This window comes from Pseudomonas sp. AGC41 (assembly GCF_057334555.1).
In genome coordinates this window covers 28,457-71,053 of the sequence record NZ_JBHFJB010000124.1, presented here as the reverse complement: position 1 = coordinate 71,053, position 42,597 = coordinate 28,457, and the positions used below count along the sequence as shown (strand labels likewise).

At 60.7% G+C, this 42,597-nt stretch carries 34 protein-coding genes; 6 read left to right on the top strand and 28 right to left on the bottom strand.

What is annotated here, in order from left to right; genetic code table 11:
* Nucleotides 1–24: 24 nt before the first annotated feature.
* The 26 genes from fleR to ACE04F_RS21415 form a co-directional block, all read right to left on the bottom strand.
* Entirely contained in the window at nucleotides 25–1,413 is a 1,389-nt protein-coding gene (gene fleR, locus ACE04F_RS21540) for a sigma-54-dependent response regulator transcription factor FleR (RefSeq protein WP_486109838.1), read from the bottom strand.
* Between the two features lie 4 nt (nucleotides 1,414–1,417).
* Nucleotides 1,418–2,626, bottom strand: a complete 1,209-nt coding sequence (locus ACE04F_RS21535; protein WP_486109837.1) for a sensor histidine kinase — start codon at nucleotides 2,624–2,626, stop codon at nucleotides 1,418–1,420.
* Between the two features lie 110 nt (nucleotides 2,627–2,736).
* Entirely contained in the window at nucleotides 2,737–4,212 is a 1,476-nt protein-coding gene (locus ACE04F_RS21530; protein WP_486109836.1) for a sigma-54 dependent transcriptional regulator, read from the bottom strand.
* A 176-nt stretch (nucleotides 4,213–4,388) separates the two neighbouring features.
* Complete coding sequence (gene fliT / locus ACE04F_RS21525) at nucleotides 4,389–4,685, bottom strand: flagellar protein FliT (protein ID WP_486109835.1); 297 nt, start codon at nucleotides 4,683–4,685, stop codon at nucleotides 4,389–4,391.
* A gap of 11 nt (nucleotides 4,686–4,696) precedes the next feature.
* Entirely contained in the window at nucleotides 4,697–5,092 is a 396-nt protein-coding gene (gene fliS / locus ACE04F_RS21520) for a flagellar export chaperone FliS (protein WP_486109834.1), read from the bottom strand.
* Nucleotides 5,093–5,224: 132 nt separating this feature from the next.
* Entirely contained in the window at nucleotides 5,225–6,664 is a 1,440-nt protein-coding gene (gene fliD / locus ACE04F_RS21515; RefSeq protein WP_486109841.1) for a flagellar filament capping protein FliD, read from the bottom strand.
* An 83-nt stretch (nucleotides 6,665–6,747) separates the two neighbouring features.
* A complete protein-coding gene (locus ACE04F_RS21510) occupies nucleotides 6,748–7,113 on the bottom strand; it encodes a flagellar protein FlaG (protein ID WP_486109833.1) in 366 nt (121 codons plus the stop codon).
* Nucleotides 7,114–7,185: 72 nt separating this feature from the next.
* Nucleotides 7,186–8,034 (bottom strand): flagellin domain-containing protein, encoded by an 849-nt coding sequence (locus tag ACE04F_RS21505; protein ID WP_486109832.1) that lies wholly within the window; start codon nucleotides 8,032–8,034, stop codon nucleotides 7,186–7,188.
* 277 nt (nucleotides 8,035–8,311) lie between these two features.
* The gene (locus ACE04F_RS21500; RefSeq protein WP_486109831.1) at nucleotides 8,312–9,238 is read right to left on the bottom strand and encodes a ketoacyl-ACP synthase III; all 927 of its coding nucleotides are present in this window, start codon (nucleotides 9,236–9,238) and stop codon (nucleotides 8,312–8,314) included.
* Nucleotides 9,239–9,568: 330 nt separating this feature from the next.
* Nucleotides 9,569–12,475 (bottom strand): TIGR00180 family glycosyltransferase, encoded by a 2,907-nt coding sequence (locus ACE04F_RS21495; RefSeq protein ID WP_486109830.1) that lies wholly within the window; start codon nucleotides 12,473–12,475, stop codon nucleotides 9,569–9,571.
* Nucleotides 12,476–12,539: 64 nt separating this feature from the next.
* A complete protein-coding gene (locus ACE04F_RS21490) occupies nucleotides 12,540–16,121 on the bottom strand; it encodes a glycosyltransferase (RefSeq protein ID WP_486109829.1) in 3,582 nt (1,193 codons plus the stop codon).
* A 110-nt stretch (nucleotides 16,122–16,231) separates the two neighbouring features.
* Nucleotides 16,232–17,797 (bottom strand): flagellar hook-associated protein 3, encoded by a 1,566-nt coding sequence (locus tag ACE04F_RS21485; RefSeq protein WP_486109828.1) that lies wholly within the window; start codon nucleotides 17,795–17,797, stop codon nucleotides 16,232–16,234.
* 13 nt (nucleotides 17,798–17,810) lie between these two features.
* Nucleotides 17,811–19,877, bottom strand: coding sequence for a flagellar hook-associated protein FlgK (gene flgK, locus ACE04F_RS21480; RefSeq protein WP_486109827.1), 2,067 nt, complete (start codon nucleotides 19,875–19,877; stop codon nucleotides 17,811–17,813).
* Between the two features lie 10 nt (nucleotides 19,878–19,887).
* The gene (flgJ, locus tag ACE04F_RS21475) at nucleotides 19,888–21,192 is read right to left on the bottom strand and encodes a flagellar assembly peptidoglycan hydrolase FlgJ (RefSeq protein ID WP_486109840.1); all 1,305 of its coding nucleotides are present in this window, start codon (nucleotides 21,190–21,192) and stop codon (nucleotides 19,888–19,890) included.
* A 14-nt stretch (nucleotides 21,193–21,206) separates the two neighbouring features.
* Nucleotides 21,207–22,277, bottom strand: coding sequence for a flagellar basal body P-ring protein FlgI (locus ACE04F_RS21470; protein ID WP_161798353.1), 1,071 nt, complete (start codon nucleotides 22,275–22,277; stop codon nucleotides 21,207–21,209).
* Between the two features lie 45 nt (nucleotides 22,278–22,322).
* Nucleotides 22,323–23,018, bottom strand: coding sequence for a flagellar basal body L-ring protein FlgH (flgH, locus tag ACE04F_RS21465; protein ID WP_486109826.1), 696 nt, complete (start codon nucleotides 23,016–23,018; stop codon nucleotides 22,323–22,325).
* 71 nt (nucleotides 23,019–23,089) lie between these two features.
* Nucleotides 23,090–23,875: a flagellar basal-body rod protein FlgG gene (flgG, locus tag ACE04F_RS21460; RefSeq protein WP_053120245.1), complete on the bottom strand. Its 786-nt coding sequence runs from the start codon at nucleotides 23,873–23,875 to the stop codon at nucleotides 23,090–23,092.
* Nucleotides 23,876–23,924: 49 nt separating this feature from the next.
* On the bottom strand, nucleotides 23,925–24,662 hold the full coding sequence (locus tag ACE04F_RS21455; protein WP_486109825.1) for a flagellar basal body rod protein FlgF: 738 nt from the start codon (nucleotides 24,660–24,662) through the stop codon (nucleotides 23,925–23,927).
* 173 nt (nucleotides 24,663–24,835) lie between these two features.
* A complete protein-coding gene (rffA, locus tag ACE04F_RS21450) occupies nucleotides 24,836–25,987 on the bottom strand; it encodes a dTDP-4-amino-4,6-dideoxygalactose transaminase (RefSeq protein WP_486109824.1) in 1,152 nt (383 codons plus the stop codon).
* 51 nt (nucleotides 25,988–26,038) lie between these two features.
* Nucleotides 26,039–26,716: a metallophosphoesterase family protein gene (locus tag ACE04F_RS21445; protein WP_486109823.1), complete on the bottom strand. Its 678-nt coding sequence runs from the start codon at nucleotides 26,714–26,716 to the stop codon at nucleotides 26,039–26,041.
* The gene (locus ACE04F_RS21440) at nucleotides 26,697–27,674 is read right to left on the bottom strand and encodes an ATP-grasp domain-containing protein (RefSeq protein ID WP_486109821.1); all 978 of its coding nucleotides are present in this window, start codon (nucleotides 27,672–27,674) and stop codon (nucleotides 26,697–26,699) included. Before ACE04F_RS21440 ends, ACE04F_RS21445 begins: the two co-directional genes overlap by 20 nt.
* Nucleotides 27,671–28,519 carry an NAD-dependent epimerase/dehydratase family protein gene (locus ACE04F_RS21435; protein WP_486109819.1) on the bottom strand — a complete coding sequence of 283 codons (849 nt, stop codon included), beginning with the start codon at nucleotides 28,517–28,519 and terminating at the stop codon, nucleotides 27,671–27,673. The genes ACE04F_RS21440 and ACE04F_RS21435 overlap by 4 nt, the downstream gene beginning before the upstream one ends.
* Nucleotides 28,516–29,244, bottom strand: coding sequence for a class I SAM-dependent methyltransferase (locus tag ACE04F_RS21430; RefSeq protein WP_486109817.1), 729 nt, complete (start codon nucleotides 29,242–29,244; stop codon nucleotides 28,516–28,518). Before ACE04F_RS21430 ends, ACE04F_RS21435 begins: the two co-directional genes overlap by 4 nt.
* 45 nt (nucleotides 29,245–29,289) lie before the next feature.
* Complete coding sequence (locus ACE04F_RS21425; protein ID WP_486109815.1) at nucleotides 29,290–32,835, bottom strand: glycosyltransferase family 2 protein; 3,546 nt, start codon at nucleotides 32,833–32,835, stop codon at nucleotides 29,290–29,292.
* Between the two features lie 52 nt (nucleotides 32,836–32,887).
* Nucleotides 32,888–33,589 (bottom strand): WbqC family protein, encoded by a 702-nt coding sequence (locus ACE04F_RS21420; protein WP_486109813.1) that lies wholly within the window; start codon nucleotides 33,587–33,589, stop codon nucleotides 32,888–32,890.
* Between the two features lie 147 nt (nucleotides 33,590–33,736).
* On the bottom strand, nucleotides 33,737–35,296 hold the full coding sequence (locus ACE04F_RS21415; RefSeq protein ID WP_486109811.1) for a sigma-54-dependent transcriptional regulator: 1,560 nt from the start codon (nucleotides 35,294–35,296) through the stop codon (nucleotides 33,737–33,739).
* A 395-nt stretch (nucleotides 35,297–35,691) separates the two neighbouring features.
* Here ACE04F_RS21415 and phhA point away from each other — a divergent pair, with 395 nt between their 5' ends.
* From phhA to ACE04F_RS21400, 3 genes are all read left to right on the top strand, one after another.
* Nucleotides 35,692–36,477, top strand: coding sequence for a phenylalanine 4-monooxygenase (gene phhA, locus ACE04F_RS21410; RefSeq protein WP_305499558.1), 786 nt, complete (start codon nucleotides 35,692–35,694; stop codon nucleotides 36,475–36,477).
* Between the two features lie 99 nt (nucleotides 36,478–36,576).
* Entirely contained in the window at nucleotides 36,577–36,933 is a 357-nt protein-coding gene (locus tag ACE04F_RS21405; RefSeq protein WP_055101412.1) for a 4a-hydroxytetrahydrobiopterin dehydratase, read from the top strand.
* The gene (locus tag ACE04F_RS21400) at nucleotides 36,933–38,126 is read left to right on the top strand and encodes an amino acid aminotransferase (protein WP_486109809.1); all 1,194 of its coding nucleotides are present in this window, start codon (nucleotides 36,933–36,935) and stop codon (nucleotides 38,124–38,126) included. Before ACE04F_RS21405 ends, ACE04F_RS21400 begins: the two co-directional genes overlap by 1 nt.
* Before the next feature lie 175 nt (nucleotides 38,127–38,301).
* Here ACE04F_RS21400 and ACE04F_RS21395 read toward each other — a convergent pair whose 3' ends face one another.
* Nucleotides 38,302–38,865, bottom strand: a complete 564-nt coding sequence (locus tag ACE04F_RS21395; RefSeq protein WP_486109807.1) for an NAD(P)H nitroreductase — start codon at nucleotides 38,863–38,865, stop codon at nucleotides 38,302–38,304.
* Nucleotides 38,866–39,020: 155 nt separating this feature from the next.
* Here ACE04F_RS21395 and ACE04F_RS21390 point away from each other — a divergent pair, with 155 nt between their 5' ends.
* On the top strand, nucleotides 39,021–40,475 hold the full coding sequence (locus ACE04F_RS21390; protein ID WP_434601487.1) for a TrkH family potassium uptake protein: 1,455 nt from the start codon (nucleotides 39,021–39,023) through the stop codon (nucleotides 40,473–40,475).
* Here ACE04F_RS21390 and ACE04F_RS21385 read toward each other — a convergent pair.
* Nucleotides 40,432–41,487 carry an AraC family transcriptional regulator gene (locus tag ACE04F_RS21385; RefSeq protein ID WP_486109804.1) on the bottom strand — a complete coding sequence of 352 codons (1,056 nt, stop codon included), beginning with the start codon at nucleotides 41,485–41,487 and terminating at the stop codon, nucleotides 40,432–40,434. The two genes, ACE04F_RS21390 and ACE04F_RS21385, sit on opposite strands and share 44 nt — an antisense overlap.
* 159 nt (nucleotides 41,488–41,646) lie before the next feature.
* Here ACE04F_RS21385 and ACE04F_RS21380 point away from each other — a divergent pair, with 159 nt between their 5' ends.
* Together ACE04F_RS21380 and ACE04F_RS21375 are read left to right on the top strand one after the other, a co-directional pair.
* Entirely contained in the window at nucleotides 41,647–41,958 is a 312-nt protein-coding gene (locus ACE04F_RS21380) for an Mpo1-like protein (RefSeq protein ID WP_486109803.1), read from the top strand.
* Between the two features lie 11 nt (nucleotides 41,959–41,969).
* Nucleotides 41,970–42,551, top strand: coding sequence for an HD domain-containing protein (locus ACE04F_RS21375; RefSeq protein ID WP_486109801.1), 582 nt, complete (start codon nucleotides 41,970–41,972; stop codon nucleotides 42,549–42,551).
* The last annotated feature ends 46 nt before the right edge of the window (nucleotides 42,552–42,597 follow it).

Genomic DNA, 42,597 nt, shown 5'->3' with positions numbered 1-42,597 from the left:
CCCACACAGGGTTTGTTTAATGGTTTAACTGGCGAAGAGGTAGGCCTCTACATCCATTCCGGCATCCCGCATCTGCGCCAGTTTGTAGCGCAGGGTCCGCGGGCTGATACCGAGGCGTTCAGCCGCCTCCTTGCGTCGGCCGCGTTCGGCGCGCAGGGTGTCGATGATCATCTGGAATTCGCGGCGTCGCAGGTCATCCTCCAGGGCGCCAGCGGCCTCCCCCATCACTTCTCCCGCGGGAATCTGCGCCGGAGCGGACTGCAACGCCGGCAAAGGCGCGCAGGCCACCGGGCCGGCCAGGCAGAAATCCTCCGGCTGGATCAAGCCGCCCTGCTGCAGGATCAGCGCCCGCTGGATAGCGTTGTCCAGTTCTCGGACATTGCCCGGCCAGGGATAGGCGATCAGGCAGGCCCGCGCCTCGGCGGACAACCGTGCCGCCGCGTGCTTCATTTTATTGACGTGCTTGGCCAGCAGACGCTCGGCCAGCGGCAGGATATCGGCGGTGCGCTCGCGAAGTGGACGCCAGGCCAGCGGAAAAACCGACAGTCGGTAGAAAAGGTCTTCACGAAAGCGCCCCGCCGCCACTTCTCCGGCCAGGTCGCGGTTGGTCGTCGCCACCACACGAATGTCCAGGCTGATGGGCTTGCGACCGCCGACCCGCTCCACTTCGCGCTCCTGCAAGACGCGCAGGAGCTTGGCTTGCAGGCCCAGCGGCATCTCGGAAATTTCATCCAGCAGAATGGTGCCGCCATCGGCCTGCTCGAATTTGCCAGGCTGGGCCGCGATGGCGCCGGTGAACGAACCTTTCTCGTGGCCGAACAGTGTCGCCTCGAGCATGTTGTCGGGAATCGCCGCGCAGTTGATGGCAATGAACGGTTCGCCAGCGCGCCGGGATTGCTGATGGATATAGCGGGCCAAGACTTCCTTGCCCGTGCCGGACTCGCCGGAAATCAATACAGTGGAGTCGCTGCGAGCCACCCGCGCGGCAAGTTCCAGCAATTGCGCGCTGGCCGGCTCGATGGCTACCGGCCCCTCCCCCTCGACAGCCGGGCTGCCCAAGGCATGGCGAGCCACCAGATCCAACAGGGCCTTGGGCTCGAACGGCTTGACCAGATAATCCGCCGCCCCTTGGCGCATGGCATCCACTGCCCGCTCGACGGCGCCGTGGGCGGTCATCAGCAAAACTGGCAGTTGCGGCTGGCGTGCGCGCAGCAGGCCGAGCAATTGATGGCCGTCCATGCCTGGCATGTTGACGTCGCTGACCACCAGGCTGAACGGCTCACGAGCGACCGCTAGCAAGGCCTCTTCCGCCGAACCGACAGCGGCATAGTCATGCCCGGCCAACAGCAGCGTATCGGCGAGCGCTTCACGCAACGCGCGATCGTCTTCAACCAGCAAAACCTTCGTCGCCATTTGCTTACTCTACCCCTTGCGCACAGGCAAACAGCGGCAAGCACACCGTCGCGCACGTGCCGCGCCCCAGCTGCGAGCGCAGCTGCAATTCGCCCTGATGCGCACGCGCCACCGCCTTGACCACGGTCAGGCCCAGGCCGGTGCCGGTGGTCTTGGTGGTAAAAAATGGTTCGCCCAGCCGCGCCAGCACGGACGGCTCAATGCCGCTGCCGTTGTCGCTGACACACAGGCGCAAGGTGGTGCCGCGGGTGTACAGATGGACCTTCAGGCGGACATCAGCGCCGCTGGCCTGGATCGCGTTTTCAATCAGATTTAATACCGCGCCCACCAACGTGTCACGGTTGCACAGCACCTCGCCCACGTGACTGTCGCACTGCCAGCGGATCGACACTCCCTGCACATGGGTCAGTGCTGCGGCCTGCAAAGACTGCAGCAGCATCTTGGGCGCGACGCGGTCGGTCAGCGGCAACTCGCCACGGGCGAACACCAGCATGTCGCGCACCTGATGTTCCAGCTCATGCAAGCGCTCCTTCAAGCGGCCGGCAAAGCGCTGCTGGGTCTCCATCGGCAGTTGCTGTTCGGTCAGATGGCTGGCGTACAGCAACGCGGCAGACAGCGGCGTACGGATTTGATGGGCCAGCGACGCGACCATCCGCCCAAGGGAAGACAGACGCTCGTGGCGGGCCAACTGGTCTTGCAAGTGACGGGTTTCAGTCAGGTCGTTGAGGAGCACCAACTGTCCGGGCTCGGCGTCCAGTGAACGGGTCGAAATGGACAACCGCCGACCATCCTTCAGGGAAACTTCATGGCCGTCGTCATCGCGGGGAGCGAAGCAGCGGGCGATGACGTGCCGCCAGAGTTGCCCTTCCAGAGGGCGGCCGAGCAGCTCGCACGCCGCCGGGTTGGCTTCGCGCACGTAGCCGTGGGCATCGATGACAATGACGCCGCCAGGCAGGAGATCCAGCAGGTTTTGCAGCCGGTTGGCCAGGCGCTCTTTTTCCGCCAGCTCCTGCATGCGCTGGGCACTGACCACCGCCAGCTCACCCTTGAGCTCGGTAACCCGTGCTTCAAGCAGGCTATAGGAGTCGGTCAGCTGGGTGGACATCTGGCTGAACAGCGAAAACGCCTGTTCAAGTCCAAGCCGGCTAGCCTGCTCGGCGGACGACATATGCCCCGACTCGGGGACAGAAGACATCAGGGCGGCTTGGGTCATCGTGCTCTCTCGCTTGGCTGACCGTCAGTTAAACGGAACGTTGCGAGGGCTGTAGCAATACCCGTGCCGAAAAAAAACCGCCTGAAAATCAGGCGGTTGGAAAACAGGCGTCAATCATCCGCCTGTTCATCTCCTTCGCGACGGCTCATGCCGTACTTACGCATCTTTTCCACCAGAGTGGTTCGGCGAATGCGCAAGCGCTCTGCCGCGCGGGCGACGATGCCGTTGGCGTCGTCCAGAGCCTGCTGGATAAGCCCCTGTTCCAGGCCACCCAGGTAATCCTTGAGGTCCAATCCTTCCGGCGGCAGCAAGGCATTGGAGGTGAAATCCGGCGTATGGCCGTTGATCGCCACCCGCTCCTCCAGGTCGCTGCGCAGGCTATCGACCATTTGCTCGTCTTCGTCATCGACGTAACGGAATTTCTTCGGCAGCTCGTTCACCCCGATCACACCGTAGGGGTGCATGATCGCCATGCGCTCCACCAGGTTGGCCAGCTCGCGGACGTTGCCCGGCCAGCCGTGGCGGCACAGAGACATGATTGCCGCCGAGTTGAAGCGGATCGAACCACGCTTCTCATGCTCCATGCGCGAGATCAGCTCGTTCATCAACAGCGGAATGTCTTCGACCCGCTCACGCAGCGGCGCCATTTCGATCGGGAACACATTGAGACGATAATAAAGGTCTTCACGGAAGCTACCGACCTCAATCATGGTCTCAAGGTTCTTGTGGGTTGCGGCGATGATCCGCACGTCGACGCTCTGGGTCTTGTTGCTGCCCACGCGCTCGAAGGTGCGCTCCTGCAAGACGCGCAGCAGCTTGACCTGCATCGGCAACGGCATGTCGCCAATTTCATCGAGGAACAGCGTGCCGCCGTTGGCCAACTCGAAACGCCCGGCGCGGCTGGTGATAGCGCCAGTGAAGGCGCCCTTCTCATGGCCGAACAATTCGCTTTCGAGCAACTCGGCGGGGATCGCCCCGCAGTTGACCGGCACGAATGGCGCTTCGCGGCGCTTGGAATGGTAATGCAGGTTGCGCGCGACCACTTCCTTGCCGGTACCGGATTCACCCAGGATCAGCACGCTGGCGTCGGTATCAGCCACCTGCTGCATCATCTGGCGCACGTGCTGGATGGCACGGCTGGTGCCGACGAGACTGCGGAAAAGATTGGGTTCGCGATGCCGGCCACGCTCACGCGCCTGGTCGTACATTTCGCGATAAACCTGGGCACGGTGCAGCGAATCGAGCAATTTGCTGTAGCTCGGCGGCATTTCCAGGGTGGAAAGTACCCGGCGGCGCTGGTCTTCCGGCAGGTCGAGGGAAGAATTTTCGCCCATTAGCAAAACTGGAAGGAACTCATCCCAGGTCGAGAGTGTCTTTAGCAAGCCCAAAAGCGACGCGGGAGCATTTACCGTCCCGATCAGGACGCAAATGACTTCACGACTGGACGACAAAGAGCCGACAGCCTGCTGCCAATCATGGCTACCGCAGGGTAAATTTTCTTCGCCAAGAAAATTCAGGATCACCGCCAGGTCGCGGCGGCGGACGCTATCGTCATCGATCAGGAGAATTTTGGTTTCACGCCACATGCAATAGCAACTTCCCTAGTCAACTCAATGCCCGGATTTGGGGGCAAGCTAGACGCTTGCAGACTTGTCATGCCTGTAGACGTCTGAAATCTGTAAACAGCCACTAGTTAAGTCAAAAAATCGTGCACAGTCAAATTTATGGCGCACTTTGTTCGGATTAATCTGAAAATAAAAATTCAGCCGAACAAGTGATAAACCTTCGCCGCATTTTGTGCCTGCTGAATCTGCGACATTTCGCTCACGATTGCCTGACGCTCGCCCGTTGCTGCTTCCAGCAACTGGCGATAGACCCCCAGCAGTTCTTCCAGATTATTACGCAACGCCGCCTCGTCCACCTCGGATTCGCTCAACACGTCTTCCATGCAGGAACGGCATGCCAGGTCCAACTGACCAATGGCTTCCCAATTACGTTCAGCCAAGGCGCCAATCAGGGCATCACGGGTTTGTTCGATTCGCTGCAGGACAAGACTCATAAGAGCGCTCCTTAGAATTGCGGACCAGGCGTGGCGATGGCATCCCAGCCTTCCTTGACCGTGCGAAGCAGATCGGCGACTTCGTCGAGGATCTTCGGATCGGTCTTTACGTTGGCTTCGGCCAGGCGTTTCATCATGTACGTGTACAGCGCATCCAGCTCGGCAACCGACTCGGCCTGGTTTTCCAGGTCGAGGCCTTCACGCAAGCCACCGACGATGCCGATGGCCTTGCCGATCAATATGCCTTTGCTGGCAATGTCCTTGCGCTCCATCGCACCTTTGGCTTGGGCTATGCGGTCCAGGCCGCCTTCCATGAGCATTTGCACAAGACGATGGGGACCTGCTTCGGAGGTTTGCGCCTGAGCACCAATTTTTTGGTATTGGCGAAGGGCTAACATCGGATTCATGTTCTACCTCATCAAAAAACATCAGTTCGTATAAACAGCGTATCGACGCCGCGTCAAAAAACTTTAGATCGAAAAAGCCGAAAGCCCGGGAGCGCCTTGCGACGCTTCCGGGCTTTTTCGTGTCAGCTGAAATCAGCTGTTTCGCTGCTGCGCGTTCATCGCTTCGAACATGGAGGTGATGTTGTTGGCGGTGGCTTTGAGCTTGCCAACCAGGGTATCCATGTCGTTGTACTTCTTGGTCAACACTGCGGTCAGATTCGCAACCCGACGATCCAGGGCTTCCTGATCGTTCTTCAGGCGCGTCTGGGTCCTGTTCAACGCCGTGGTCCGCTGATCAAGGACACCGCCAGGCTGACTGAACGGCAGGATCGCTTTTTCCATGCGCTCCAGCAAGCCGTCAGGTCCGGTGAACATCGTCTCGACCTCACCACTGAGCTTTTTGTCAGTCATTGCTGCGGTGAATTTGGTCCCATCGAAGTTCAACGCACCGGTCTTCTGATCGGTTGTAACACCCAATTGGGCCAGCACCGTAAGCTTGTCGCCAGCGCCTGTTTCAGACAAAGGACCACGCATCGCCGCCAGGAGCGAGCGAGGCAATGCGTCACCGGTCAACTTGGCCGGCACCGTCGGGTTACCATCATTATCGAGCGACGGCTTGGTCAGCGCGGTGATGCTGTTGGCCACCGCGTTATAGGCGTCGACGAATTTCTGGATCGAGGCTTTCAGGCCGTCATTGTTCGGCGCCACGGTAACGGTAGAAATTGCCTCCGTCCCTCCAGTCCCTCCCGCTACCAGGTTCAAGGTCAAGCCGGAGATCGCCTGGTCGACCTTGTTGCTTTTGCTAGTCAGTTCCATGCCATCGACGGAAAACTTGGCATCGACCGCCACGGCACCGATGGCCCCCGCTGAAATGGCCGTCATCGGGCTTCCAGGGGTACCCACGACATTGGTCCCATCGATCTCCAACCCGGCAATGCCGCTGACCGAAATGTCGGAGCCGGCGCCGGTGGTACTGGACCCCAGCACCAGGCGAGAACCGAAGGAGTCGGTCACGATGTTGGCACTGATACCCGCAGCCTTGAGCGAAGAGTCAGCGTTGATCGAATCACGAACCGATTGCAGGGTCGAGCCGTCCGGCACCGCAAGGGTACGATCGACGCCGTTCTGCTTGATGGTCATGGTGCCAGAGGGAATAGCGCTGGTAGTACCGCCGGCAAAGGCTGCACTCGCGACCTTGGACGAAGTGGCGATATTTCCGACTTTGATCGTATACGTGCCGGCTACCGCCGAGTTGGTGGCGGTGGCAGTTACGAAGTTCGTAGCAGAAGAAGTCGCGGCAAAACCGGAAAACGCCGGATTGGTCCTGCTCGACAGCTCCGTCATCGCAGTCCTGAAGGCGGCCAGCAAGGACTTCAGGCTTCCAATCCCGGAGATGTTATTGCTCGTGGTCGTCGTCGCACGGGTGATCTGGCCTTGCTTGGCCGCTTTGTCAGAATCCACCAGCGCCTTGACGATTGCACCAGTATCCAGGCCTGAGCCTAGACCCAGTCCCGGAAGAATTGGACTTGCCATGGTGATACTCCCTTCAGTGTGTCGCCGGCCTTTTGGCCAATACAACGCCCAAAAGAATAGAGCAACAAAATTCGTGCCAGCTGTCAGGCTTCTGCGCTGAACAACAAGCTGTTTGCATCATTTAAACTGTGGGCCAGTTTCAGAACTTCTTCGTTCGGGATCTGACGAATCACTTCACCGGAACCACTGGCTATCACTTTGACGATTACCTTGCCAGAAGGCTCATCAATAGAGAACTCCAGATTACGCTTGACCGACTGGACGAACTTCTCGACTTCCTGCACGGCCTTCTTCAGCTTGTCCTGCTCAGCGGCAGCGTCTTTCGGAGTTTCCTTGACAGGTGTCAAGGTAGCCACGTCAGCCTGAGGCTTCTCCACTGGCTTGTCGACCACTGTAGGCGCCGGCTTCGCCGCTGGATAAGACAAGTTCAGCTTCACGCTCATATCCATGTCCATCACCTCTTGAACGGAAAAAGCGAGAGAGCACGCAAGCGCACTCCCCCGCTAAAACTCATCCGGCTATTACTGAAGCAGCTTCAGTACAGCGGATGGCAGTTGGTTGGCCTGGGCCAGAACCGAAGTAGACGCTTGCTGCAGAGTCTGCTGCTTGGTCAGTTGTGCAGTTTCAGCAGCGAAGTCGGTATCTTGTACGCGACCCAGTGCAGCACTGGCGTTTTCGTTGATGTTCTGCAGGTTGGAGATGGTGCTGGAGAAGCGGTTTTGTGCAGCACCGAGGTCGGCACGAGCACTGTTGATGGTGTCGATTGCGCTGGTGATCGCGTCCATTGCAGCCGAGAACGCGGTTTCAGCAGCAACGCTGTCGGAACCAAGGATGGTGATTGCCGAACCAACACCCAGGCTCGTAGCGTCGAAGCTGGCGCTCAGGGTCAGGGAGATCTGGTTGTCAGTACCGGTGTTCGAGCCGACCTGGAAGGTCATGGTGCTAGCGGTACCGTCGAGCAGGTTCTTGCCGTTCAGGTTGGTGCTGTTGGCGATACGGGTCAGTTCGTCGCTCATCTGCGAGAACTCTTTGTTCAGAGCAACACGGTCATCTGCGCTGTTGCTGTCGTTACGGGACTGGATGGCCAGTTCACGCATACGTTGCAGAATGTTGGTCTGCTCTTGCATCGCGCCTTCAGCGGTCTGCGCCATGGAGATACCGTCGTTGGCGTTTTTGATCGCCATGGTCTGACCGCGGATTTGCGAGGTCATACGGGTAGCGATCTGCAGGCCGGCGGCGTCGTCTTTGGCGCTGTTGATTTTCAGGCCGGAAGACAGGCGAGTCATCGAAGTGGACAGAGCGTCGGAAGCACGGTTGAGGTTCTTCTGAACGTTCAGCGAAGTGGTGTTGGTGTTTACTGTTAAAGCCATGACGAATTCCTCGTTGGTTGGGTACTGCGGCTTCCGGCCCTTGGCAACCGCCGGGGTGTGGCCTAGAGAACCTTCGTAATAGTTATCGTCGGCTTGGGAACTTGCTTGAGGGCTTTTTTCAAAATATTTGCTAGCAGACTGCCACCCCTTGAGAAACAAGGGCTTAGCGGCTGGCAAAGGCCCGAAAAATGGCGTCAAGAAACCGCAGGACAGAGTCACGGGCAAAAAAATAGCGCTTCAGGCGAACCAGAAGCGCTATTGGAAGAACATCAACGGATCAGTCGCGATAGAGAATCGCCGAGCCCCATGACAGGCCGACACCGAAACCGCTGATCGCAACGCGCTTCCAGTCAGCATCCAGGACGTGCTTCTCCAGCAACAACGGAATGCTCGACGACACGGTATTGCCGGTCTCGACCATGTCCTTGATGAATTTCTCAGGCTCGCCCTCGAAACGCCGCGCCACGGCATCGACAATCGCCGCACTGCCCTGATGGATGCAGAATGCGTCGATGTCGCTGGCTTGCAGCGCGGATTCGTTCAGCAGCTCATGTAAATGCGCCGGCACCTTCAGCAAGGCAAAGTTGAACACCTGGCGACCGTTCATGAAAAACACCCCGTCGCTGACCTTCAGGTGCGGCGCGCCGGAACCGTCGGTGCCGAACTTGGCCTTGCCCAACTGCCAACTGGCGCCTTCGGCCATCCAGGTGGCCGTGGCGGCATCGCCGAACAGCATGGTGGTGTTGCGATCTTCCGGGTCGACGATTTTCGAATACGGGTCGGCTGTAACCAACAGTCCGTTCTTCAGCCCCGCGGCCTCCATGAAGCCTTTCAGGGCGTAGATGCCGTAGACGTAGCCCGAGCAACCCAACGAGATATCGAACGCCGCCACATGAGTCGGCAGCCCAAGCTTGTCCTGCACGATGGCAGCGGTGTGCGGCAGCCCCTCTTCATCACCGTTCTGGGTGACGACGATCAGCGCGTCGATTGATTCGCGCGAAAGCTGCGGGTTGCTGGCGAACAATGCATTCACAGCTTCGACACACAGGTCCGAGGTCTCCTGGTCAGCGTCTTTGCGCGGCAGGAACGCCGAACCGATCTTGCCAAGGATGAATTCCTCATCCTTCTCGAATTTGGCACCCTGAGCGTAGTTATCCACACCAGCGGTCGGCACATAACTCGCTATGCTTTTTATGCCAATCATCATGGCTTCCCGATCATGTACTGCGACTAGGTTCACCCCCGAAAGCTCAGGGGCGCTTCAAAAATGGTTGATTTCCAAGGGCGGACGCCTTGTCCGGCGAACGAACAGGCCTCCACTCCGGGGAATACAATACAGTGAAGATGCACTTTATGACCTATGCGTCACGCCGTTTTGTCCTGAAGAAGCATTTTTTCATGACAAACGCAGCCGCGTCACTCCCGCAATGGTGCGCGACGGCGGCAGGAAATCTTCGGGGATGGCAGTGCACTTCGGCGAAGGCGCCGACAGGTTTTACCTGCCGGCGCGGCTGGGGAACTTCGCAAGGCAGGGTTACGCGGCAGGTTCGTCCAACAAGTCGGTCCACGGTACGTTGCGCACCGGGCCCAAGGCGAAACCGGCGCCGTCCAATGCCAGGTTGCCGTTGTAGAAACGATCCTGGGCAAACGCCTCGGACCACTTCTCACGCAGCGCCGCGAGAGTCTCTGGCGTACTCGCCAGCACACCGGGCTGAATAACCAGCACGTGTGGCGTCCATACCGTCAGGTAGCCGGCTTGGCCGACCCTGAGGCACAAGTCGACATCACCCAGGGCCTCGCCGAACAGACCGCTGTCTACGCCGTCGGCAGCCTCGAACAATTGCTTGGAAATCATCAGACAGGCAAACGAAACTGCCGCACAGTTCTGCTCGACCACCAGCCTGTTCATATAACCCCTGGCGTGCTTCGGCTCGCCGACGAAGGCTGAACCCACTGCGTCATTCAAGCCCAGGATCAGGCCGGCCTGGGTAATACTTCCGTCGCGCTCGATCAGTCTGGGACCGACCACGCCGACTTCCGGACGCAATGCCTGATTGAGTAACGATTCGATCCAGTTGACGTTGACCATTTCGCTGTCAGCCGCCAGGGTAACCAGGTAGTCGCCCTTGGCCTCCTGACTGGTAGCGTTGATCAGCGACCCCGTCGCGACGCCCGCTTCGATATCCAGCAAACGAACGCGACTGGCCTGGTGCCCCTGGCCGTCGAGCCAGGTGCGTAGTACAGAATGGTTTGCGGCCTCGATGGGCACCAGCACTTCGTAACGCTGATATCGGGTGCGCTGCAGTACGCTGAGCAGGCAACGTTGTAGCGCCGTCAGATCGCTGATGCCATGGACGATAATCGACACCATGGGGCGCTCGGCAAAGCGGTAATCGATTTTATGCGTACCCGGCACCACCGCGTTCACATCGGCTTGATAACCGCGAACCGCCAGGTGACGCAGCAATGTCTTGCGCTCATCGGCATTGTCTTCCAACGGCGGCGCCTGGCAAACCAACAGAGGCTCATCCAGGTGGGCAAGCCCCTCCAGGCCGTCCTGCTCAATCAGACGCAACAGCAGGTCGAACTCCATTGCGTTCTTGAATTCACGCGAGTAACCGCCGAGCTTCACCAGTGTCTCGCGACGGACCAGCCAATGACGGGCCATCAACGCCGGGTAGTTTTGCAGCAGGTCAAGGTTGAACCCAGGCCGGAAGATATCGGCCAGCGTCCCATCAGGCTGGCGCTGAAACTCATCCATCGCCACAGCCTGGCATTGTGGAGCCGCCAGCAGTTCAACACCCGCGCGAAACAGGCCGCTGGGTGTCAATTCATCACCAGCCTCGGCCATGACCATCCAATCGCAATCGCTCTGGCTGACCACCTGATTGATTTTGTCGACGTAATTGCTTTCGTTGACCTTGACGAAATGCAGGACGCTCTGCGGCGTGGTCTCGGCCGGCAGGTCCCCGGTGGTGAACACGACAATCTTGAACGCCCGGCAATAGCCATTGATCACGCTGTCGAACGTTGCCTGCATCTTGAAGATGTCGGCGTCCAGGTCGAGGATCAAGATGCCAAACGTAGGACCACCGTTACGGGCAGCCAGGTACTTCGAGACTTTGCGCGCTTCACTGGCGCTCGGTTCACGGGCCGCGAGCCAGCGCAGCAACTGGCCGGAGCGCGTGGTGTCGAATAACCTTGCAGGATTTTCAAAGCCCGCCGCCTTGAGCCGTTGTTCCCAGGCCTGGAGCATTTGCACGTAGCGCGTGTCGCCCTTGGCCTGCATGAGCCCGAGCAGTTGGCTAACCAGATCCTGATTGAAGGCGTAACTCAGGAAAGCCCTCGCAAGCTGTTCATCGAGCGGCTCGGCGCTGGTATTGCGCTGGGGCCGAGTCAGCTCTTTCTGCTTGAGCATGACGGCCTCCAGCTCCTTCAATTGCACCTGCCCGCTTGGCGCCGCATGAAGCAGGAATTCCAGCGCGGTGAGCACCTCAAAAAAAGCCTGGTTGTAGAAGGGCAACTCAACGTATTGCGTCGGTTCGAAACGCCGAACCGGTTCGCCACGCCGCGAATCCCAGGTCGACTCGAACAGTTTTCCGGCCTGCGGCACCGAACGCTCGTCCAGCTTCTTGACAATGGCCTTGGTCTGTTCCCACACCGTGGCATCCGTGCCGAAGGCACTGGCCAACGCCGTGGCCAGGCGATCCTGTTCAGCGACCGCTTGCAAGTCCACGGAGCCAGGCGCCACAGTAAACGAGCCCTGCGGCTTCGCCACGCGGCTTCGCTCATGCACACCATAGGGGATGTCCAGCAAGCGGACTCGTGTAGCGGCCATCAATCCATAGGAATGGCCGACCTCGTGCAGCCGGGAATCAAAACCGGCGGGCAACCAAGCGTGACCGCGCCGTAGGGTTTCAGTACGGGTGACGGCATTTACCAATGACAGGCAATTTTCGGCAAACACGGCCAGCCGGGCTTCGCCCGATTCGCCGGAATAATCTTCACAACCCTTGCGATCAAGCAGGTAATAGTCGATACGGTCGGCATGGGCCTCGAACGCCAGGCTGTAGCCTTGGCAGGCACCGTATTCGGCGTGTGCTTCGAGGAAACTCACCGCTTGTTCGAGCGCTTGGGGCAGCAGGAAACTCTCGGCATCGGCAATCGCCAGGTAAGGCGTCGCGACTCGCTCGACGGCGCAGCGAACCTTGTCGCCATAACCAGTGGTCGTGGGCGCATGCAAATATTGCACTCCGGGGAACGCTGCCGAGGTGTCCGCAGCGATCTGGCTCGATGAGTCGATCACCAGCACCGCGAACGCACTGTCGCGGTAATGGCGCAACGCCCGCCGCAGGGCAGTCGACTGGTCATGAGCGAGCAGCACCAGGGTAAACCGTTCATTCAATGGCGCAGTCGATCCTGTTGGGACATTGCTTTGCATATTGATTCCTTAACAAGTGGATGGCCGCATCAGCGACACCGGGAGTTTCGCGGTTGAAAACTCGTCAATCCGGTAGCCAACCATTGGCCCAGTACTGCAGGTTATCGCCACGCAAGATAAAGTCGCGCAGCACCACTTCACGTAATTCGTCGCCCATCCGGTAGCTGGCAATCGGGTCCGCCAGGTGCATACGGATTGCTTCCAGCCATTCTTCGGTGCTGTTGGTTAGCACCCGGGTGCAAGGCAGGTGTCCCCGGTAAGCTTCGGTGTCCGAACAAATGACCGGATAACCGCACGCGCCGTATTCCAGCAGACGAAGGTTGCTTTTGCAGTCGTTGAAAATGTGAAACTCCAACGGCGCCAAGGCCAGGTCGAGATTCAGGCTGGCTAGCTTCGCCGGATACGTTGCCAGGCTCACACCCGGATGAAACTCGTGGACATAGGGTTTGAGCAAATCGGGGCACATGCCAAAGAAAACCCATTCGACTTCATCAGCCAGTTCTCGAACGACATCGGCGATCAGTTCCAGGTCGCCGCGGTGGCTGGTGCCGCCGCCCCAACCGATACGCGGCTTGCTGGAGATCGCACGCTGACTCCGGAGCTGGTTCCACAGACCGGCCGCGAGCATGTTCGGCACCACGCGGATATCGTGATGCATACTGGACAAGACGTCCGCCAGCGGATGGGTCGACACCACGACCCGATCACACAGGGCAATTCCTCGGCGCAGCATGTCCTCGAGGTTGTCTGGCATATTACGGCTGTGCTCGTTTTTCTCCGGGATCCTGGCCACGTAGTCATCCAGCTCATAAATACGCATGGCCTTGGAGTAATTCTTGACCTGGCTGATGTCTTTGAATTTACCGATGTTATAACGGCCTTGAAGCACGACCACATCCGGTGATTGACGCTCGATGTCGATGATCGAAGGCATGTCGTAGGCAACACGTCCCACGACTCTACCCGCCGCTTCCAATTCAAACAGCGGTTGGCTGACCCGGTAATGCCCCACCGCCGAGGTGTTGAGCGCCAGCCCCAGGATCGAAGGTACGTTGCGGGTGATCAACGGATTCCATCCGGCGCGTGGGCCGGGTTCCAGACTGAAGCTTTTCCCGGCCAGGGTCAGGTTGCGGTTGTAGGCAGGATCGTTGGCGATCGTCGGCAACCAGCGCTGATAGAACGCCTCTTGTTCATGCTCCAGGCGCTGCTTCCATGAAGGATCACGACTCACTTCCACGCCGGACGCCAGCACGACATCGCTGTAAGGCGTAGTGACGATCAGGTAACCATTTTTCCCGACCTGCTGGCACAACTCCAGAGAGTTGATGCCCTGTGTTGTGATCGTCTCGTCAAACCCGCCCACCTCCTCCAGCACCTGCTTGCGCAGCAACAGACAATGATCGCCGACGGCGCTCCAGTTCTGCACAACCTGCAAGCGTTGCATGTAGCCGCCAGAGGTAGCCGGTTCGTTGACGAAGGCCCTGCCCGCCAAGCCACCCAATCCCAAGATCAAGCCGGAGTCGATGACCCGGCCTTGCAAGTTGAGTGTGCGCGGGCCGACGATGCCGACTTCAGGACGCTGCCCATGATTGAGCAGTTCGTCCAGCCAGCTGGCTTCGAACACGATGCATTTAGGGTTGAGCAACAACAAATACTCGCCGCGGGCCTGCTGGGCGGCAAAGTTACGGATCGCGGCTTCGCTGCTGCTTTCGGGGCGCACGAATATTCGCAACTTTTCACTGCCCAGTTCGGCCATCGCCTGCAGCCAACGCTGCAATTCGGCGTTTTCACTGGCGTTATCGACAATGATAATTTCATAGTGCGGATACGCTGTCGTACTGAGCAGACTGTTGACGCAACGCTCCAGCGCACTCAGGTCATCCTTGACGCTGATGACGATCGACACCAGTGGACGTTCGGGAAAGAGGTATTCAATACGCGGAATCAAAGCAAGCTGCGCCGCCGGGAGAAGCCGGTGCGGCACGCCGATACGCTGCAGATGAGCGCTGACCAGCCGGGCGTTTTGCTCGATGACTTGCGGAAGCGACAGCCACTGGGCAAACGCAAACGTCGACTCGACCTGGACTTCGGGAATGTGACCAATGGCCTGCGGCCCGTCCGTTTCCACCAGTCGCCAGATCAAGTCATGGGGCGCCAATTCTCCCAGGCTTTGATCGAATCCACCCGAGGCCAGGAATCGCGCACGCTCGAACGCCAGCGTCCGCCCGACATAGGGATAACCGCGCATCAGGTCGAGGTTGAAGTCGGGCTTGAAGATTGGCTCCGCCGACTTGTCATCCACCAGCGCGCCTTCATCGCTGTAGATACAGGTAGCACCCGGCGAGCTGACAATCCGGTCGGCCATGATTAACAACGCTGCCTCGGTCAAGCGGTCGCCGGCACGCAGCAGGTAGAACCAGTCGGCGCCGTCCAGTTGAGGTAACAAGCCGTTGAGCTGCTGCGCCCAGTCCGCTTGCAGGCCAAGGCGCAGGACATGGTTGTCCACGGCCTGGCGCCCATTGGACAGCAGCAGCACCGATTCGCAGGCATAGGCTTGGGCAGCGATACTCTGCAGGGTAATACCCAACGCGTAAGGATCATTCTGCTCGTCGAGGATGACCGGGACGATCCTCGGACGATAGGCCCAGCGCGCGATCTGCCGGGACAAGACTTGCAGGCGCAATGGGCTGAATTGCCGACACTCCAACCACTGGACATAGAGGTCCGCATAGCTTTCGATGTCGGTGCCGACTTGCGAGCTGATGACGCCCTGCCGCGTTGCAATCACCGAGTAGACGTTGATTTCTTCCCATTCGGGTGCCCCTGGCTCCCTGGGCTGCCCCAGCGGCTGGTAACGCACCCAGCCACTGGCTGGCGCCGGCTCGCCACTGCGCTGGGCAAGCATTTCCTTGAGCCAAGTGAGCTCCACTGTAGCCATCTCAAGCATCTTGGCCTGACGCGCCAGGCGCTCCGGATGCAAGCGCTGACCGCTTCCCTCGGCGTACAGTTGGACCAGGTTTCCTCGACGCAACAGGCAGATGAACAAGGCAAAATCAAGGACCGCCTCGAAACCTTCACCGGACCGTGCCAACGCAGGCAGCAAAGCCTCGACATCGGTGCGGCGCATCAATGCGCCACTTAAACCGCCAAGAATATTGCGCCCGGTTTTTTCAAAATACGCCAACATGTCGCTGCCGTTGAGCAGCGCATCGAACTGCGTGATGCCGGAGTTTTCAACCCGAATCGGCAAGGCGTAATTGTCTGCATCGATCAGGTGATGCTTGTTGATCACCAACGATACTTGCGGATGCTCCTGCAGGATGGCGGCCTGCTGACTGACGCAGGACGCGAGCAACTGATCATCATCGCAGAGAAACTTGATGTACTCGCCGCGGGATTCTTCAAGACAGCGCAACAGGTTCTGCTGGAAACCCAGCCGGGTCGGGTTGCGCACGTAACGCACCGCCACATTGGAGCTCGCGCGAAGCTCCTGGACAATCTGCTCGATTCCATCGCTGCGGCAATCGTCGCAGATGACAATTTCAAGGTTTTCGTAGGTCTGCTCGAGCGCGCTTTGCAAGGCGAGGCGGAAAAAGCGTGGGTGGTACGCGGGGATGGCAATGCTGACAAGAGGAGCTAGTTTCACACGCTTGGCTCTCAACCGGTGGGCGCCAACTCAGGCGAGAGCAGGACGTCCTGAATCGTATAAATGAACGGGTCAGGGACCGCGTATAGCGTCACGGTCCCTGCCCTGGATCACATTTTGTTGAACAACCCCAATTGAGCGATCTTGCTGAACGCCAACTGCGACGCCTGAAGCATAGTCTGCTGCAAAGTGAGGCGCGTCATCACTTCCGCCGGATCGGAGTCACGGATCGCCGACTGGGTTTGCGAGTTGGCGAGGACAAAGCTCTGGTTGGTATCGCTCTGGGTATCGAGCGACTGACCGCGTCCGCCGACCGAACTCAATGCACTGGTCAAGTGGTCGGTGCCGCTGGCCAGGTTACCGATGCCCGAAGCCAACGCCGCGTTCAGCTTCTGGATAGCGATGTTGCTGCCATCGGCCGGCGTGTTCAAAGCAGTCCGCAACTGGCTCACGGTGTCCAGGACGTTCTGCGTCTCGTGGGTATTGACCGCGATGCTGAACTGATCGTTGGCCGCCGGGGCTCCATTGAGTGTGAAACTCACCCCGGATGCGGTGGCGACGTTGCCCGCCAGGGTGCCGCTGGACACCGGTTTGCTGTCTGCGGTCAGTGGCGCGGCGTACAGGTCGAAATCCGTGGCGCTGGTGAATTTCAATACCGCCGAGCCTGTCGGGAAGCTGGCGTGGTAGGCCACCGGGTCGCTGATCTGGCTTGCGGTGATCTGGGTCGCGGTGGCGTTGCCCGGGCTGCGGGCCGGCGTGAACGAATCGGGTTTGGCGGCCAAGGTGAAGGTATGACCGGGCAACACCGTGCCTGCAACATCGCCTGCATGAAGGTTGACGTTCAAGGTCAAGTCGACACCGCGAAAGCTCACGGTCTGGCCGGCCTGGCTGTTGGGATCAATAGCCCCGCCCTTGCTGGCTTCGGCAGTCACATCGTTGCCGCCTGAGTCGGTGATTTTCAGCTGGGTGCCGCTGGTGAACTCCACAGTGTACGGTTCGCCACTGCGGAATTGGCTGTTGTAGCTCACGCCGGAGGACACTTGGCCGTTGGTCAGCACCACGCGCCCATCATCCACCGCCGGCGCGGTCATGGTGACCTGGGTGCGGCTGGTGTTGACGGCTTGCTGGAACACTTCCCAGCCGGTGCTGTTGGTGGCCATGGTCATGGTGTCGCCGATCGGCAGGTCCAGGGTCACCTGGTCGCCGTTGTAGCTGTAGGTGCCGTCGTCGTTGCGGGTAAACGGTACGATATCGCCCTTGGAACCGGCGAAGATATATTTGCCGTTTTCGTCCTTGGTGTTCATCAGGCTCAGCAACTGATCCTCGATCGAACCCAACTCCGACGCCACTGCTTTACGGTCTGCGTCGGTGTAGGCGGCGTTACCGGCACTCACGGCCAATTCCTTGGCGCGCTGCAACACGTTGCCAATGCTGGTCATGACCGCTTCGGTCGTGCCCAGGGTCGCCTTGATGGTGGTGACGTTGGCTTCGTATTGAGAAAGCATCGACGCCTGGTTGCCTAACTGCAGCAGGCGCGAAGCCCCCACCGGATCATCAGCGGCGGTGTTCACCCGCACGAGACTGCTGGCTTCCTCGCTGCTCTTGACCACCTTGGCGAAGTTTTTCTGATAGTTCGCAGCCGTGCTTTCGTAGAACTGAGAAGTAGAAATGCGCATGGGCTACGGCTCCTTAAAGACTGTTGATCAGTGTGCTGAAGATTTGTTGCGCCGCCTTGATGATCTGCGAAGACGCGGTGTAGTACTGCTGGAACTTGACCAGGTTGCCGGTTTCTTCATCGAGGTCGACGCCGGACAGCGAGTCGCGGGCATTCTTGGCGTTATTCAGGATCGCGCCAGTGGCGGCGCTGTCCAGCTTGCCTTGGGCCGCCTTGGCGCCGACGCCTTCCACCAGCTTGCCGTAGGCATCGTTCAGGGAAATGCCTTTGCTGGCGGAGTTGGTGTCTACGGTCTTGGCGGTCTGCAAGCCGGCCAGGATGGTCCCGTTACGGTTGTCCAGGCTGCCGGGCTGGCTGAGGCTGATGTTGATACCCGCACCCTGGGATGGCGCGCCGGCGATGGACATGTCGAATGCGACAGTGCGCTGCACCGGCGGCACGGACGAATCCATGATCGGGGCGCCGGTGGCGTCCTTGAGCGGAACGCTCAGGCTCAGGGTGTTGCTCTGGCCCGGTTTGATCGTACCGGCGCTGATCGTACCGCCCTGGGCGTCGAGCAACTGGTAAGCCTGGCTGGTGCCATCGGCCGAAGTCGCGCCGAACACCACTTTGACCGGCATCGAGTTCTTGATGCCGTTCTGGATGATGCTGGTGGTGGCTTCGTCGTAGATGTCCAGCTTGGTGGTCAGGGTCGGCTGGCCGCTGGCCGGAATGGTCAGCGTGCCGCTGCCGCCCGGCGTGATGGCGGCGCCCAGCGGCGCGGCAATCGCCAGCCGCTTGGAGTCGGTCATCTCGGTCTTGATGCTTCCCGCCGCGTTGCGGGTCGGGGTGATCTTGAACGAATCCCCCGCTGCCGCGGTGCCGTTGGCGAAGGTCAGCGAGAAACCGTCGACCACCGGCGCCGGCGTGGTCGCAGTGCTGAACGCCCCCATCGGCGTGTTGTCGGGCAGGCGCTGGACGGTGTAGTTGGTGCCGCTGGTGAAGGTGATCTTGTAGTCGTTGGTGGTCAGCTTGCCGGTGTCTTCGATCGACACGTTGAAGTTGCCGGACCCGGCGCTGTTGCCCAGCGAGGCGACGCTGCGCTGGCTCATCTGGGCGGCGCTGTTGATGCTGCTGAACAGATTGGAGCCAAACGCACCGTTCTTGTCGATGCCCGAGGCCTGGATGCTGTTCATCTGGTCGGCAACGACCAGCGCCACGCGCCCCAGTTCGTTCATGGCAGGATCGAGCACGGTGCTGCGGTAGCGCATCAGGCCACCGATTTCCCCTCCGGTCATGACCTGGGTGAGGTCCATGACGCTGGAGCCACTGTTGAGCTGGATGCCCATGCGGCCCGGATCGTTCTTGTCCGGTACTGCTTCGAGTTTATTGGTGATATTGCCCATCACCAGTGGCTGGCCGGAACCCAGGTAGATGTCCAGGCTGCTGCCGTTCTCCACGACCTGCGTGCCGGTGAAGGTCGACAGCTGGCGAATGGTTTCGCTGCGGGCGTCGAGCAGGTCATTCGGAGCGCCGCCGGAGTTGGAGACTTCGGCGATTTTCTTGTTCAACTGGGCGACGGTGGTGGCCAGGCTGTTGATCTGCTCGACCATGTTCGACAGGTTGCCGTTGATGTTCTCGCTCTGCGCGGTCAGCTGGCTGGCAACCGAGTTGAAGCGGTTGCTCAGGGCCTGGGCATCGCTGAGCAGCAACTGGCGGGAGGCATCGTCGCCTGGCTTGGCGTTGACGTTCTGCACCGAGGCGAAGAACTTGGTCAGTGCGCCATTGAGGCCGGTGCCGCTGTCCGACAGCAGCGAATCGAGTGGGGTGATCTGCCCCTGATAGGCCGCCGCATCGCTGTTCAGCGAGGTGGTGGTCTTCAGTTGTGCTTCAAGGTACGAGTTATAGACCCGGCGCACGTCAGCCAAGGTCGTGCCGGAGCCGATGAACACGTTGCCGTACTGGTTCGACGCCTTGGTGGTCTGCACGGTCTGCTGACGCGAATACCCAGCGGTATCGACGTTGGCGATGTTGTTACCCGTGGTCACCAGTGCGGTCTGGCTTGCGGACAGACCCGACATCCCGATATTGAGCAAACTCATGGTTCAGACCTTATAAAGTCGTGGTGGCACCAGCCGAGGCGTAGTTCTGGTAACTCGTCATCTGCCGGGCTATGTTCGAAATCTTGTTGGCGTAGTTCGGGTCGGTGGCGTAACCGGCCTTCTGCAACTCGCGTACAAACTGTTCCGGGTTATCGGCCGACTTCAGCACAGCTTGATAGCGGCTGTTGCTTTGCAGCAGATTGACCAGGTCATGAAAACTGTCGCGGTACGAGGCGTAGGAACGGAATTCGGCCGTCTCCTTGACCATCTCGCCATTGCGGAATTCGCTGGTGATGGCGCGCGCCGAATCGCCCGTCCAGTTCTTGCTGGCCTTGATGCCGAACAGGTTGTGGCTGCTGCTGCCATCGGGCTGGCGCATCACCGATTTACCCCAGCCGGTTTCCAGCGCGGCCTGGGCCACCAGGTAACGTGGGTCGACGCCGATACGGTCCGCCGCTTCCTTGGCCATTGGCAGCATGGCGTCGACGAATTCATCGGCATCGCGGAAGGCCTTGCGCGCCGGTGCCAGCGGTGGCTGGGCCACGGCGCGGCCGTAAACCTGCATGTCACCTTTGGGCTCGGCAGCCTTGAGCGCGGCCAGCCAGTCGCCATTGGCCAGCTCACCGGAAGCCGGCTTGACGGCGGCAACGGCGCGATCCGCCAGGATGTTCTGCGCGGGGGCCTCGGTCGAAGCCGCAGCCGCAGGCACCAGCCCGGCGAGCAAGCGGTCGGCCAGTTTCGGCGGCAGGGCCAGGCGGCGCTGGTTGAGCAGTTCCATGTCGTTGCGGTGCACGCCTTCGCCTGCACCTTGCGGCGCGTTGACAGCCCGCGAAGCCCACAGTGGGCGCTGACCATTGGTGCGCGACAAAGGCCCTTCGGTGGGCAGCGTTCCGGCGGCCACCGGCGTTGCAACCGGCTTGGCTACCTTGTCCAGCGCCTCCTGCTGCTTGGCAGCCGACAACGTGGCCGCTTCACCTGGCGCCGTCGGTTTGTTCTTCGACATCTGGCGCAGCAGCACGTCGGCCAGGCCGATACCGCCGCCCTCGCGGGACATGGAAACGGCCAACTGCTGGTCGTACATTTCCTGGTATTGCTTGGCTTCCGGCGTGTTCATGGGGTTGTCCTTGCCCAGGGCCTCGGTGGCCGAACGCATGGACTTGAGCATTTCGCCGAGGAACAGCGACTCGAACTCCTGCGCCACTTTGCGCAAATTGCCTTCGCTGTTCTTATCGCCGACCTTGAGCTGGTTGAGGCGATTGAGGTCCGAATAGGACGCTGAATCCCCACTGACCAAGGCGCCTTTGCGCATATCCACCATGACCGCTTTCCTTAAATCACGATCAGGTCGGCTTGTAACGCGCCGGCCTGCTTCAAGGCTTCGAGAATCGCCATCAGGTCGCCCGGTGCCGCGCCGACCTGGTTCACCGCCCGGACGATTTCATCCAGGGTGGTGCCCGGGCCGAACTTGAACATCGGCTTGGCTTCCTGTTCGGCATTGACCCGTGAGCGCGGAACCACGGCGGTCTGGCCGTTGGACAACGGCCCCGGCTGGCTGACGATCGGGTCTTCGGTGATGGTCACGGTCAGGCTGCCGTGGGTCACGGCGGCCGGCGAAACCTTGACGTTCTGGCCGATAACAATGGTACCGGTACGCGAGTTGATGATGACTTTCGCCACCGCCTGGCCCGGATCGACCTCGAGGTTTTCGAGGATCGACAGGTAGTCGACGCGCTGGCTCGGATCCAGTGGCGCGGTGACGCGAATCGAGCCACCGTCGATGGCCTGGGCCACGCCTGGGCCGAGCATGTCGTTGATCTTGTCGACGATGCGCTTGGCGGTGGTGAAGTCGGAACGGTTGAGGTTCAACGTCAGGCTGTTGCCTTGGTTAAAGCCGCTCGGCACCGCACGTTCAACCGACGCACCACCGGGAATACGGCCGGCCGACGGAACGTTGACGGTGATCTTCGAACCGTCGCGCCCCTCAGCATCGAACCCGCCCACCACCAGGTTGCCCTGGGCGATGGCGTAGACGTTGCCGTCGATCCCCTTGAGCGGGGTCAGCAGCAAGGTGCCACCACGCAGGCTCTTGGAGTTACCAATGGACGACACGGTGATATCCACTTGCTGGCCGGGCTTGGCGAACGCCGGCAGATCGGCACTGATCGACACCGCCGCGACGTTCTTCAACTGCACGTTGCCGGAACCGGCCGGCACCTTGATGCCGAACTGCGACAACATGTTGTTGAAGGTCTGCAGGGTGAACGGAGTCTGGGTGGTCTGGTCGCCGGTGCCATTGAGGCCCACGACCAGGCCGTAGCCGATCAACTGGTTGGAACGCACGCCGGAAATGCTGGCGATGTCCTTCAGGCGCTCGGCTTGAGCGGTGAAGGCTGCCGACATCACCAGGGCACCGATCAACAGCTGTTTAAGATTCAACTTGATCACCTAGAAAGGGAACTTCGGGCTGAGGAAGAAACGGTCGAACCAACCTGGCTGACTCGCATCGGCAAAGGCACCAGTGCCCGAATAGGTGATGCGCGCATCGGCCACGCGGGTCGACGGAACAGTGTTGTCGGTGGAGATGTCATCGGCGCGAACCATGCCGGCGATGCGCACCAGTTCGTCACCGGTGTTGAGCGTCAGCCACTTCTCGCCCCGCACGGCGATGATGCCGTTGGGCAGCACATCGGCTACGGTCACGGTGATCGAACCGGTCAGGCTGTTGCTCTGGCCGGACTGGCTGTCGCCACTGCTCGATCGGTCGGAACCGTAGCCGGCATTGAGGCTCAGGTCGCCGCCACCGATGGGATTGTTGGTGGTCAGGCTGGAGCCGAACAACGACGTCAGGCCGACGCTGGTCTCGCTGCTCTTGTCGATCTGCGAGTTGGCGTTCTTGCTGGCCTGGGTCCGCTCGTTCAGGGTGATGGTGATGATGTCACCGACCCGGAAAGCCTTGCGGTCGCTGTACAGGTTCTGCTCGAAACCGGCCTGGTAGATCGAACCGTTATTGGCCGCCGCCGGCAACGGTGTGCGTGGCAACACCGGAGCGTAATACGGGTCATTGGGCCGCGGCGTTGGCGCGACACAGCCCGCCAGCGCGGTGATCCCACTCAGTGCCAGAACAGATACAAAGCGATTCATGACCCTACCTCTTGGTGTTGCAGGCGACCCTGGGGCCGCCCTATCTACGTAATGACGGATTTAGCGACGTATTACAGGTTCTGCGTGACGAACGAGAGCATCTGGTCGGCGGTGGAGATCACCTTGGAGTTCATCTCGTAGGCGCGCTGAGTGGTGATCATGTTGACCATCTCCTCGACGGTGCTCACGTTGGAGGTTTCCAGGGTGTTCTGCAGCGTGGTGCCGAAGCCGTTCAGGCCCGGGGTGCCGACCTGCGGCGCGCCGCTGGCGGCGGTTTCCAGGAACAGGTTGTTACCCACCGCCTGCAGGCCGGCCGGGTTGATGAAGTCAGCGGTCTGCAGGTTACCGATCACCTGCGCGGCCGGGTTGCCGGCCACGGTGATGGACACGGTGCCGTCACGGCCCACGGTGAATGTCTGCGCATCGTTCGGGATGACGATGGCCGGCTCCAGGGCGAAACCGCTGGCGTTGACGATCTGGCCGTTGGAGTCGAGGTGGAAGGTACCGTCACGGGTGTAGGACGTGGTGCCGTCCGGCTGCAGGATCTGGAAGAAACCGCGACCGTCGATCGCCATGTCCAGCGGCTGCTCGGTGGTTTGCAGGCTACCGGCGTTGAAATTTTTCTGGGTGCCGACAATCCGCACACCGGTACCCACTTGCAGGCCCGAAGGCAATTCGCTGTCCTGGGTCGACTGGGCGCCCGGCTGGCGTTTTACCTGGTAGAGCAGGTCCTGGAACTCGGCGCGATCACGTTTGAAACCCGTGGTCGAGACGTTCGCCAGGTTGTTGGAAATAGTGGAAAGGTTGGTGTCCTGGGCGGACAGACCTGTTTTGGCAACCCAAAGAGCCGGAAGCATTTGATTCTCCTCGTACGCCTGTTTTTCGGCGCGACGCTGTAATTAATAGTTAGATCTGCAAGACCCGAGCCATGGCCTCATCGCCTTCTTTGGCGGTGGTCATCATCTTGACGTGAAGCTCGAACTGCTTGGCCAGGGCCAGCACCGAAGTCATCTCATCCACGGCATTGACGTTGCTCGCTTCCTGGAACCCCGACACTAGCTGCACGTTGCCATCGATGGGCGCCGGCTGGCCGTCCTTGGAACGGATCGAGCCGTCCAGGCCTTTGGTCATGGTCTTGAGGTCCGGGTTGACCAGCTTGATGCGGTCCACTTCAGCCATCACCCGTGGGCCTTCGCCCATGGCGCGGATGCTGATGGTGCCGTCCTGGCCGATTTCGATTTTCTGCTCTGGCGGCACGGCGATCGGACCGCCGTTGCCCATCACCGGCATGCCGTTGCCGGCGCGCAGCACGCCAAGGGCGTCGACGTTGAGGCTGCCGGTGCGCACGTAGCTTTCGCCACCGTCGGGGTTCTGCACGGCCATCCAGCCCGGTCCGCTGACCGCCACGTCCAGGTCGCGGCCGGTTTCAATCAGCGCGCCCGGGGTGAAATCGGTGGCAGGCCGCTCGGACATGGCAAACGCCCGCGCCGGAAAGCTGTCGCCGAACACCGGCATTGAACGTGCCTGCTCCAGGTCTTTCTGAAAACCGTTGGTGGAGATGTTCGCCAGGTTGTTGGCATGGGCCCGCTGCGCCAGTGCGTTCTGGCTGGCGCCGGTCATTGCCACATAAAGGTACTTGTCCACTGTCGTTCCTCTGCATGCCGGACGTTTGCCGTCCACTGCTGTGTTGCAGAGCCTTAAGCAATTAGTAGACCAACTTTTTTCTGGCGGGCCCAGGCCCGTAAAACAAGGGCTCTGGGGTTTTAGCGGACATTGGTGGGTGGGGCCGAAGTCGAAAAACCGGCGGTGTCATGCCGCTAAGTGGCAAGCGTAGCCAAAGCATTGCCGAGTAAATCCACTACCCGGTCCTGCTGCTCGGTGGACAAACCCAGCCACATCGGCAAACGCAACAGACGCTCGGAATAACCGTCGGTGATGTCCATCGAGCCATGCGTACGCCCATAGCGCACGCCAGCGGGGGATGAGTGCAGCGGCACGTAATGGAACACCGGGTAGATGGCGTAACGCTTGAGCTCATCAAGAATGGCCTGGCGATCCACCTCGGGGGCGAGGAGTACGTAGTACATATGCGCGTTGTGCTGGCAATCCTCAGGAATTATCGGGCGACGCAGCGCACCTTGTTGCTCGAGGCCTGCCAACGCCGCGTGGTAATGGTCCCAGATAGCCAGGCGGCGGTCGGTAATGGCCTGGGCATCTTCCAGCTGGGCCCAGAGGAAGGCTGCGGTCAATTCGCCGGGCAGGAACGAGGAGCCCACCTCCTGCCAGGTGTATTTATCCACTTCGCCCCTGAAGAAGCGACTGCGATCGGTGCCTTTTTCGCGGATGATCTCGGCTCGCACCGCCATCGCGGGATCATTGACCAGCAATGCCCCACCCTCCCCCGAAATCACGTTCTTGGTCTCGTGAAAACTGAAGGCTCCGAGTTCGCCGATACTGCCCAGCGCCCGGCCCTTGTAGGACGACATCACCCCTTGCGCGGCATCTTCGACCACCGCCAGCCCATGCTTGCGCGCGATCGCCAGGATGCTGTCCATTTCGCAGGCCACGCCGGCGTAATGGACGGGCACGATAGCTCTGGTCCGCGAAGTGATCGCCGCCTCGATCAGGCGTTCGTCCAGGTTCAGCGTATCGGGACGTATATCGACGAAGACCGGCACCGCGCCGCGCAGCACAAAAGCGTTGGCCGTGGAGACAAAGGTAAAGGAAGGCAGGATGACTTCGTCGCCGGGCTGGATGTCCAGCAGCAAGGCAGCCATCTCCAGCGCAGCGGTACATGAATGGGTGAGCAATGCCTTGTCGCAACCCGTGCGCGACTCCAGCCAGCGGTGGCAACGCTTGGTAAATGGGCCATCGCCGGCGAGCATGTTGCCGAACTTGGCCTGGGCAATGTAATCCAGTTCCTTGCCGGTCATGTACGGACGGTTGAAGAATATCGTTTCGTTGCTCATTGCAAACGTCCCCAGGTGGGCAGGATGGTGGGTGGCGCATGGCAGAAAATCTCAAACCGCACTGATCCGCCCGCCTATCTGACTGCCTGTTTCAAGATTTTCGTAGAAGTATGGCGTGAACCCGGCCCTGTTCATGGCCTGTTGGGTTTCACCGATATCGTAGTCAACCCGATGCAGGTTGAACGCTTCACCGTCCCAGACCGCGAAACCCGCACGGGGGTCGCCGTCACGGGGTTGGCCAACCGAACCGGGGTTGCAATAGACCTTGCCCTCCCCACTCCACAAATACTGGACATGGGTATGGCCGGAGGCGAAATACCGTCCGGGCAAGGGGCCGAAATACGCGTCTGAAGGCCGCACGTATTCGTCCAGCGGATCGTTCCATCCGCCGTGGACGATGCTCAACTCGTGCTGCGTCGAGCGCTCCGGGAGCGATCCCAGCCAGGCCAGGTTCTGTGAAGTGATGACGCCCCGCTGGTAGTCCAGGCAAGCATTGGCGCTGTTGGAGCGAGGGCATCGCTCGTTCCTGGCCAGGTACCAGTCATGATTGCCCATCACGGAGAAAATATTCCGCTCGCGCAAGGCCTCGCAACACTCGTTGACCTGGCTGTAATAACCAGCCGTGTCGCCCAGACAGATAATTTGCGACACACCCAGCTCATCCAGCCTGGCAAGCACCGTCCGCAGGGCACTGTAATTGCCGTGGACGTCAGAAATGATCCCGATCATAGACAACGAAATCCTCTATATAACGAACGGCAAAGCCATTACGGATGGCTGGCTGGCTGGGCGTCTTGCCCTCGAGGTAATAATCCAGGCACATCGCTGCCTCGTTGTAGCCGAATGCGCGACGTATCGAACTGGTCGAGGATATTCGCGGATTGATCTCCAGCAGACTCCATGAGCCGTCGCTGCCACGCCGGAACTGCAGGTTGGTCGGCCCCACCGGCTTGAACGCGCGGCACAACCTGGTCACCGTCTGATCCAGCGAGTCATCCTGATACACCCAAGCCTTGGCGGTGGACCCGTCCGACGCCAGTCTGCGCTGGAACGCGATGATCGGACCGGCATCGCCCCGGCCGTCGCCAAACGCCGCCACGGTGAATTCGTCAGCCGCGCTGCCAATGATCGGCTGCGCCATCAGGTGGTCGCCGAGCAGTGCCGCGTGAGGCGTGAAATCGCGCTCCTGGTGAACCCAGACCAGCCCTTTGGAAGCGTAGCTCCGGCGCGGCTTGAGCAGGAACGGCAGCCCCAGGGCCGCCTTGAGCGAGTGAAAATCCCCCGACAGCAGGCTCGGAATACGGCTGACATCCCCAAGCTCCCGCAGCGCCTGGTCCATGGCCCACTTGTCCCTGGAAAGCTCGATCAGGTTCTGGTTGTTGAGCACGACCTGGCAGTCGAATGTGGCCAGCAACGCTCGGTTGTCCGAGAGCCAGTGGATGTCCTGTTCGATCCCCGGGATCAGCAGATCCACCTGGTGCCCGGCCAGTGTCTCGCCCAGCCATTGGCCGTACTCCGGTGCGCAGGTCAACGGGGCCTGCACGAACACATCGCTCCAGCCGCGACCAACCGCGTCGTCGTAGATATCGGTGCCGACCAGGCGCACGGAAGGGTCCGCCGCACGCAGCGACTTGAGCAACCCGTAGCCCATGATGGCGCCTACGCCCGTCACCATGACGGTCTTCATGACAGACTCTCCCGCTGCACTTTCATCAGTTCAAAGCCACCGCGAATGTCTATTCGCGGAATAAAGCCTATTTGCTCGTAGAGCTCATCCCCACAGTCGAAGGGAGGCAGATCGGGAATATCGCTTTTTTCAGGCAGAAAGCGCACATCTATCGGCTTGCCAAACGCCTCGAATGCGGCCTGGGCGATCTCGGAGAGACGCGGAGATTCGGGATGGCCGCAGTTGTACAGGCCAGCAATGCCTTTCTCCGCCACCCGCCCGCAGACCTCGGCGAGGTCACTCAGATGCAGGTAGTTGCGCCTGGCGTCGTTCTTCCCATACAACTGGACGGTTTGCCCCGCCTGAGCCTTGTCGGCGATAGCGTATAACAACGGCTGGTGCGGCCGGCACTGCTCGCCGCTGTCGTAGACCTGGCTGATGCGCAGGATGGTCAACGCCATGCCCCTTTCCTGGCAATACAGGCTCGTCACTTCTTCAGCATGGCGTTTGGAAAGCGAATAGATGCCAAAATAGGGGTCCGTCGGCTGATGGCTGGCCCAACGCGACGACAGCAGAATGAAATGATGCGCCCCACACTGTTCGGCCAGACGACAGGCAGCCAATGCACCGGCACTGTTGACCCGTTCGGCGCGAATCAGATCATCTGGCTCGCTGCCGCCGAAATCAGCCGCTGCCAGCACAACCACGTCGAAGCGCTCGTCGCAGGCGCAGGGCTGCTGGCTATTCAAGTCAAAGGCAATATCGGCGTCTCGGCGCCCCGCCAATTTGACTGGGCCATGGCGCGACAACGCCTGAGCGATTGCCTTGCCAATGACCGAAGTACTCCCTATGACCAGGCTTTTCATGATGGCGCGACTGTCGCTTCCAGCATCATTGCACAACACAGCTCTGGATAATCGATGCCCACGGTGCACATGGCCTGGATGATGTCCGGACTCAAGTTCAGCTCTTTCAATTGCCCGGTGGTGAAGGGTTTGAGAAATACGCCTTCCTTGCGCACCACCTGGAGCCCGGCGGCTTCAAGTTCCGCGGTCAGGGTCTGTAGTGAGTAGCTGCGCACATGACCCAACTCAAGATCACCACCGCCCAGGGCCGTCATGTCCCCAAGCAGCCCGGCAGCATGACCGAATCGCCGATGCAGGGACTCGCCGTTGGGAACCAGCACGAAGCATCGACCGCCGGGGGCAAGAAAACGCTTGAACCGTTGCAGTACAGTCTGTGGATCATCGACATGTTCAAGGATAAAACCCATCACGATCAGGTCGAAACGCTTGTCGGTGTCGAACGTCTCGAAATAACTTTCAACGACCTCGGCCGCATTGTCCGGGTATTGGCTCTTGAACTGGGCGATGACCGAGGCAGAACCATCGATGACCGTGTGCTCACTGAAGAACTGCGAAAAGCGGTGGGTGCTGAAACCATGGCCGACACCGAGCTCCAGCAGGCTTTGCGCCTGGGTACACAGCGCCATGATGCGCTGGGGATACCAATTGAGAATGATGTTGTTGTCGTACGCGTAGCCAAAGCTGTCGCTGTAGGCTGCGATGAAGGTATCGAGATCGTTGCTCATGTCACATGCTCTCCGCTGAGTGACCAAGGTCATAATTAATAGAGATCAATCGGCCAACCACGCCCGCCGCCAGGTATCCAGACGCTCGCCTTCGAGCAGCCACTGCGCACGCACGCTTGACTGCAAGGCATCTCCCAGCGTCGCGGAAGCCTCGCGGTCTTCCAGATGCAAGCGAATGGCCCGGATCCACTCTTGCGCCTCGTTACTCACCCGGGACAGCGGCAACACCTCACCACCGACAAAACCCGGCACCCGGCTGCAAATGACCGGATGCCCGCAAGCGGCATGCTGGAGGACACGCAGGTCGCCCGAGCAGGCATTGCCCAGGTTTTGCGCCATGGGTACCAATGCAAGATCAAGATTCAAGGCTGCCATGGCCGCCGCCAACTGCTGCTGCGCGACAGCTGGGTGCAGCTCCTTCAGGAACGGTTGCAGTGCCGCGGGGCAGTCACCCAACACCACGAAATCCACTTCGCCAGCGAACGCAGGTAGCACGTCGGCCAGCAACTCCGCATCCTTGCCACCCAGCCAGCCCAGGCGCGGCTTGGCACCCATGCGTCGTTTGCTTTGTACGCGCCCCCAGGCGGCCGGCAACAGGGTTTCCAGCACGCGGATGTCGTCATGCTGGCCTTGCAGCAGTTCGGCCAGCTCAGGCGTGGGTACCAGTACCCGATCAGCCTGCATCATTCCAAACCGCAGGCGCTCCAGCAGCTCATCGGCGGAGTAATCACCCTTCAATGCCATCTGCGGCAGGTAACCGTCCAGGTCGTAGACGGTGAATGCCTTGGAAAACGCTCTCAGACGGCTCAGGGCCAGCAGCCCGGCATCATCCAGCGGACGCTGCAAGACCACGGTGGTCGGAGCCAGACGCTCGATTTCCACCGGTGACAGCAGACTCGAAACAGCCGCGCCTTCAACCTGCCCCGCTTCAACCAATGTGCTGAATGGCTGGACCAGTCGTGAATAGGCCCCCACCTGCTGGTCAGTCACACACACCAGCACCCTCGGCACGCTACCTTGCAGCGGATACCAGCAAAGGTCCTTGTTCTCGCGGACAAAACCTTCGCCCGCGCGCAATGAAAAATTGGCGTTGTAGACGGGGTCGCGGGCCAGCTGCGGCAGCCAGCGGGCGAACAACGCCTCTTCCTGCTCGCTGTTGGCACGGGTGGTGTCTGGCAAAGCGTCGATCAGCAGTCGTGCGTAAGGCGTCCAGACGTTCAGGTAACCGGCCTGCTGCAACTTCAGGCACAGGTCCATATTGGTCCATGGCGCCAGCAGTGGATCGGTATCGAAACCACCGGCCTGAAGAAACAGCGCTCGCCGCAGCATCAGGCATTCGCCGCCTATCGCCGAGCAGTTCTGCTCAAGTCCGAGACGGCCCATGTAACCTTCGGCCTGGGCTGACAAGCCTGCAAAAGCCCGACCGACAATGCCACCCAGCCCCAACACAAGACCTGCCTGGCGTATACGCCCCTGGCTATCCTGCAACGTGCCGCCCACCGCGCCGACTTCCGGACGCTGAGCTTGATTGAGCAACGCCGGCAACCAACCCGGCTCAAGCACAGCGCTTTGTGCATCGAGCCAGAGCAGGTACTCGCCGCGGGCCTCTTGGGCCGCCGCGTTGCACATCGCCGCACGGGACTGCCCCGGCATGAAACGCAACGCCTGGAAACGGCCTGCGCCCATTTGCTCGACCAGGCCCAGCCACTCCAGCAAGGCGGGATCGTCGTTGCCCGGCTCAATCAGCAGGACCTCGAAATCCACCGCATCGGCCTGCGTCAACAGGCTTTCCAGGCAGCGCTGGAAATTCCCTAACTGGCCCTCCAGGTAGATCAGGATGCTGACCGAAGCCTGCCGCTCATGGCCGTAATCAATACGATAGCGACCCGGCGCATTGCCCAGCGCAATTGCTCGCGCCTGAGCGTAGCCACGCGCCTTGAGGTGCGCGTCAATGACCGCGCGCTCATCGGCGCATTCCGCCTGGCGCACCTCGTTGGCGATCAACAGGGGTTCGCTGACGTGGCCAATGCTGCCCAGCCCTTGCTCGCTGATCAGGCGCAATTGGTAGGCCAATTCAAAGGCTTCACCGCAGGCAGGGTCAAAACCGCTCAAGCGCACCAGCGCCTCACGACGGAACATCCAGTGCCGGCAAAGCCCGGCCGGAAACGCCAGGAGCAGGTCGAGGTTAAGGTCAGGCCGCAACGACAGGTCGACCACGCCGCCTATACGCAGCGCCTCGTCGGCGTACACCGCCAGGCAACTGTCAGGCGCATCCAGCAGATTCTGAGCCGTCACCAGCAAACCGGCAGCAGTAAACTCCTCGCCCGCCTCGACCAGCAAGCACCAGTCGGTCTGGGTGCCTTCGAGCAACTCGTTGATGGCAGCCGCCGGTTGCCGCGGATCACAGGCCAGCCACTGGACGTTGGCACGCCCCGGATCAATATCCCCCGCCACGCACACGTGGATGCGCTGGTACAACTGGCGATCCAGGCTGTCGAGGGTGTGAGCCAGCGCCAACTGATTGCCGTTATCGCGAACCAGCACCGTGAAGTCAGGCGCCGCCGCGTTTGCCAAGCGTTCATTGACCAGGCGCAATTGCTGCGCCGTCGGGTAGCGTTGGCGCAACCAGTCAAGCGCGCCCAGACGATTGCCGACCGCCTCTCGGGCAGCGGTTGCCTGGGTTTTCGTAATAAACACGTCCAACTGCTGCCAGAAAGAGGCGGTGCGTTCAACGTAGCGGTGCAACGCCTCACCGAGGCCTGCCCGGGCGTGTTCCAGGGCGTCCGGCTGATCGAGCATGGCAAAGCCGACACTGCCGAAGAAACTGTTGTCGAGCAGTGGTTGGTCGACACCGTGCCCTGGGATAAAAATCACCGGGCAACCGCAGAGCACGGCCATCACGCACGTCATCGACCACTCGTAGCTGTACATCACCTCGGCGCTGCGCAGAACCTTGGCCAGCTCGGGCAGGGACAAAGGATTGGCCATGCTCAGCAGGCGGATATCCGCTGGCAGCAGGGAGTAATCGATCTGATCCAGCGGATGGCGGTTCTGGTAAAGGTAGCTGCCCTTGCGCTCGGCTCCAGCGCCGACAGACGAGAACATTTCGATATCGATCGCGGGCAGGCACAACAGGTCGCCATCAGGGTCGCCACGATGTTCGGCGAGCCTGGCTGCGTAATAGAAAAACAAATCGTTGGGCGCGGCGTCCATGCCTTTTCCCGTGAGGAACCCCTCGAAATTCAGCAGGAAACGCGCGACCACCGAACAGTTGAGCGGATTGCCCGGGAACACTTCGGGATAGACCGCGATCGGCACCTTGCCCGCTGCGATATGGCGCTGTTTGATCGCAGAAGTGATTACCGGGGTCTTGAGGTCTGGATTGACCACTTCAGTGCCGCAGATGTAGGCCTCGCGGCCACTGAGATTAAGCATATGGCAGAGGTAGTGCAGCGAGACGACGCCCGACGATGAGTCCCGGTAGGCAGGCGCCAGGAAATAATAAGGATGCTCGGGCTTGGCATACATCAGTCGCAGACGCGCCAACGCCTGTTCGAGCGAATAAGCGTCCAGCTGCGCGAGGTTCGACATCGGGTGCAATCTCCACAATCAAATCAAAAGGGTGTCACTGGCAAAGGCACCGTCAGGCAGCCCCTTTCTCCAGAAAAGCCGAGGCATCCGCGCCGGTGTTGAACAACAGGTCAATGACACTGACTGCATGCTGGAAGTCGCCGTATACCTGCGGATATTCGGGATAGCCGGTATAGGTCATATATGAAATCTCGACACCGCTGGCGGCAAAGGCCGCTTCGTCGAGGTAATGACTGGCTGCGGGTCCCGAGAGGTACTCGCTGGCGCCGAGGGTCTGGCACAGGTGAATCAGGCGCTCATTCTTGCCCGCCACGCCACCCAGGTCCTCGGAACGGTAAAGCGGCGTGTGAATGCCCAACAGGGGACACAAGCCGGCGATGAAAAGCTGATTGATGCGGGTCAGGTGGGTAAAGTCGGCAGCCTGCTCGTAGAGCGCGCGAATCGGCCCCTCCATCTGAGCGAAACACGCCGCGCGCCGGTAGCTCTGTTCGATAGTCTTCCAGTGCGCGGCGGCCCAGTCCGGACTGCTGACCTGGGCTTCATTGATCAACTGGCCGAGACGGCCCTTCGTCGTGACCGGGATGCTCAGCCAGTGTTCGCCTTGGGCAGTCTTGATCTTGTTGCGGTTGCGCCAGTCGTTGCGGGTGTACTGGACGTCGTCATAAAGGATGAACGCATCGACGCTGCGGATCATGTCGAAATAGCCCTTCCAGGGAATGTAATTCGACTGCACCACAGCTATTTTCTTATGCATCCTGAACCTCACGTACGCAGCGGAAACCGGGGGCTCGGCCCTGTCAAAAAATCGCCACCGAACATGGATGAGCGGGGGACAGGACGGGATACAGCAAATCTCATACCAGCTGGTCAGCGAGCGTGAGCAGCCCGCCGTTGCTGCTCGCTAGGGCTCGGTTCTACCCACTTCATACTCACGCAACTTATTGGCAATGGTCGTATGGGAAACCCCCAGCCGCTTGCCCAGCTGGCGACTGCTCGGGTGTTCGGAGTACAAGCGCTCCAGCACCGCTTTCTCGAAACGCCCGACGATCTCGTCCAGCCCGCCCTCCAGGGAAAAATCGCCAAGCGGTTGGCGCACGCCGTAGTCCGGCAGGCGGATGTGCTCGGCCTTGACCTTTCCGCCGTCGCACAGGGAAACCGCCTGGAACAGCACGTTTTCCAACTGCCGGACGTTGCCCGGCCAATGGTAGTGGCTGAGGCGTTCCATCGCCGCCGGGGCGAGCCTTGGCAGCGGACAGCCAATCTGGCGACTGGCCTGGTCAAGAAAATGTTCCACCAATGGTTCCAGCCCATCGAGGCATTCGCGCAGCGGTGGGATGTGCAACGAAAGCACGTTCAAGCGGTGGTACAGATCCTGACGGAATTCGCCTCGGGCGCAGAGTTCGGACAAGTCCACCTGGGTGGCGCAGATCACCCGGACATCCAGGTAGACCTCTTCGTCACTGCCGACGCGACGAAAGCAGCCGTCCTGCAAGAAGCGCAGCAGCTTCACTTGCAGGCGCGGGCTCATTTCCCCAACGCCGTCGAGGAACAGCGTGCCGCCCGCGGTCAACTCCAACAGGCCGAGCTTGCCTTCGGCCCGGGCGCCTTCAAAGGCACCGGGGCCGTAGCCGAACAACTCGGTCTCGGCCATTGACTCCGGCAGCCCGGCACAGTTGAGCGCCATCAGCGGCGACTGCCCGCGCGGACTGGCCAGGTGACAGGCGCGGGCCAGCAGTTCCTTGCCGGTGCCGGTTTCGCCTTCTATCAGCAGCGGCGCGTCCAGCGGGGCCATGCGCCGCGCCTCGCGAACCACTGCCGCCATCACTTTCGAACTCTGGAAAATGCTGTCGAAGCCGCGCAGCTCCTGCTTGCGCACATTGTAGATACGCTCGCCGACCCGGTCAGCGCGGTGCAGGGTCAACACCGCGCCGGCCATGGCCTCGCTGTCGTCGTGCTCCGACTGCAGCGGGGCGATGTCCGCCAGGAACACATCGCCCCTGACCTTGACGCGCAGTCCGTTGATACGCGACTGGTTGGCGCGCACCAGCTCCGGCAAGTCGAAATCCTCGGCGTAGCGGGACAGCGGGATGCCCGGCACTTCGTCGACCCGCACCCCGAGCAACTGCGCCGCCGCCCGGTTGGCCGCAACGATGGAGCCGCCCATGTCGATGGACAGCACCGGAAACTCAAGGGCGCCGAGCAGGGCGTTGAGCTCCATGTGCCGACGCTCGCTGGGCATCAGCCCTACCCGCTTGACGCCGAATACCCCGGCGATACCTTCGAACTTCGGACGCAACGCCTGGAACTGGATATTGATCAGGTTCGGACAGTGCAGATAAATCGCATTGCCGTGCTCGCCCCCCACTTCGCCACGGGCGACGTTAATGCCGTATTCCACCAACAGGTTGAGGATGTCCCGCAGGATGCCGATGCGATTCTGGCAATGGACTTTGATGCGCATAAAAGGCCCCAGGTGCATATGAGATAGAAAAGCGCGCCATTCCAGCCCTTCTGTGGCGAGGGAGCTTGCTCCCGCTGGGCTGCGCAGCAGACCCAAAACAGGGGCCGCTTCACGCTCCAGCGCCCCCCCCCCCCCCGCCACAGGTTTTTTCGGCGCAACAGCGCAAATAGTCGTCAAGATTATGTGACAGATGTAGGCCGTTTCCCACCTGAAAACCCCGTAAAGATCGCAGCACCCACCAGTTCGTAACGAAAACTTTACAGATCAACCCATCATTCCCTCAATCCATCGTCGCCAAGCCGATGTGCACTCCGCAGCTTCGGGTTATCTCTAACGCATCGCTGGACATAACAAAAAACAAGTCTTCCCTTGAGGGATAACAGCAGGAGAGCAGCATGAAGCAGACGCAATACGTGGCCCGCGAGCCCGATGCGCAAGGTTTTATCGACTACCCCGCCGAAGAACACGCGGTGTGGAATACGCTGATCACCCGCCAGCTGAAAGTGATTGAAGGCCGCGCGTGCCAGGAATACCTGGACGGCATCGACAAGCTTGGCCTGCCCCACGACCGCATTCCGCAACTGGGAGAAATCAACAAGGTGCTCGGCGCGACCACGGGCTGGCAAGTCGCCCGGGTACCGGCGCTGATTCCGTTCCAGACGTTTTTCGAACTGCTCGCCAGCAAACAGTTTCCGGTCGCGACGTTCATTCGTACCCGTGAAGAACTCGATTACCTGCAAGAGCCGGATATTTTCCACGAGATCTTCGGCCACTGTCCGCTGCTGACCAACCCATGGTTCGCTGAATTTACCCACACCTACGGCAAACTTGGCCTACAGGCTTCCAAGGAAGAACGCGTTTACCTGGCGCGTCTCTACTGGATGACCATCGAGTTCGGCCTAGTGGACACCCCGCACGGTCGGCGCATCTACGGCGGCGGCATCCTGTCGTCCCCCAAGGAAACCGTTTATTGCCTGTCGGACGAGCCGGAGCATCAAGCCTTCGACCCGCTGGAGGCCATGCGCACGCCGTATCGCATCGACATCCTGCAGCCGGTGTATTTCGTCCTGCCCGAGCTCAAGCGCCTGTTCGACCTGGCCCACGAGGACATCATGGGCATGGTCAGGCGCGGCCGGGAACTGGGCCTGCACGCGCCGAAATTTCCACCGAAAGCGGCGTGAACCGCTACTTTTGCTTTTAATTGAGTCTGTTGCGCCACGCGGCTTTGCTTTAGCGTGGACGCATCGACGTTTACCAAATATTCGATCCGGGAACACACCATGAACACTCTGAACCAAGCCCATTGCGAAGCCTGCCGCGCCGATGCCCCGCAAGTCAGCGACGAAGAACTGCCGATCCTGATCAAGCAGATCCCCGACTGGAACATCGAAGTGCGCGACGGCGTGATGCAGCTGGAAAAGGTCTTCCTGTTCAAGAATTTCAAGCACGCCCTGGCGTTCACCAATGCGGTCGGTGAAATCTCCGAGGCCGAAGGGCATCACCCCGGCCTGCTCACCGAGTGGGGCAAAGTCACCGTGACCTGGTGGAGCCACTCCATCAAGGGCCTGCACCGCAACGACTTCATCATGGCCGCCCGTACCGACGACGTCGCCAAGACCGCCGAGGGCCGCAAGTAATGCATTTCGATGCCATCGGCCGTGTGCCCGGCGACCCGATCCTCGGCCTGATGGAGGCCTACGGGGCGGACAGCAATCCTGGCAAGTTCGACCTCGGCGTGGGTGTCTACAAGGATGCCCAGGGCCTGACGCCGATTCTCCAGTCGGTGAAACAGGCCGAGCAGCAATTGGTGGACCACCAATTCACCAAGACCTACATCGGTGGCCATGGTGACGCCGCGTTCGGCCGGTTGATCAATGAACTGGTGCTCGGCGTCGATTCAGCGCTGCTCGCCGAGAAACGCGCCGGCGCCACCCAGACACCAGGCGGTACCGGCGCCCTGCGCTTGAGCGCCGACTTTATTGCCCAATGCCTGCCGGGCCGTGGCGTCTGGCTGAGCAACCCGACCTGGCCTATCCACGAGACGATTTTCGCCGCCGCCGGCGTCAAGGCCAGCCATTACCCCTACGTCGGTGCCGACAACCGCCTGGATTTCGAGGCAATGCTGGCAACCTTGAACCAGGTGCCAAAGGGTGACGTGGTGCTGCTGCACGCCTGTTGCCACAACCCCACCGGTTTCGACCTGACCCACGAACAATGGCGCCAGGTGCTCGACGTGGTGCGCAGCCGCAACCTGCTGCCGCTGATCGACTTCGCCTACCAAGGCTTCGGCGACGGGCTGGAGCAGGACGCCTGGGCTGTGCGGTTGTTTGCCGAAGCGCTGCCCGAAGTACTGATCACCAGCTCATGCTCGAAGAACTTCGGTCTTTATCGCGACCGCACCGGTGCGCTGATCGTCTGCGCACGCGATGGGGAAAAACTGACCGCCATCCGCAGTCAACTGGCGAATATCGCTCGCAACCTGTGGTCGACGCCACCGGACCATGGCGCGGCGGTGGTTGCGACGATCCTTGGCGATCCGCAGTTGAAAGGCCTGTGGGCCGATGAAGTCCAAGCCATGCGCCTGCGCATCGCGCAGTTGCGCGGCGGATTGCTGGAAGCGCTCGAACCCCATGGTCTGCGCGAGCGCTTCGCCCATATCGGGGTGCAACGCGGGATGTTTTCCTACACCGGGCTCTTGCCGGAACAGGTCAGGCAATTGCGCGAGCGCCATAGCATCTACATGGTAGGCACTGGCCGGGCCAACGTCGCCGGCATCGACGCGACGCGCCTGGATGCGCTGGCACTGGCGATTGCGGATGTTTGCCGGTAACTTCACCAGGCTATTGCCGTTGTGGCGAGGAAGCTCGCTCCCGCTCGGCGGCGCAGCCGTCGTAAATTGGCTAACGCGTTCCGTCTGAAGGATTGCGTTGGCGCCTTTTGGGGCTGCTGAGCAGCCCAGCGGGAGCAAGCTCCCTCGCCACAAAAGCGGAGCCAGGCTGGTTTTCCTAAGCGCCCGTCCACTCCCGGACAAACTGCCCGACATCCTCTTTCGGCGCCAAGCGCGCCTCTTTCTGCGGCGTGCCAAGGTAAAGAAAACCAATCACTTCTTCGCCTTCTTCAAGCCCCAAGCCCCTGGCCACGTGCGGCGAATACGCCAATTCCCCGGTACGCCACACCCCGCCAATCCCCTGGGCATAAGCGGCCAGCAGTATCCCATGGGCCGCGCAGCCGGCTGCGAGCAATTGCTCAGGCTTGGGAATCTTGAAATGGTCCTGCAATCGCGCGATCACCACCACGACCAAGGGCGCGCGCAGCGGGCCGTTGAGGGCCTTTTCCACCACGGCTTCGGGCACCAGCGGATCGTTGAAGCGTGCCGCCTCGGCCAGCAGCTCACCCATGCGGTGACGTGCCTCGCCTTCGACGGTCAGGAAACGCCACGGGCGCAGTTGGCCGTGATCCGGCGCACGCATCGCCGCGGCGAACATGACCTGGCGCTGTTCGGGCGTGGGCGCAGGGTCCACCAGACGCGGAACGGAAACACGGTTGAGCAAAGCGTCGAGAGCCTGCATCGGCGACCTCCTGGAAAAATGTTCGGCTATTCTAGTGGCTTGTGCCGCCAGTTCGTTAGTGCAAATTCAGTTGCAAGCAGCGCCGGGCGCCGGTTTACATGCCGCTTGTCACAGGTAGAATGGCGCCCTTTCCCCTATCAGCCCGAGCGGACTTCATGGCGTTGCCGACCCTACGGATCATTGGTTTCATCATCGGCATCTTCCTGATCACCCTGGCGATCTTCATGATCGTGCCGATGGCCACGTTGCTGATCTACGAACGCACCAGCGACCTGCCATCGTTCCTCTGGTCGAGCATGATTACCTTTGTCGCCGGCCTCGCGTTGATTCTTCCCGGACGCCCGGAGCATATCCATCTACGCCCTCGGGACATGTACCTGCTGACGGTCAGCAGTTGGCTGGTGGTGTGTGTCTTTGCCGCGCTGCCATTCTTGCTGACCCAGCACATCAGCTACACCGATTCGTTTTTCGAAAGCATGTCGGGCATCACCGCCACCGGTGCAACCGTCCTCAGCGGCCTGGACACGATGTCGCCGGGGATCCTGATGTGGCGCTCGCTGCTGCACTGGCTCGGCGGCATCGGCTTCATCGGCATGGCGGTGGCGATCCTGCCGCTGTTGCGCATCGGTGGCATGCGGCTGTTCCAGACCGAATCGTCCGATCGCTCGGAGAAAGTCATGCCGCGCTCGCACATGGTGGCGCGGCTGATCGTGGCCTCCTACGTCGGCATCACCATTCTTGGCACGCTGGCACTGTGGTGGGCCGGGATGAGTCTGTTCGATGCGATCAATCATTCGATGTCAGCCATTTCCACCGGCGGTTTTTCCACCTCCGACCTGTCCCTGGCCAAATGGACGCAACCGGCCGTGCATTGGGTCGCTATCGTCATCATGATCCTCGGCAGCCTGCCATTTGCCCTGTATGTCTCGACCCTGCGCGGCAATCGTCGAGCGCTGATCAAGGACCAGCAAGTCCAGGGGTTGATCGGCGTGCTGCTGGTGACCTGGCTGGTGCTCGGCACCTGGTATTGGGCCACCACCGACCTGCATTGGCTCGATGCCCTGCGGCACGTGGCACTGAACGTGACGTCCATCGTCACCACCACCGGTTTTGCCTTGGGCGACTACAGCTTGTGGGGCAATTTCTCGCTGATGCTGTTCTTCTACCTGGGTTTCGTTGGCGGCTGCTCGGGCTCGACCGCCGGCGGGATCAAGATTTTCCGCTTCCAGGTCGCCTACATCCTGCTGCGGGCCAACCTTAACCAACTGATCCATCCGCGCGCGGTGATCAAGCAGAAATACAACGGGCACCGCCTCGACGAAGAAATCGTCCGGTCGATCCTGACGTTCTCGTTCTTCTTCGCCATCACCATCTGCGTCATCGCGCTGCTGCTGTCGCTGCTGGGCGTGGAATGGATGACGGCGCTGACCGGCGCGGCCAGTACCGTGTCCGGCGTCGGCCCGGGGCTTGGCGAGACCATCGGCCCGGCCGGCAACTTCGCCCCGCTGCCGGATGCCGCCAAGTGGATTCTTTCCGGCGGCATGCTGCTTGGCCGGTTGGAGATCATCACGGTGTTTGTGCTGTGTATTCCGGCGTTCTGGCGTCACTGACCGGCGTCGCTACAGCCCGCGCCCGGTATTCGCCGGGCGTGATGCCGAACCAACGACGAAAGGCCCGGAAAAAATTGCTCGGGTCGGCAAACCCCAACAGATAGGCCACTTCCAGCAGCGTCATGGTCGGCTGCGCCAGGTACTGCTCGGCCAGCTCACGGCGCGTATCGTCCAGCAAGCTTTGGAAACTCGTGCCCTCATCCTGCAAACGCCGCTGCAAGGTGCGTTGCGACAAATGCAGGGTCTGCGCGACCACGTCCCGCTTGGGCTCGCCCTGGGGCAGCAGCCGGCAGAGCACCTGCCGCGCCTGGTGGGTCACGCGGCTTCCGGAAAAGCGTGCGAGGTATTCGCCGGCAAACCGATCGTGGAGTTGCGCCATGGCCTCGTTGGCCGTGGGCAGCGGCGCCTCCATGTCCTCCTGCTGGAAAATCAGCGCATCGTAGGGGGCATCGAACACCAGTGGCGCGCCAAAAGCCTGTTGATAAGGTGCCAGGTCAACGGGTTCGGAACCCTGGAAGAGTACCTTTACCGGATGCAAGGTGCGTCCGGTCAACCAGCTGCACAAGGACAGCGCGCAGGCCAGCGAGGCTTCGGCACTTTGCCGGGTCGGCGGAAGGTGATCGCCATGCACGGTGAGAATCAGCCCATAGCCCTCGTCCAGATGGCGAAAACTCAAGTCGGCGCTTTCGGCAATGATCCGCTGGTAGCGCACCAGCCGCTGGAAGCCTTCGACCAGCGTGCGACTGGACATCAACGCGTAACCCACCACATGGAACGATGCCGGGCGTACCACCTTGCCCATGTTCAGGCCGATGGCCGGGTTGCCGGATCGCGCCACCGCCAATTGCCAGAGGCGCGTCATCGAGTCTTGGGTAAAGCGCGCGTCAGGATCCTCCAGCGCAGCAAAATCCAGCGCCAGCTGCTTGAACAGCGCCCGACAGTCCAGGCCGTCCATTTCCAACGCCTTGACAATCCCCATCGCCCAGCTTGAAGAAGTCGTTCGTTCGCTCATGACATTTGCTTGCATGACGAGCCGCAGGGTACGGCTGGATTTGCGAAGGATACTAAAGTGGCGCTGATTGTCACTGGCTGTTGCAAGTGCTCAATCTAGACTCAACGCAAGCGGCTCGACGCATCGGCCGCCAGAACAATAACCAAAGAGCCTGCAGTCTTGGAAAACACCAACCGATTTAATACCTTCGCCGAGTTCTACCCGTATTACCTCAGCGAACACAGCAACAGCACCTGCCGGCGCCTGCATTTCACCGGCACCTCCCTGGTCATCTTGGTTTTCGCCCTGGCCCTCGTCATCGGCGCCTGGTGGCTGTGGGTCGCGCTGCCGGTGGCCGGCTATGGCTTCGCCTGGGTCGGGCACTTTTTCTTCGAAAAAAACCGCCCTGCCACCTTCCAACATCCTCTCTACAGTCTGCTCGGCGACTTCGTCATGTACCGCGACATGCTGCTGGGCAAGGTGGCGTTCTAAGGAGATTGGCGATGACGTCTCACGCGCGCTTCACCCACATGCAGGACGGCAGCCGGGAAGACTGGGCGATCATCGCCGCCGACTTCAGCGCTTACGCGCGGCAGTTACCGGGCCGGATTCTCGCCCACCTGAGATTGCTTGATGGCGACTTCGGCGGTTTCCCCGTGGATCGCCTGACCCACTCCCTGCAAACCGCCACCCGTGCCCACCGCGACGGCCGGGACGAGGAGTACGTGGTCTGCGCGCTGCTCCACGACATTGGCGACACACTGGGCTCGTACAACCACCCGGACATCGCGGCGGCGATCCTCAAGCCATTCGTCAGCGCCGAGAACCTGTGGATGGTGGAAAAACACGGAATTTTCCAGGGCTACTACTTCTTCCATCACCTGGGCATGGACCGGCACCTGCGCGAGCAGTTTAGCCAGCACCCGCAGTACCAGGCGACGATCGATTTCTGTGCAAAATACGACGCCGCGGCGTTCGATCCCGCGTACGACACGCTGCCGCTGAGTTTCTTCGAGCCGATGCTGGAAAGGCTGTTCGCAGCGCCGAAGCAGTCGATCTACAAGGCGGCGATGGCAGAAACCTGAGAGCCCCTGTGGCGAGGGAGCTTGCTCCCGCTCGGCTGCGCAGCAG

Excerpts from the sequence above, each read along its gene's own strand:
- ACE04F_RS21445 (WP_486109823.1), bottom strand. The coding sequence starts at position 26,716 with ATGATCGGGATCATTTCTGACGTCCACGGCAATTACAGTGCCCTGCGG.
- ACE04F_RS21510 (WP_486109833.1), bottom strand. The coding sequence starts at position 7,113 with ATGGATATGAGCGTGAAGCTGAACTTGTCTTATCCAGCGGCGAAGCCG.
- ACE04F_RS21415 (WP_486109811.1), bottom strand. The coding sequence starts at position 35,296 with ATGCGCATCAAAGTCCATTGCCAGAATCGCATCGGCATCCTGCGGGAC.
- ACE04F_RS21375 (WP_486109801.1), top strand. The coding sequence starts at position 41,970 with ATGACGTCTCACGCGCGCTTCACCCACATGCAGGACGGCAGCCGGGAA.
- ACE04F_RS21470 (WP_161798353.1), bottom strand. The coding sequence starts at position 22,277 with ATGTCGGCAGCCTTCACCGCTCAAGCCGAGCGCCTGAAGGACATCGCC.
- flgH (WP_486109826.1), bottom strand. The coding sequence starts at position 23,018 with ATGAATCGCTTTGTATCTGTTCTGGCACTGAGTGGGATCACCGCGCTG.
- ACE04F_RS21500 (WP_486109831.1), bottom strand. The coding sequence starts at position 9,238 with ATGATTGGCATAAAAAGCATAGCGAGTTATGTGCCGACCGCTGGTGTG.
- fleR (WP_486109838.1), bottom strand. The coding sequence starts at position 1,413 with ATGGCGACGAAGGTTTTGCTGGTTGAAGACGATCGCGCGTTGCGTGAA.
- ACE04F_RS21430 (WP_486109817.1), bottom strand. The coding sequence starts at position 29,244 with ATGAGCAACGATCTCGATACCTTCATCGCAGCCTACAGCGACAGCTTT.
- ACE04F_RS21425 (WP_486109815.1), bottom strand. The coding sequence starts at position 32,835 with ATGTCGAACCTCGCGCAGCTGGACGCTTATTCGCTCGAACAGGCGTTG.
- ACE04F_RS21390 (WP_434601487.1), top strand. The coding sequence starts at position 39,021 with ATGGCGTTGCCGACCCTACGGATCATTGGTTTCATCATCGGCATCTTC.
- ACE04F_RS21435 (WP_486109819.1), bottom strand. The coding sequence starts at position 28,519 with ATGAAAAGCCTGGTCATAGGGAGTACTTCGGTCATTGGCAAGGCAATC.
- fliD (WP_486109841.1), bottom strand. The coding sequence starts at position 6,664 with ATGGCAAGTCCAATTCTTCCGGGACTGGGTCTAGGCTCAGGCCTGGAT.
- ACE04F_RS21400 (WP_486109809.1), top strand. The coding sequence starts at position 36,933 with ATGCATTTCGATGCCATCGGCCGTGTGCCCGGCGACCCGATCCTCGGC.
- ACE04F_RS21495 (WP_486109830.1), bottom strand. The coding sequence starts at position 12,475 with ATGCAAAGCAATGTCCCAACAGGATCGACTGCGCCATTGAATGAACGG.
- rffA (WP_486109824.1), bottom strand. The coding sequence starts at position 25,987 with ATGAGCAACGAAACGATATTCTTCAACCGTCCGTACATGACCGGCAAG.
- ACE04F_RS21405 (WP_055101412.1), top strand. The coding sequence starts at position 36,577 with ATGAACACTCTGAACCAAGCCCATTGCGAAGCCTGCCGCGCCGATGCC.
- ACE04F_RS21530 (WP_486109836.1), bottom strand. The coding sequence starts at position 4,212 with ATGTGGCGTGAAACCAAAATTCTCCTGATCGATGACGATAGCGTCCGC.
- ACE04F_RS21420 (WP_486109813.1), bottom strand. The coding sequence starts at position 33,589 with ATGCATAAGAAAATAGCTGTGGTGCAGTCGAATTACATTCCCTGGAAG.
- flgK (WP_486109827.1), bottom strand. The coding sequence starts at position 19,877 with ATGAGTTTGCTCAATATCGGGATGTCGGGTCTGTCCGCAAGCCAGACC.
- ACE04F_RS21440 (WP_486109821.1), bottom strand. The coding sequence starts at position 27,674 with ATGAAGACCGTCATGGTGACGGGCGTAGGCGCCATCATGGGCTACGGG.
- phhA (WP_305499558.1), top strand. The coding sequence starts at position 35,692 with ATGAAGCAGACGCAATACGTGGCCCGCGAGCCCGATGCGCAAGGTTTT.
- ACE04F_RS21485 (WP_486109828.1), bottom strand. The coding sequence starts at position 17,797 with ATGCGCATTTCTACTTCTCAGTTCTACGAAAGCACGGCTGCGAACTAT.
- ACE04F_RS21395 (WP_486109807.1), bottom strand. The coding sequence starts at position 38,865 with ATGCAGGCTCTCGACGCTTTGCTCAACCGTGTTTCCGTTCCGCGTCTG.
- fliT (WP_486109835.1), bottom strand. The coding sequence starts at position 4,685 with ATGAGTCTTGTCCTGCAGCGAATCGAACAAACCCGTGATGCCCTGATT.
- ACE04F_RS21535 (WP_486109837.1), bottom strand. The coding sequence starts at position 2,626 with ATGACCCAAGCCGCCCTGATGTCTTCTGTCCCCGAGTCGGGGCATATG.
- fliS (WP_486109834.1), bottom strand. The coding sequence starts at position 5,092 with ATGAATCCGATGTTAGCCCTTCGCCAATACCAAAAAATTGGTGCTCAG.
- flgG (WP_053120245.1), bottom strand. The coding sequence starts at position 23,875 with ATGCTTCCGGCTCTTTGGGTTGCCAAAACAGGTCTGTCCGCCCAGGAC.
- ACE04F_RS21385 (WP_486109804.1), bottom strand. The coding sequence starts at position 41,487 with ATGAGCGAACGAACGACTTCTTCAAGCTGGGCGATGGGGATTGTCAAG.
- ACE04F_RS21505 (WP_486109832.1), bottom strand. The coding sequence starts at position 8,034 with ATGGCTTTAACAGTAAACACCAACACCACTTCGCTGAACGTTCAGAAG.